The sequence below is a fragment of the Telluria aromaticivorans genome, assembly GCF_013003915.1.
Lineage (GTDB): Bacteria > Pseudomonadota > Gammaproteobacteria > Burkholderiales > Burkholderiaceae_D > Telluria > Telluria aromaticivorans.
The window spans coordinates 113,803-171,473 of sequence record NZ_JABAIV010000008.1; the positions used below are offsets into that span (position 1 = coordinate 113,803).

50 protein-coding genes and 1 pseudogene (2 of these 51 only partly in view) are annotated in these 57,671 nt (G+C 65.4%); 26 read left to right on the top strand and 25 right to left on the bottom strand.

All coding sequences use genetic code 11. From position 1 onward, the window contains the following. Together HGB41_RS19490 and HGB41_RS19495 are read left to right on the top strand one after the other, a co-directional pair. A protein-coding gene (locus HGB41_RS19490; RefSeq protein WP_171087564.1) for a hypothetical protein crosses the window boundary here: on the top strand, positions 1-290 show its 3' portion. It extends 247 nt beyond the left edge of the window; only the last 290 of its 537 coding nucleotides appear in the window; its start codon lies off the left edge, out of view; it ends in the stop codon at positions 288-290. A gap of 294 nt (positions 291-584) precedes the next feature. Beyond that, positions 585-1,334 carry a hypothetical protein gene (locus HGB41_RS19495; RefSeq protein WP_171087566.1) on the top strand — a complete coding sequence of 250 codons (750 nt, stop codon included), beginning with the start codon at positions 585-587 and terminating at the stop codon, positions 1,332-1,334. Between the two features lie 19 nt (positions 1,335-1,353). Here HGB41_RS19495 and HGB41_RS19500 read toward each other — a convergent pair whose 3' ends face one another. From HGB41_RS19500 to HGB41_RS19540, 9 genes and pseudogenes are all read right to left on the bottom strand, one after another. After that, positions 1,354-2,100 (bottom strand): SDR family oxidoreductase, encoded by a 747-nt coding sequence (locus tag HGB41_RS19500; protein WP_171087567.1) that lies wholly within the window; start codon positions 2,098-2,100, stop codon positions 1,354-1,356. Between the two features lie 12 nt (positions 2,101-2,112). Next, on the bottom strand, positions 2,113-2,619 hold the full coding sequence (gene thpR, locus HGB41_RS19505; protein WP_171087568.1) for an RNA 2',3'-cyclic phosphodiesterase: 507 nt from the start codon (positions 2,617-2,619) through the stop codon (positions 2,113-2,115). A gap of 10 nt (positions 2,620-2,629) precedes the next feature. Next, on the bottom strand, positions 2,630-3,478 hold the full coding sequence (gene panB / locus HGB41_RS19510) for a 3-methyl-2-oxobutanoate hydroxymethyltransferase (RefSeq protein WP_171087569.1): 849 nt from the start codon (positions 3,476-3,478) through the stop codon (positions 2,630-2,632). Between the two features lie 62 nt (positions 3,479-3,540). Next, a pseudogene (locus HGB41_RS19515) lies at positions 3,541-3,672 on the bottom strand (DMT family protein); the annotation flags it as partial. A gap of 2 nt (positions 3,673-3,674) precedes the next feature. Next, on the bottom strand, positions 3,675-4,148 hold the full coding sequence (folK, locus tag HGB41_RS19520) for a 2-amino-4-hydroxy-6-hydroxymethyldihydropteridine diphosphokinase (RefSeq protein WP_171087570.1): 474 nt from the start codon (positions 4,146-4,148) through the stop codon (positions 3,675-3,677). Beyond that, a complete protein-coding gene (gene pcnB, locus HGB41_RS19525) occupies positions 4,145-5,614 on the bottom strand; it encodes a polynucleotide adenylyltransferase PcnB (protein WP_171087571.1) in 1,470 nt (489 codons plus the stop codon). The genes folK and pcnB overlap by 4 nt, the downstream gene beginning before the upstream one ends. Next, complete coding sequence (locus tag HGB41_RS19530; RefSeq protein ID WP_171087574.1) at positions 5,607-6,281, bottom strand: HAD family hydrolase; 675 nt, start codon at positions 6,279-6,281, stop codon at positions 5,607-5,609. The genes pcnB and HGB41_RS19530 overlap by 8 nt, the downstream gene beginning before the upstream one ends. After that, a complete protein-coding gene (gene hda, locus HGB41_RS19535) occupies positions 6,278-6,961 on the bottom strand; it encodes a DnaA regulatory inactivator Hda (protein WP_171087576.1) in 684 nt (227 codons plus the stop codon). The genes HGB41_RS19530 and hda overlap by 4 nt, the downstream gene beginning before the upstream one ends. Further along, positions 6,958-8,112 (bottom strand): AI-2E family transporter, encoded by a 1,155-nt coding sequence (locus HGB41_RS19540; RefSeq protein WP_171087578.1) that lies wholly within the window; start codon positions 8,110-8,112, stop codon positions 6,958-6,960. The genes hda and HGB41_RS19540 overlap by 4 nt, the downstream gene beginning before the upstream one ends. 132 nt (positions 8,113-8,244) lie before the next feature. Here HGB41_RS19540 and purM point away from each other — a divergent pair, with 132 nt between their 5' ends. Next, on the top strand, positions 8,245-9,288 hold the full coding sequence (purM, locus tag HGB41_RS19545; protein WP_171087580.1) for a phosphoribosylformylglycinamidine cyclo-ligase: 1,044 nt from the start codon (positions 8,245-8,247) through the stop codon (positions 9,286-9,288). 239 nt (positions 9,289-9,527) lie between these two features. Here the strand turns inward: purM and HGB41_RS19550 are convergent, their stop codons facing one another. Then, positions 9,528-10,202 carry a phage tail protein gene (locus HGB41_RS19550; RefSeq protein WP_171087583.1) on the bottom strand — a complete coding sequence of 225 codons (675 nt, stop codon included), beginning with the start codon at positions 10,200-10,202 and terminating at the stop codon, positions 9,528-9,530. A gap of 280 nt (positions 10,203-10,482) precedes the next feature. Here HGB41_RS19550 and HGB41_RS19555 point away from each other — a divergent pair, with 280 nt between their 5' ends. Further along, positions 10,483-16,059, top strand: a complete 5,577-nt coding sequence (locus HGB41_RS19555) for an Ig-like domain-containing protein (RefSeq protein WP_171087585.1) — start codon at positions 10,483-10,485, stop codon at positions 16,057-16,059. A gap of 65 nt (positions 16,060-16,124) precedes the next feature. Here HGB41_RS19555 and HGB41_RS19560 read toward each other — a convergent pair whose 3' ends face one another. From HGB41_RS19560 to HGB41_RS19585, 6 genes are all read right to left on the bottom strand, one after another. Further along, a complete protein-coding gene (locus HGB41_RS19560; protein ID WP_171087587.1) occupies positions 16,125-18,149 on the bottom strand; it encodes a S9 family peptidase in 2,025 nt (674 codons plus the stop codon). A 28-nt stretch (positions 18,150-18,177) separates the two neighbouring features. Further along, positions 18,178-20,220, bottom strand: a complete 2,043-nt coding sequence (locus HGB41_RS19565; RefSeq protein WP_171087589.1) for an alpha/beta hydrolase family protein — start codon at positions 20,218-20,220, stop codon at positions 18,178-18,180. 124 nt (positions 20,221-20,344) lie between these two features. After that, positions 20,345-22,417 carry a sodium:solute symporter family protein gene (locus tag HGB41_RS19570; RefSeq protein ID WP_171087590.1) on the bottom strand — a complete coding sequence of 691 codons (2,073 nt, stop codon included), beginning with the start codon at positions 22,415-22,417 and terminating at the stop codon, positions 20,345-20,347. Continuing rightward, positions 22,414-22,725: a DUF4212 domain-containing protein gene (locus HGB41_RS19575; RefSeq protein WP_171087592.1), complete on the bottom strand. Its 312-nt coding sequence runs from the start codon at positions 22,723-22,725 to the stop codon at positions 22,414-22,416. Before HGB41_RS19575 ends, HGB41_RS19570 begins: the two co-directional genes overlap by 4 nt. Beyond that, positions 22,715-24,301: a sensor histidine kinase gene (locus tag HGB41_RS19580; RefSeq protein ID WP_371868555.1), complete on the bottom strand. Its 1,587-nt coding sequence runs from the start codon at positions 24,299-24,301 to the stop codon at positions 22,715-22,717. Before HGB41_RS19580 ends, HGB41_RS19575 begins: the two co-directional genes overlap by 11 nt. After that, positions 24,298-25,011: a response regulator transcription factor gene (locus HGB41_RS19585; protein WP_171087593.1), complete on the bottom strand. Its 714-nt coding sequence runs from the start codon at positions 25,009-25,011 to the stop codon at positions 24,298-24,300. Before HGB41_RS19585 ends, HGB41_RS19580 begins: the two co-directional genes overlap by 4 nt. A gap of 227 nt (positions 25,012-25,238) precedes the next feature. On the opposite strand from HGB41_RS19585, the gene recA reads away from it, so the two are divergent. From recA to HGB41_RS23620, 6 genes are all read left to right on the top strand, one after another. After that, positions 25,239-26,330, top strand: a complete 1,092-nt coding sequence (gene recA, locus HGB41_RS19590; protein WP_171087594.1) for a recombinase RecA — start codon at positions 25,239-25,241, stop codon at positions 26,328-26,330. Between the two features lie 26 nt (positions 26,331-26,356). After that, the gene (recX, locus tag HGB41_RS19595; RefSeq protein WP_171087595.1) at positions 26,357-26,815 is read left to right on the top strand and encodes a recombination regulator RecX; all 459 of its coding nucleotides are present in this window, start codon (positions 26,357-26,359) and stop codon (positions 26,813-26,815) included. A gap of 752 nt (positions 26,816-27,567) precedes the next feature. Further along, entirely contained in the window at positions 27,568-28,140 is a 573-nt protein-coding gene (locus tag HGB41_RS19600) for a DUF2889 domain-containing protein (protein WP_171087596.1), read from the top strand. Between the two features lie 71 nt (positions 28,141-28,211). Next, complete coding sequence (gene sucC, locus HGB41_RS19605; RefSeq protein ID WP_171087598.1) at positions 28,212-29,381, top strand: ADP-forming succinate--CoA ligase subunit beta; 1,170 nt, start codon at positions 28,212-28,214, stop codon at positions 29,379-29,381. A 15-nt stretch (positions 29,382-29,396) separates the two neighbouring features. After that, the gene (gene sucD, locus HGB41_RS19610; RefSeq protein WP_171087601.1) at positions 29,397-30,278 is read left to right on the top strand and encodes a succinate--CoA ligase subunit alpha; all 882 of its coding nucleotides are present in this window, start codon (positions 29,397-29,399) and stop codon (positions 30,276-30,278) included. 342 nt (positions 30,279-30,620) lie between these two features. Next, positions 30,621-31,127, top strand: a complete 507-nt coding sequence (locus tag HGB41_RS23620; RefSeq protein ID WP_212761034.1) for a pilin — start codon at positions 30,621-30,623, stop codon at positions 31,125-31,127. A gap of 97 nt (positions 31,128-31,224) precedes the next feature. On the opposite strand, the gene HGB41_RS19620 is transcribed toward HGB41_RS23620, so the two are convergent. Continuing rightward, positions 31,225-33,321, bottom strand: coding sequence for a S9 family peptidase (locus HGB41_RS19620; RefSeq protein WP_171087603.1), 2,097 nt, complete (start codon positions 33,319-33,321; stop codon positions 31,225-31,227). 136 nt (positions 33,322-33,457) lie between these two features. Next, positions 33,458-33,985, bottom strand: coding sequence for a flagellar brake protein (locus HGB41_RS19625; protein ID WP_371868556.1), 528 nt, complete (start codon positions 33,983-33,985; stop codon positions 33,458-33,460). Positions 33,986-34,076: 91 nt separating this feature from the next. On the opposite strand from HGB41_RS19625, the gene HGB41_RS23770 reads away from it, so the two are divergent. The 3 genes from HGB41_RS23770 to HGB41_RS19635 all read left to right on the top strand — a co-directional run bounded on the left by HGB41_RS23770 (position 34,077) and on the right by HGB41_RS19635 (position 36,701). After that, on the top strand, positions 34,077-34,202 hold the full coding sequence (locus HGB41_RS23770; RefSeq protein ID WP_267874212.1) for a hypothetical protein: 126 nt from the start codon (positions 34,077-34,079) through the stop codon (positions 34,200-34,202). A gap of 144 nt (positions 34,203-34,346) precedes the next feature. Continuing rightward, the gene (locus HGB41_RS23990; RefSeq protein WP_212761035.1) at positions 34,347-35,840 is read left to right on the top strand and encodes a DUF4214 domain-containing protein; all 1,494 of its coding nucleotides are present in this window, start codon (positions 34,347-34,349) and stop codon (positions 35,838-35,840) included. 93 nt (positions 35,841-35,933) lie between these two features. Next, entirely contained in the window at positions 35,934-36,701 is a 768-nt protein-coding gene (locus tag HGB41_RS19635; protein ID WP_171087605.1) for a DUF4386 domain-containing protein, read from the top strand. A gap of 12 nt (positions 36,702-36,713) precedes the next feature. Here HGB41_RS19635 and moaC read toward each other — a convergent pair whose 3' ends face one another. Continuing rightward, positions 36,714-37,214: a cyclic pyranopterin monophosphate synthase MoaC gene (gene moaC / locus HGB41_RS19640; RefSeq protein ID WP_171087607.1), complete on the bottom strand. Its 501-nt coding sequence runs from the start codon at positions 37,212-37,214 to the stop codon at positions 36,714-36,716. Positions 37,215-37,290: 76 nt separating this feature from the next. Here moaC and HGB41_RS19645 point away from each other — a divergent pair, with 76 nt between their 5' ends. Beyond that, positions 37,291-38,877 carry a M48 family metalloprotease gene (locus tag HGB41_RS19645; protein ID WP_371868557.1) on the top strand — a complete coding sequence of 529 codons (1,587 nt, stop codon included), beginning with the start codon at positions 37,291-37,293 and terminating at the stop codon, positions 38,875-38,877. A gap of 240 nt (positions 38,878-39,117) precedes the next feature. Here HGB41_RS19645 and HGB41_RS19650 read toward each other — a convergent pair whose 3' ends face one another. The 3 genes from HGB41_RS19650 to HGB41_RS19660 are packed head-to-tail and all read right to left on the bottom strand — an operon-like array spanning position 39,118 to position 40,940. Further along, a complete protein-coding gene (locus HGB41_RS19650) occupies positions 39,118-39,705 on the bottom strand; it encodes a DUF2946 family protein (protein ID WP_171087610.1) in 588 nt (195 codons plus the stop codon). A gap of 2 nt (positions 39,706-39,707) precedes the next feature. Then, entirely contained in the window at positions 39,708-40,691 is a 984-nt protein-coding gene (locus tag HGB41_RS19655; RefSeq protein WP_171087612.1) for a YheT family hydrolase, read from the bottom strand. Positions 40,692-40,745: 54 nt separating this feature from the next. Continuing rightward, complete coding sequence (locus HGB41_RS19660) at positions 40,746-40,940, bottom strand: zinc-finger domain-containing protein (RefSeq protein WP_171087614.1); 195 nt, start codon at positions 40,938-40,940, stop codon at positions 40,746-40,748. Positions 40,941-41,161: 221 nt separating this feature from the next. On the opposite strand from HGB41_RS19660, the gene HGB41_RS19665 reads away from it, so the two are divergent. The 11 genes from HGB41_RS19665 to HGB41_RS19715 all read left to right on the top strand — a co-directional run bounded on the left by HGB41_RS19665 (position 41,162) and on the right by HGB41_RS19715 (position 52,689). Beyond that, a complete protein-coding gene (locus HGB41_RS19665; RefSeq protein ID WP_171087616.1) occupies positions 41,162-41,914 on the top strand; it encodes an AzlC family ABC transporter permease in 753 nt (250 codons plus the stop codon). After that, a complete protein-coding gene (locus HGB41_RS19670; RefSeq protein WP_171087619.1) occupies positions 41,907-42,251 on the top strand; it encodes an AzlD domain-containing protein in 345 nt (114 codons plus the stop codon). Before HGB41_RS19665 ends, HGB41_RS19670 begins: the two co-directional genes overlap by 8 nt. Before the next feature lie 164 nt (positions 42,252-42,415). Beyond that, on the top strand, positions 42,416-43,621 hold the full coding sequence (locus tag HGB41_RS19675) for a phosphoglycerate kinase (RefSeq protein WP_229423123.1): 1,206 nt from the start codon (positions 42,416-42,418) through the stop codon (positions 43,619-43,621). 82 nt (positions 43,622-43,703) lie between these two features. After that, positions 43,704-45,164 (top strand): pyruvate kinase, encoded by a 1,461-nt coding sequence (gene pyk / locus HGB41_RS19680; RefSeq protein WP_171087755.1) that lies wholly within the window; start codon positions 43,704-43,706, stop codon positions 45,162-45,164. A gap of 19 nt (positions 45,165-45,183) precedes the next feature. Then, the gene (gene fba / locus HGB41_RS19685) at positions 45,184-46,248 is read left to right on the top strand and encodes a class II fructose-bisphosphate aldolase (protein ID WP_171087621.1); all 1,065 of its coding nucleotides are present in this window, start codon (positions 45,184-45,186) and stop codon (positions 46,246-46,248) included. Between the two features lie 460 nt (positions 46,249-46,708). Continuing rightward, the gene (locus tag HGB41_RS19690) at positions 46,709-47,605 is read left to right on the top strand and encodes a phosphoribosylaminoimidazolesuccinocarboxamide synthase (RefSeq protein ID WP_171087623.1); all 897 of its coding nucleotides are present in this window, start codon (positions 46,709-46,711) and stop codon (positions 47,603-47,605) included. A 1-nt stretch (position 47,606) separates the two neighbouring features. Continuing rightward, entirely contained in the window at positions 47,607-48,104 is a 498-nt protein-coding gene (gene purE / locus HGB41_RS19695) for a 5-(carboxyamino)imidazole ribonucleotide mutase (RefSeq protein WP_171087625.1), read from the top strand. Between the two features lie 7 nt (positions 48,105-48,111). After that, a complete protein-coding gene (locus HGB41_RS19700; RefSeq protein ID WP_171087627.1) occupies positions 48,112-49,296 on the top strand; it encodes a 5-(carboxyamino)imidazole ribonucleotide synthase in 1,185 nt (394 codons plus the stop codon). Further along, positions 49,293-50,324 carry an L-threonylcarbamoyladenylate synthase gene (locus tag HGB41_RS19705; RefSeq protein ID WP_171087629.1) on the top strand — a complete coding sequence of 344 codons (1,032 nt, stop codon included), beginning with the start codon at positions 49,293-49,295 and terminating at the stop codon, positions 50,322-50,324. The genes HGB41_RS19700 and HGB41_RS19705 overlap by 4 nt, the downstream gene beginning before the upstream one ends. A 244-nt stretch (positions 50,325-50,568) precedes the next feature. After that, positions 50,569-51,936 (top strand): SGNH/GDSL hydrolase family protein, encoded by a 1,368-nt coding sequence (locus HGB41_RS19710; protein WP_171087632.1) that lies wholly within the window; start codon positions 50,569-50,571, stop codon positions 51,934-51,936. A gap of 69 nt (positions 51,937-52,005) precedes the next feature. Beyond that, entirely contained in the window at positions 52,006-52,689 is a 684-nt protein-coding gene (locus tag HGB41_RS19715; RefSeq protein ID WP_171087634.1) for an OmpW/AlkL family protein, read from the top strand. Here HGB41_RS19715 and HGB41_RS19720 read toward each other — a convergent pair. Next, positions 52,686-53,420, bottom strand: a complete 735-nt coding sequence (locus HGB41_RS19720; RefSeq protein ID WP_171087635.1) for a class I SAM-dependent methyltransferase — start codon at positions 53,418-53,420, stop codon at positions 52,686-52,688. The genes HGB41_RS19715 and HGB41_RS19720 overlap by 4 nt on opposite strands. A gap of 95 nt (positions 53,421-53,515) precedes the next feature. Between HGB41_RS19720 and HGB41_RS19725 the strand changes: the two genes are divergently transcribed. Further along, complete coding sequence (locus HGB41_RS19725) at positions 53,516-54,421, top strand: cupin-like domain-containing protein (RefSeq protein ID WP_171087637.1); 906 nt, start codon at positions 53,516-53,518, stop codon at positions 54,419-54,421. Here HGB41_RS19725 and HGB41_RS19730 read toward each other — a convergent pair. Together HGB41_RS19730 and HGB41_RS19735 are read right to left on the bottom strand one after the other, a co-directional pair. Then, a complete protein-coding gene (locus HGB41_RS19730) occupies positions 54,418-56,517 on the bottom strand; it encodes a putative bifunctional diguanylate cyclase/phosphodiesterase (protein ID WP_229423124.1) in 2,100 nt (699 codons plus the stop codon). The two genes, HGB41_RS19725 and HGB41_RS19730, sit on opposite strands and share 4 nt — an antisense overlap. 178 nt (positions 56,518-56,695) lie before the next feature. Then, positions 56,696-57,671: the 3' portion of an acyl-CoA dehydrogenase gene (locus HGB41_RS19735; protein WP_171087639.1), read on the bottom strand. It continues 218 nt past the right edge of the window; the window shows 976 of its 1,194 coding nt (coding positions 219-1,194); the start codon falls outside the window, past its right edge — the gene reads right to left on this strand; its stop codon occupies positions 56,696-56,698.

A 57,671-nucleotide genomic window follows, 5' to 3' on the forward strand; every position in this document is an offset into this window, starting at 1 on the left:
TCGCGGTTGCTTTCGTAAAACCGGGCGACTGGTCGACGGTGCTGGCATGGCGGGATCTCGCGTCAAAGAAAGTCAAGTTCAAGCAGTCGAGCTGGATCGCTGTACTGCTCGCGGCAAGCGACTTGATCTTGTTTGGTCCTTTGTTCATTGCGGGCGGTCTCGCGCTCGCTGGGGAATGGATAGTGGCGGGCGTTTTCGCAGCGCTGTTTGCCGTTGGCGTTCTCACCATGCTTACTCGCGGGGTGATGCGCAATCGCATGGTAGAGCGGGCCTTGCTCGCTGTCGGATAAAGCACGATCGAAAAATGCCGACATCACTCGCTACGGCTGCCCGGTTTTATCGCATTAGTCGCGAGCTTGGCCTTTGCCTTCCCGGCCAGGCAAGGATGTGGGCGATCGGTGTCATCGACAAGATGCGGGAACCGCCAGGCACATGCGAACCAAGAAAATATTGCTTTCTACCTTACTGCTCGCGGCACTCGTCGTCCTTGGGTTTTGGGTACGAGATGAACTGCGAATAGACAGCTGCCTGGACCATGGCGGCAGGTGGAATGGAGATCTTCGGATGTGCGAAGGAGCTTCGACATGAACCCACGTGCCCGACCCCTCCCCCTTACGCGTTCCACTGCAGTAGCACGCATGCGCGCCCGCCTGCTGCGCGACAGCTTCCCTCGCATCCAGATGTTCATCCTGGTATCCCTTACCGGTTTGGCCGGTTTCGGTGCGTCGATTGCCATGCTCGCCGCCGGGATCGATGCGATGGCGCTGCGCTACACGCTCGCGATGGGCGTCGCCTACATCGTGTTCCTGCTGCTGCTCTGGCTATGGTTGCGCACTAGCGCAGCGGATTACATTGACCTTGTGCCGACCGACCCAGGCGGTGGACAAGGCGCTGAGGGCGCTGCCGAGTTTACGGGTGGTGGCGGAAGCTTCGACGGCGGCGGCGCCAGCGCCAACTTCGATGTCGGCACAGGCGACAGCGCCATCGACAGCGTCGTGGAAAAGCCGCTCGAAGTCATCGGGCATGCAGAGGACGCCGCGATCCCCCTGGTCGTTGTCCTGCTTGCCCTGGGCATCGCGCTGTCATCGCTGTTCGTGATCTGGTCGGCGCCGATCCTGTTTGCCGAGATCCTGGTGGATGGACTGCTGGCGGCGGGCCTGTACCGGCGCCTGCGAGTGCTGGATCCGCAACACTGGATGGTCGCGGCGCTCAAGCGCACGATCATTCCGTTCGTCCTGACCACGCTGCTGGTGGCCGGCGCAGGCTGGGGCATGCAGGCCTATGCGCCCGAGGCCCGGTCGCTGGGCGGCGTCCTGCTCCATCAATCGCCTTGACCGTAACCCGGGATTTCCCTCAGCGCCCGCCCGAAACGTCGATGAAGCTGCCCGTCGTATACGAGGCCTCATCCGACAGCAGCCACAACACGGCATGGGCCACCTCACGCGGAAGTCCGCCACGGCCCATCGGCACCGAGGAAGCCAGGCGCGCAACGCGTCCGGGTTCACCACCGCTGGCGTGCATGCCGGTTTCAATCAGCCCGGGACGTACGCCGTTCACCCGGATACCTTCTGGCGCAACCTCCTTCGACAGGCCGATCGTCAGCGCATCCAGGGCCGCTTTCGAGGCCGCGTAGTCCACATACTCGTTGGCCGCGCCAAGCACGGCTGCGCGCGACGAGACATTGACGATCCCGCCCCCGGCGCCGCCATGCCGGGTCGACATGCGGCGCACCGCCTCGCGCGCACAGAGCATGGCGCCGACGACATTGGTCATCATGATGCGACGAATCCGGGCGGCGCTCATCTGGTCGACGCGCGTTTGTTGGGACAGCACGCCGGCATTGTTGACCAATGCATCCAGGCGCCCGAAGCGCTCGTCGATTGACGCGAACATGCGTTCTACCTGTGCTTCATCGGCGATATCGGCCTGGATCGCAAACGCCGTGCCTCCTTGGCGCTCGATGGCATCGACGACAGTGGCGGCGGCAGCCGCGTCTGCCAGGTAGTTGATGCAGACCTGGTAGCCCAGTTGCGCGGCGTGGATCGCGCATGCCGCGCCGATCCCGCGTCCGCCGCCCGTGATGAGGATGGTTTTTTTCATGTGGCGTCAATGTCAGCTGTAAGCGCGCAGGACCGTGTACACGCTATTTTTCGATTCGACGAGTGCATATCCACGCACGTCCCAGGAGACCGGCGGGAGGCCGGCAGGCATGGCAGCCCCGGTGGCGCGACGTGCCATGGTCACGTGCGGACGGTAGGGGCGGGACTCCGGGTGCAGGCCGAGCGCGACCAGGGATTCCGCCAGGCGCGCGTGCAGCGCCAGCAGTGCAGGCGGCGCCTGCTCCGGTTCCAGCACGGCGATCCCGTTATGCCAGACGGCGGGAGTAGCCAGCTCGAGCCGGAACGGTTCGAACGGTACGCTGAAACCGTCGAGAAATTCCTGCAGCCGCTCGCCCGGCAAGCCCCCGAGGAAATGCAGGGTCACGTGCAGCTTGTCGAAAGCAACGGGTGTGGCGCCCTTCACCCACCCCCAGGCGTCGCGCCATTCCTTTAACAGGTGGCGCATGGCCGGGTCAGGCCACAGGGCCAGGAACAGGCGGTTGGTGGGTTGCCTGTCCATCCGCATCACCTCAGAAGCAGTGTTCCGGCCCCGGGAAGCTGCCGTCCTTCACCGCCGTCACATAGCTTGTTACGGCGGCGTCGATGCTGGCCTGGCCTTCCATGAAGTTCTTCACGAAGCGCGCCTTGTGGCCTGGGAAGACGCCCAGCAGGTCGTGCATCACCAGCACCTGGCCGGAGCAGTCCGGGCCGGCGCCGATGCCGATGGTCGGGATGGCCAGCAGTTCGGTGACGTCCTTGCCCAGCGCCGCCGGAATGGCTTCCAGTACCACCATCGAGGCGCCCGCTGCCTGCAGCGCCAGGCCGTCGGCCTTGAGCTGCTCGGCCGCGGCGTCGGTCTTGCCCTGCACCTTGAAGCCGCCGAAGGTGTGCACGAACTGCGGGGTCAGGCCGATGTGGGCGCACACCGGGATGCCGCGCTCCACCAGGAAGCGCACGGTCTCGGCCAGCCAGGCGCCGCCTTCGATCTTGACCATCTGGGCGCCGGCGCGCATCAGCGTTACCGCGTTGTTATAGGCTTCCACCGGGGTGGTGTAGCTGCCGAAGGGCATATCGGCCAGCACCAGGGCCAGCTTGTTGCCGCGTGCGACCGAGGCCGTGTGGTAGGCGACATCAAGCACCGTCACCGGCAAGGTCGAGTCGTAGCCGGCGCAGACCATGCCGAGCGAATCGCCGATCAGCAGCACGTCGACCGAGCAGCGGTCCATCAGCGAGGCGAAGCTGGCATCGTACGCGGTCAGCATCGCGATCTTGTCGCCTGCGGTGCGCATGGCCAGCAGCGACGGCGCGGTGATGGCTTTGCGCGCGCGTTTCGGTGCGTCGTTGGCGGCCGGGTCCTGGCCCTGCAGGTAAGCGCTCATGGGATTCCTTTTAAGACGGTCGTTCGGAATTGCGTAGTGTAATGCGCCTGCCGCAATCCTGCCTAGGAGCGGAAGATAAAGTACACCGCGCCCACCAGGCACAGCGCCGCCCACACGTCATCGAGCTTGAACGGCTGGTCCATGTGGAACATCGCGAAGGGCACGAACACGCTCAGCGTGATTGCTTCCTGCATGCTCAGCCGATCTTGTCGACGTCCTGCAGCGCGATGAGCGGCAGGAAATCATGTATGGGGCCGCGCCCCGGGATATTGATGTCGGGCGCGATCTCGGCAAGGGGGGCCAGCACGAAGGCGCGTTCGTGCATGCGCGGATGCGGTACGGTCAAGGATTCGGTGGCGATGACCTGGTCGCCGTAGAGCAGCAGGTCGAGGTCGAGGGTGCGCGGCGCGTTGCGGTAGGGCCGCTCGCGGCCATGCGCCAGTTCGATGTCCTGCAGTGCGGCCAGCAGTTCGTGCGGGTCGAAGCTGGTGTCGATACAGGCCACCGCATTGACGTAGTCCGGTCCACTGGAATCGATCGGCGCCGTGCGGTACAGGCCGGAGGTCTGCACCAGCGCGGTGCCGTCCAGCAGGGCCAGGCGGCGCACGGCGTCGAGCACATTGGCCTGGGCGTCGCCCAGGTTGGCGCCGATGCCGACCCAGGCGATCATTCCTCGCCGCCGCCCTGTGCGTTTGCTACGGCGCCTTCGCCGCCGCCAGACTTGCGCGGGCCGCGGCGCGGTGCGCGCTTGCGCTTCGCTGGCTGGCCCTCGCCGCCTTGGCCTTCGCCTGCCTGGCTGTCACCAGAGACCGAGCTCGAACTCGAACCGGAGCCCGAGCGATGCCCGCCCGAGCGCCCGCCGCGCGAATTGGCCGCTGCCAGCAGCTGTTCGCGCTCGCCGCCTTCGGCCGCATAGAACGCGGTCCACCATTCGCCCACTTCGCCCGGCAACTCGCCGGATTCGCAGCGCAGCAGCAGGAAGTCGTAGCCGGCGCGGAAGCGCGGGTGCTCGAGCAGCTTGAACGGCGCCTTGCCGGTGCGGCGCTCGAAGCGCGGCTGCATGGCCCAGATGTCGCGCATGTCGGTGGCGATGCGGCGCTGCAGGGCCAGGTTGTCGGTTTGCGTGTCCAGCACGTCGTCGGCCGCCAGGTGCAGGGCGGGGATCGGCGCTTCGCCGGCGGCGCGGTAGGCGTTCCACTTTTCCAGCACCTGGTGCCACAGCAGCGAAGCAAACAGGAAGCCGGGCGAAACGCCCTTGCCGGCCTTGACGCGGCCGTCGGTCGATTCCAGGGCAAGGGTCACGAACTTCATGCCGATCGGCTGTTCCAGCACGACGTCGAGCAGCGGCAGCAGGCCGTGGTGCAGGCCGGCGGAGCGCAGTTCGCGCAGACAGGCCAGCGCATGGCCCGACAGCAGGAGTTTCAGCATTTCGTCGAACACGCGCGCAGCCGGAACGTTGTCGATCAGCGGGGCCATGACCGGGATCGGCGCGCGCGTGGTCGGTTCGATGGTGAAGCCCAGCTTGGCCGCGAAGCGCACTACGCGCAGCATGCGCACCGGGTCTTCGCGGTAGCGCGCTTCCGGCACGCCGATGATGCGCAGCAGCTTGGCGCGGATGTCTTCGATGCCGCCGTGGTAGTCGAGCACCGTCTCGGTGGCCGGGTCGTAATACATGGCGTTGATGGTGAAGTCGCGGCGCGCCGCGTCTTCGTGCTGTGGGCCGAAATTATTGTCGCGCAACACACGGCCATGCTCGTCCTTCGGGGCGTTGTCGCTGCCGTTGCCGCGGAAGGTGGTTACTTCCAGCAGGTCCTGGCCGAACATCACGTGCACGATCTGGAAGCGGCGCCCGATGATGAAGGCGCGGCGGAACAGGCGCTTGACCTGTTCGGGCGTGGCGTCGGTGGCGATGTCGAAGTCTTTCGGCTTGATACCCAGCAGCAGGTCGCGCACGGCGCCGCCGACCACGAAGGCCTTGAAGCCGGCGTCCTGCAGGGTTTGCGTGACCTTGATCGCGTTGCTCGATACCAGGCGCGGGTCGATGCTGTGCTGGTCGGGGCCCAGGATGACGGGTTCGGTCGGGTCGCGGCCGTCTTCCTTGACGCCCAGGATCTTGCGGATGAATTTCTTAATCATTGAATAAATGGAGTGTTGGCCAACCCTGCTCGCGCGCATGGGTGGCGAGCTTGGTGCTCGGGTTGGTGGCGACCGGATGGCTGACGATCGACAGCAGCGGGATGTCGTTGTGCGAATCGCTGTAGAAGTGGCTGCGCTCGAACGCGCCGAACGTATGGCCCAGGCGTTCCAGCCACGCGTGCATGTGCGTGATCTTGGCCGCGCCGGAGGTTGGCGTGCCCGCCAGCCTGCCGGTGAGATTGCCCGCCGCGTCGTATTCCGGCATGGCGCCGATGTGGTGCTCGACGCCGAAGCGCTGCGCGATCGGCGCGGTGATGTGGTAGTTGGTGGCGGTGATGATCGCCACCAGGTCGCCGGCTTCCTGGTGCTCGCGCACCAGCCTGAGTGCACTTGGCCGGATGGCCGGCTCGATCACCTCGCGCATGTACTGCGCGTACAGGGCGTCGAGCTGCTCGCGCGGGAAGCGCGCCAGGGTGCCGAGGGCGAATTCGAGGTAGACATGCGGATTCAGGACGCCGGCCTGGTACTCGGCGAAGAACTCGTCGTTGCGGCGGCGGAAGGCGGTTTCGTCGACTGCGCCAACGCGAACCAGGAATTCGCCCCATTCATAGTCCGAATCGATCGGCAGCAGGGTGTGGTCGAGGTCGAACAGCGCAAGGTGTTTCATTCTTTGGGTTCCGGCTGCTGGTTTTCTTGAAGCAATAAATCGCGCAGCAGGGGCACTGTGACGGGGCGCTGGGTCTCGAGCGAATACTGGTCGAGGGCGTCCAGCATCGTCGCCAGCGACCGCATGTCGCGCTTGAAGTGAGACAACAAATAGGGTAACACGCTGGCCGACAGCGTCAATCCGCGCGCCTCGGCGGCCTGGGTGAGGGCGGCGATCTTCTCGTCGTCGGACAGGCCCTTGATCTCGTACACCAGGCCCCAGCCCATGCGCGTACGCAGGTCTTCGCGCACCTGCAGCACGGCCGGCGGCACCGGGCCGGTGCTGACCATGTAGGTGCCATGCTCGCGGATCTGGTTGAACAGGGCGAAGGCGTCGATCTGGCGCTGCGGCGACAGGCAGTGGCAGTCATCCAGCAAATACAGCGTGACGTCGGGCGAGTGGACGAACTGGTCTTCCGGGGCGTCGAAGGGGATGTAGCGCGAACCCGGGCTGGCCGCCAGCGCCTGCAGCAGGTGGGTCTTGCCGGCGCCGGTATCGCCCCACAGGTAGGCGAAATGCTCGCGCGATGCGCGCTGCGCGAACTGGTGCATCAGGTGCGCCAGTTCGGCATTCTCGCCCACCTGGAAGGTGTCGAGGCTGTGCGCCGGTTCGGCGCCTAAATCGAGCACCAGCTGTTTCATGGTGTCGCTTTCACGCGGGAGGCATCGGGTTCGGGTTCGGATACGTAGACAAGGCTCTGTTCCATGCTACCGGCATTATAAAAGCTGCTGCGCAGGTAGTGGCGCCGCACGTGGCGGAAACCGACCATCAGCACGGCCGATGCCGGCAGCGCCAGCAGCACGCCGGCAAAGCCGAACAGTTCGCCGAAGGCCATCAGCGAGAAAATCACCGCCAGCGGGTGCAGGCCGATGCGCTCGCCGACCAGGCGCGGGGTCAGGATGAAGCTCTCGATCAGCTGGCCCGCGGTGTAGATGGCGACCACCCAGGCCAGGCCCGCCCAGCCGGAAAACTGCAGCAGCGCCGCGACCAGCGCCAGCAGCATGCCCAGGCCAAAGCCCAGGTAGGGCACGAAGCCCAGCAGCCCGGTGAGCACGCCCACCGGCAGCGCCACGTCCAGCCCGACGAAATACAGCGCCACCGAGTAGTACACGGCCAGCACGATCATCACCAAAAGCTGGCCGCGCAGGTACTGGGCCAGCAGCACGTCGGCTTCAACCGCCATGCCGACGGTTTGCGGGGCCCAGCGGCGCGGGATGGCGCCTTCGATGCGCGCCAGCAGCGCATGCCAGTCGAGCAGCAGGTAGAACAGCACCACCGGCACCAGGGTCAGTGTCGCGATCCAGCCCAGCAGGGCGCTGCCGCCGACCTTTACCTTGGCCAGCACCGAAGTCCACATGTCGTCGCCGCCGGCCGCCACCTGCTGTTCGAGCAGGGCGCGCAGGCCGGCGCTGTCGAGCTTTACATGGATGCCATACTGGCCCAGCCATGGCGCCAGGTAGGTGTCGAGCCAGGTGAAGAAGGCGGGAATCTTGGCCTGCAGGAGGGGAATCTCGGCGCGCAGCACCGGCACCACGGTCAGGAACAGCGCGACCACCGCCGCGCAGAAAGCGGTGAGCACGATCGAAACGGCGAGCACGCGCGGCATGCGGCGGCGGCCATTCCGGGCGTTTGCCAGCCGGTCCACCGCGCCGCCCAGCATGTAGGCCAGGATCGCGGCCGCGATGAAGGGGGACAGGATCGGTCCGAGGGTGTACAGCAACAGCGCCACCGCGAGCCAGAGCGCCAACCAGAAGGTGGATTGTTTTTGCTCCGGGGTGAAGGAAAATGGCATGTAATTATTGTTATGGTCGCGGATTGGGGTGAAAACGGCTTCGGCGGGGGCCGTTTTGCTAGTGCTAAAATGCTGGATTGACCTGGTTTGGGTCTGCCGCCTTCTATTTTACCGCCTCCGCTGCCAAATACCATGAGCCAACCATCTAATGTTTCCCTCTCCTACCGCGACGCCGGTGTCGACATCGACGCAGGCGACGCCCTGGTCGAAGCGATCAAGCCACTCGCCAAGCGCACCATGCGCGAAGGCGTCCTCGGCGGCATCGGCGGTTTCGGCGGGCTGTTCGAGATCAGCAAGAAGTTCAAGGAACCGGTGCTGGTGTCGGGTACCGACGGCGTCGGCACCAAGCTCAAGCTCGCTTTCGAGCTGAACCGCCATGACACGGTCGGCATCGACCTGGTCGCCATGAGCGTCAACGACATCCTGGTGCAGGGCGCCGAGCCGCTGTTCTTCCTCGACTACTTCGCCTGCGGCAAGCTGGACGTGGCGACCGCCACCGCCGTCGTCAGCGGCATCGCCAAGGGCTGCGAGCAGTCCGGTTGCGCCCTGCTCGGCGGCGAAACTGCCGAAATGCCGGGCATGTACCCGGACGGCGAATACGACCTGGCCGGCTTCGCCGTCGGCGCGGTCGAAAAATCGCAGCTCATCGACGGCAGCAAGATCGTCCCGGGCGACGTGGTGCTGGGCCTGGCCTCGTCGGGCATCCACTCGAACGGCTACTCGCTGGTGCGCAAGATCATCGACGTGGCCAAACCGGACCTGGAAGGCGATTTCCACGGCCGCAAGCTGTCGGACGTGCTGATGGCGCCAACCCGCATCTACGTGAAACCGCTGCTGGCGCTGATGGCGTCGATGGAAGTGAAAGGCATGGTGCATATCACCGGCGGCGGCCTGGTCGAGAACATCCCGCGCGTGCTGCAGGACCACGTCACCGCGGTGCTGGACGCGACCTCGTGGACGATGCCGCCGCTGTTCCAGTGGTTGCAGCAGCATGGCGGCGTGGCCGACGCCGAGATGCACCGCGTGTTCAACTGCGGCATCGGCATGACCGTGATCGTCTCGAAGGAAAACGCCGACGCCGCGATGGCGCAGCTGCAGGCGGCTGGCGAGACCGTGTATCGCATCGGCGAGATCCGCGCGCGTGAAGAGGGGCAGGCGCAGACGATCGTGCAGTAAGCGGTTTTTTGACGGTTGTAAAAAAACGGGCGCTCAGCGCCCGTTTTGTTTTGCTTGGTGGTTCGCGACGAACTTGGGTTCCGGCCTTCGCCGGAACGACGGCCTTGAAGCTAGCGATTGGAATATCGATCGCAGCACGCCTAATCACTACCCTTAAAACCGTCATCCCGGCGAAGGCCGGGATCCAAGTTTACACGCTCAACCGACACCCACCCCGGCGCCAGCCGCCGCACCATTCATCACTGCCGCGACGGGAAAATCCCCTGCACGCAGATGATGTAGTTCATGCCCAGCGAAGGCTGCATCACGCTGGCGTTGGCGCTGGTCGTCACCGGTACCGCGAAGGCCGCGCCGCTGCCGGTGTTTTCGCCCGTGCTGGTATCGACCTGGCCGGCCAGCTTGGTGGTGACGCTGCCCGCATTCAGGGGCACGCCGGTGGTGGCGCCATTGCCGACATAGATCGCGGCCGAACCCGGCCCGCCGCCGGTGGTGCCGAGCGCTGCGCCTTCGGTCGGCGCCGCCGCGCCCGGGCCGGCCGAGGTAGCGTGCAGGGTCGAGGTGGCGCTGAAGCTGTCGGCGCTGATGCTCACCGGGTGGTTGTGCTTGGGCAGGTGGGCGGCGTCGATGGCCACCATCGCGTTGCCGTTGGCAGTGACGGAGGTGCTGTTGGCGCCCATCATGTCGCCCTGGTTCACCGGGTTCAGTCCCGCGCCCTGGCCCATGCCCACCAGGGTGCGGCCGCGCAGGTCGGGCAGGGCGAAGGTGGTCTGGCCGTTGCCGCCGTAGGTGGTGCCGAGAATGGCGAACAGGGCGTTGTTCTGCGCGATCGACAGCAGCTGTCCCTGGCACAGCATCCAGCCTGGCGGGGCGAAGTTGAAGGCAACTGGCATGATCATTCCGAGGTAAGCATCCATGTAAATCCCCTTTTTTGGTGAAGTGTCGTGAGGCGGCGAAGACGGCCCGTGGGCCGCAGATGCGCCGCCGATATGGTGCTGAAGCGCGGTGAGATTCGCATGGTTCGGGCAGCGCGCCTGTCTCGAATCAGGCACACAAAAACGGATTTCGGCGGGCAATTGATTTCGCTCAAGAAAGAGACCATCAGCAATTGCCGGTCCCTTCCGTTTGCTGAATGATTCCTTGGTTGCGTGCATCCCCGCGCACGCGGCAGCTTCTTGCACAACAAGGAAGACAAGCATGGCGTCCAATTCCTCCACGATGGCATCCATCCCGTCCGTGACGATCAGCTTCGAGAACTTCGGCGATTTCGCGAACGACGGCGACGAGAACGACACCGCGCAGAATGCGGTCTACCGGGTTAACGGCGACCCTGCCTACCAGCTCGTCATCGACGGGGCGATTACCGGCACGGTGGCCTACGACGGCTACGATGCCGTCTTTGCCGCGTCCAACGTACTGGAAGACGCCGTCACCCTGTCGTTTGCGACGGGCCAGGTATTCACGCCAGGCGCCATCGTGCTGTCGAACTATGCCACCAGCCTGGTCGACCAGAGCGTGGTCATCACTGGCTACAACGCCAGCAGCCAGCAGGTGGGCGCAGCCGTCACGCATACCCTGGCGAACAACTACTACGGCGCCCTGGCGTCGGAATCGATTGCGCTTCCCGGCATGACTGGCATCACCCGGCTGGTGATCACGGCCACCACCCTGGGCGGCAAGATCGAGTACCTCATGATCGACGGTATCTCGATGACCAATATCCAGCCGCCGGCTGCGGCGGTCGTGTCGGTCTCCTCGAGCACGGCCAACGGCAGCTACAACGCGGGCGACCTCATTACGCTGACGGTGAGTTTCGACCGGGAGGTGGACGTCGACACGACCGGCGGCCTGCCAACGCTGCAGCTGGAGACCGGCAGCACCGACCGCACGGCCAGCTACGCCGGCGGCAGCGGCACCGCGACCCTGAGCTTCAGCTACACGGTGCAGGCAGGCGACACCAGCGCCGACCTGAATTACACCAGCACCGGCGCGCTCGCCCTGAACGGCGCCACCATCATGGCGGCCGGTAACGGCGCCAATGCGGACCTGGTGCTGCCCGTGCCCGGCGCCGCCGGCTCGCTTGGCGCCAACAAGGCGATCGTGCTCGACACTGCCGCGCCCCTGCTTGCCATCACCAGCGACAAAGCGGCCCTGAAGGTGGGCGACACCGCGGCCATCACCTTCACCTTCAGCGAAAACCCCGGAGTGAGTTTTAACGCCGCCGACGTGACCGTGTCCGGCGGCGCGCTGGGCGCCCTCAGCGGTAGCGGCCTGGTTCGCACCGCCACCTTCACGCCCACGCCGGCTACCAATGGCGGCAGCGCCGGCATCAGCGTCGCCGGGGGCAGCTACACCGACGCCGCCGGCAACTCAGGCGAGGCCGGCGCCAGCCCGGCGATCAGTTTCGACACCCTGGCGCCTACGGTCTCCATCACCAGCGACAAGGCAGCGCTCAAGGCCGGGCAAACCGCGGCCATCACCTTCACCTTCAGCGAAGACCCGGGCGCCAGCTTCACCCTGGGCGACGTCGCCGTCAGTGGCGGCAGCCTCGGCCCGCTCGGCGGCAGCGGCACCACGCGCACCGCCACCTTCACTCCGGCTGCCGCCACCAACAACGGCACGGCCAGCATCACGGTCGCCGCCGGCGCCTATCTCGATGCGGGCGGCAACGCCGGCGGCGCAGGCGCGACGCCCGCGCTGGCCTTCGACACCCAGGCGCCGGGCGCACCGGCCGCTCCCGACCTCGCCGCCGCCAGCGATACCGGCAGCTCGTCGACCGACAACCTGACCAAGGACACTGCGCTGACCTTGCGCGGCGTCGCCGGCAGCGCCGAAGCCGGCGCCACCATCCGGCTTTACCACGGCGCCACGCTGATCGCGACCACCGCCGCCGCCGGCGACGGCCGTTGGGCCGCCGACAGCATCTTCCTGGCCGACGGCGCACACACGATCACGGCGACAGCGACCGACGCCGCCGGCAACACCAGCGCCGCGTCGGGCGGCCTGACCGTCACCATCGACCGCACCGCGCCGGCCGCTCCGGGCATTCCCGACCTGGCCATGGGCAGCGACAGCGGCAGTTCCAGCAGCGACAACATCACCAGCGTGAACACGCCGACCGTCGGCGGCGCCGCGGGCAGCGCAGCGGGCGGCGCCACCGTCATCCTCTATGACAGCAACGGCAGCACCGTCATCGGCAGCACGACCGCCGCCGGCGACGGCAGCTGGTCGGTCGTTACCAGCGTGCTGTCCGAAGGCGTGCACACGATCACCGCCAAGGCGCTGGATGCGGCCGGCAACCTGGGCGCTGCATCGGGCGCCCTGGCACTGGCTATCGACCGCACCGGCCCCGCGACCAGCGCCGCCGGGGCTGCGTTTTCGGCCGACAGCGGCGCTTCAAACAGCGACCTGGTCACCGCCATCGCGGCGCAAACTATTTCCGGCACGCTCGATGCCAGCCTGGGCGCGGGCGAGCGGGTCGAGGTCTCGACGAACAACGGCGCGAGCTGGCAGCCCGCCACGGCGGCCGAAGGCGGCACGACCTGGTCGCTGGCCACGACGCTGCTTGCCAGCGACACGCTGCGGGTCCGGGTCGTCGACGCCGCCGGCAATGCCGGCACGGCCTTCGCCTGCGCCTATGTGTTTGATACCGCCGCGCCGGTTGCGCCTTCGACGCCAGACCTGGCCAGTGCATCGGATACCGGCCTGTCTGCCGGCGACGACATTACCGGGGACACCACGCCGACCTTCACCGGCAACGCCGAATCCGGGGCCCTGGTCACCTTGTACGACGGCGCCACCGTGATCGGTTCGGCCGTCGCCACCGGTGGCGCCTGGTCGATCACCAGCAGCGCGCTGGCCCAGGGCAGCCACAGCATCACCGCGACGGCGCGCGACGCCGCCGGCAACGAGGGCGCGGCATCAAGTGCGCTCGATGTCTTCGTCGAAACCGGCGCCCCCGCCACGGCCGCAGCCAGCGTGGTGCTGTCGGCCGATACCGGCGCTTCCGGCTCCGACCTCGTCACGCGCACGGCCGCGCAAACCATTTCCGGCACGCTCGACGCCAACCTGGCGGCGGGCGAACGGGTCGAAGTCTCGTTCGACGGCGGCGGCAGCTGGACGACGGCCAGCGCCACCGTCGGCGCCAGCACCTGGTCATTGTCGGCCACGCTGGCGGCTGGGGTGCACACCCTGCAGGTGCGGGTGGCCAATGCCGTCGACAATGCCGGCCCGGTCCTGCAGCGCGCCGTCACCCTCGATACCGCCGCCCCGGCCGTGACGATCACCAGCAGCGCGGCCCAGCTCAAGGCGGGGGAAAGCGCCACCATCACCTTCAGCTTCAGCGACGACCCGGGCAGCAGCTTCAGCTGGGACGGCAGCACTGGGGACGTCACGGTCAGCGGCGGCACGCTGGGACCAATCTCCGGCACCGGCCTGACCCGCAGCGCGCTGTTCACACCGAGCTCGGCCACCAACGGCGGCAGCGCTGCCATCACGATCGGCGCCGGCGCCTATGCCGACCTGGCCGGTAACCTAGGTGCGGCCGGCGCCACGCCGGCGCTCGTATTCGACACGCTGGCGCCGGCCGCGCCTTCCATACCGGTGCTGGCGCCGGCCAGCGACAGCGGCCCTTCCAGCAGCGACGGCGTCACCAACGACGCCACTCCGACCTTCACCGGCACCGCCGAACACGGCGCCACGGTGACCCTTTACGACAGCGGCGGCGCGGCGATCGGCAGCGGCCTGGCGAGCATGCTCGATGGCGCGTGGTCGATCACGGTAGCGGCGCTGGGGCCGGGCGCACACACGATTGCCGCCAGGGCGGCCGATGCCGCCGGCAACACGGGGGCAGCCGGCAGCGGCCTGGCCGTCACGGTCGACACCGCGGCGCCGACCCTGGCCATCACCACCAGCGCACCTATGCTGCGCATCGGCCAGACAGCAAGCATCACGTTTACTTTCAGCGAAGACCCCGGCGCCGGCTTCGACGCAGCGGCTGTCGCGGTCGGCGGCGGCACCCTCGGCGCGCTCACCGGCACTGGCCTGACCCGCAGCGCCATCTATACCCCGGACGCCGGCATCGATGGCGGCACCGCATCCATCAGCGTCGCCGCCGCGTCCTACGCCGACCTGGCCGGCAACAGCGGCGGCGCCGGCACGCTCGCGGCGCTCGCTTTCGACACACTGGCTCCAGGCGCACCCGCGGCGCCAGGTCTCGCCCTCGCCAGCGACACCGGCACGGCGGGCGACGGGATCACCGGCACCGCGAGCCCGCGCATCGAAGGCACGGCTGCCGCCAACGCACACGTGGCCCTGTACGCGGGCGCCGCCATGGCCGGCAGCGCCACTGCCGATGCGCTGGGCCATTGGAGCATCGCCACCGCACTGGGCTTCGGCACCCATACGCTCACGGCGACCCAGTCGGACGCCGCCGGCAACGTGTCGGCCGCCAGCGCCGCGTTCACGCTCCGGATCGATGCTCCGCCCGCGGCGCCGGACCCGCTGGTGGATGGCGTACCGGTGCGGCAGCAGCCGGTGCTGCTGCCTGGCGGCGTGCTGGGCACGGCGGTGGTGGTACCCATCGTGACCGCCACCCGCACCGAATCCAGCGGCCGCGCCGATGTGGCGGACATTCCGCTGGCCACGAACGGCGGCACCACCGTGCTGCTGGCGCAGCTGTCGCCCGGCTTCGGCCTGCGGGCCAGCGGCGCCAGCCTGCCAGCCGCGGGAGCGCTGGAATTCCTGGTCAACTCCATCAAGGCGGCCACGCCATTTCACGCGCCGGCCGAGCAGGGTTACCTGACCGGCAATGGGCTCACCTTCCTGGCCGGGCTGGCGCCGGCCGAATCGCTGCTGGTGCAGACGGTGGCGCCGGTCAGCACGGCTGCGCCGGGTGGCGTCCTGACCCTGGCCGGAGCGCCGGCGGCACCGGGCCGCAGCGTCGCACTGGTGATCGACACGACCGGCCTTGCCAGCGGGGGCACGATCGAACTGCGCGACGTCGACTTCGCCGCCGTGGTCGGCAACGCCGACATCCTGGCGCGCGGTAATCCGGTACTCGTGGGCGACGGCGCCAACCAGCGCTTCGCGGTGGAAGCCGGCAGCACGGCCACCGTGTTCGCGGGCGGTGGCGCCGACACCCTGGGCTTCGGCATACCCGATGGCGCCGCCACGAGCCAGCAGGGCGCGCAGGCGCCGCCGGCAAGCGGGGCCGCCACCCTGCACGGCGGCAAGGGCATCGATGCCGCCAGCTTCCTCGGAGGGCGCGGCGATTACGACATTGCCTGGCACAACGGGTACGTCGTGGTCGGCAGCAAGTCCAACCCTGCCGCAAGCGCCATGCTGGTCAATGTCGAGATGCTGCGCTTCGCCGACGGCAGCGTCGCCATGGGGAATGTCGAGAATATCCCGGCCCTCGAAACCCTGGCCGGCATGTACCAGTCCGTGCTCGGGCGCCAGGCCGACCTGGGCGGATTCGCATACTGGGCCGATGCGGTTGATGCCGGCGCCAGCTGGGGCGCGGTCGCGCTGCGCATGGTCGATTCGAGCGAGTACAGTGCCGCGGCCGGTGGCTTCAACGGCCAGGCCACGCACGATATCGCCCTGCTGTACGCGGCGCTGTTCAACCGTGCGGTGGATGCCGCAGGGCTGGCCTACTGGCAGGAAGCGATGCAGCAGGGGGTGACGCTCGAGCAGGTGGCGATCGACCTGCTGCAGTCGGTGGAGATGGTCGGGCACCGGCGCGCGGTGCTCGACTGGGACTTTAGCCTGTAGTTCTCGGGGTCGCATGAAAAACGGGCGCCGCGGCGCCCGTTCGTCGTTGCAGCCGGGCTGGCAGCCTAGCGCACGGCCCCCGCACCGATGTTCTTGTCCAGGAACTGTTCGACGCGCTTCCAGAAGTCATAGCGCGTCTCCGGCTGGCTCCAGCCGTGGCCCTCGTCCTGGTACACCACCCATTCCACCTGCTTGTTGTGGTTCTTGACCGCATCGCGGAACTTGTTGCCGTGGTAGAGCGGTACGTGCTGGTCGACCGCCCCATAGGCCATCAAGAGCGGCTGGGTAATGCGCGCCGCCTGTTCGACCGGGGAGGTGGCCTTGAACTGGGCCGCATCCTTGGCCGGGTCGCCGATCAGCACCGGCATGCCATGCTTTTTCCAGTCCTCGCTCAGGTCGGACTCGAAGCTCCAGTGCCCGTTGAACAGCAGGTCGATATCGGTGACGCCGACCCAGTTGATGCCGCACTTGTAGAGATCGGGGTCCTTCACGAGGCCCATCAGCGCCGCATAGCCGCCGTAGCTGGCGCCGGCGATGCAGACGCGCTTCGGGTCGGCGATGCCCTGCGCGATCGCCCAGCGCGTGGCATCGGCGATATCGTCCTGCATCGCCAGGCCCCACTGCTTCCAGCCTGCCTTGAAATGGGCGTCGCCGTAGCCGGTGCTGCCGCGGAAGTCCGGCTCCAGCACCGCATAGCCGCGCGATGCCAGGAACTGCGTGTCCGGCGACCAGCCCCAGTGGTTGCCGCGCACATAAGGCCCGCCGTGCACCAGCACCACCAGCGGCAGGTTCTTGCCGGCGTTGGCCGGCACCGTCAGCAGCGCGGGAATCTCGCGGCCATCGCGCGCCTTGTAGCGCACCGGGTCCTGGCGGCCCATACGGCGCGGGTCGATGCCTTCGCGGCTCTTGCCGACCGCATTGAGTGCGCCGGTCTTCGGGTTGTACAGGTTGTAGAAGATCGGCTTCACGTCCGAATACGAGGCGACCAGCATCCACGGGGCATCCGGCTGCGAGGCAGGCGAAACCAGGTTGACGGTCCCCGGCAGCAGCTTGTCCACGGCCTGCTGGACCGCCTGCATGTCCTTGTCGAACCAGATGTGGGCGGCGGCATCGGTTTCGACCGATACGCCCAGCAGCTTGCCGCGCTGGCTGATCAGCCCACCGCTGAAGTCGTAGCCGGGCGTGACGACCACCGGCTCGGGACGGATCTTGCCGGTGGCCAGGTCGAGCGTGTGCAGCGCGTCGGTGTCGCCGCCGTTACCGGTGCTCACGTACAGCGTGCCGTCACTGCCGAAGCCGACCGGCGAGAATGCCCCCGGGCTGCCGGTATAGGTGGCGAATTGCGCGAGCGTGCGCCATTTGCCGCCTTCCCCCTCGCGCAAATACATGGTCGTCGTGCCGCCCTCGGAATTGGTGGCCAGGCGCGGCTCGCCCGCGTTATCGAGCATCCAGCTGTCGATGGGTCCGGGGCGCTGCACGGTCACGAAGCGGCCGGTCAGGGTATCGAGGTGAAGCAAATTGGTAGTGCGCACCTTGCCGTTGCCGTCGAATTCTGCGCTGGTGACGTAGACTTTGTCGGAATCCTGGGCGCCGCGCTGGCCGAGCATGAAGGTATGCCAGGGCAGGATGCGGCGGTCGATGTTGGAGCCGCCTTCGACCAGGAACTCGTTGCCGCGCCGGTTCGCCAGCTGGCGCAGGCCCTCGCCGTCGCGGTTCACCGCATACAGCCCGCTGTCCAGGTAGCGGCCTCCGGGACCGACCTTCTTGTCGGTGACATTGAAGAGCAGGCGCTTGTCGTTCACCCACTGGAACTGGAGGATGTCGACGTCCTTGTAGCCGGCCACGAGCTTCCCCTTGTTTTCCACCAGGTCGATCACCACCAGCATGTCGCGGCGGCCGGGGGCGCCCGACAGGGCAGCCAGGTAGCGGCCGCTCGGCGAGAGCAGGGCGCGCTCAAGCAGCGGGTTGGAAAAGAAGGCTTCGATTGGCGTTGGCGCCGGCGCCATCTGGGCGTGGGAAGGCGCCGCGAAGGCGGTGCTCAGCGCACATGCGAACAGCACACGGGCGCACAGGACAGGAAGTTGGGACATGGTTTTTTTTGTATGTGGAGCGAAGGGTTTATTGTTTTACCGCGCCTGGGCCGATGTTCTTGTCCAGGAACCGCTCGACGCGGCCCCAGAAGTCGACGTTGTTCTTGATCAGCCTGAAGCCGTGGCCTTCTTCCGGGTACTCGACCCATTCGACGTCCTTGTTGGTCTTCATCACCGCGTCACGGAATTTGGTGCCATGGTTGATCGGCACGCGCCGGTCCACGCCGCCGTAGGCCAGCAGCACCGGCTGCGTGATGCGGCTGGCCTGCTCGATCGGCGAGGTGGCCTTGAGCTGGGCTGCGTCCTTGAGCCGGTCCCCGATCATTTCCGGCATGCCGTAGGATTTCCATTCGTCCGGGAGGTCGCTGGTAAAGCTCCAGCCGCTGTCGTACATCAGGTTGATGTCGGTGACGCCGACCCAGTTGATGCCACATTTGTACAGGCCGGGGTCGTTCACGAGTCCCATCAGCGTCGCGTAGCCGCCATAGCTGGCGCCGGCGATGCAGACACGCTTGGCGTCGACGATGCCCTTGCCGGTCGCCCAGTGCACGCCATCGGCGATGTCGTTTTGCATCGCCAGGCCCCACTGCTTGAAACCGGCCTTGAAGTGATTGATGCCGAAGCCAGTGCTGCCGCGGAATTCCGGCTCGAGCACGGCATAGCCGCGCGAGGCCAGGAACTGGGCCTGGGCGTCCCAGCTCCACGAACTGCCGCGCAGGTAGGGACCGCCGTGCACCAGCACCACCATCGGCAGGCCGGTCTTCTTGCCGCCTGGCGGCAGCGTCAGCAGCGCCGGGATCTCCAGGCCGTCACGCGCCTTGTAGCGCACGAATTGCTGGCGTCCCATCTGGGCCGGATTGATGGCCGGACGCGTGTCGGCGATCTTGTTCAACATTCCCGTCTGGGTGTTGTAGAGCGAATAGCTGCCAGGATGGATGTCCGAATAGGCATGCACCAGCACCCAGGGCGTCGCGGCCTGGGCCGGCACCGAGATCAGGTTGACGGTGGCCGGCAGCAGTTTGTCGACCGCCTGCTGGATCGCCTTCATGCCCGGGTCGAACCATTCGTTGGATAGCGCATCGGTGCGGAACCGGGTGCCGAGCACCTTGTCGCGGTTGCTCACCAGCGTGCCGTCGAAGTCGTAGCCGGTGGTAACCAGTACCGGTTCCGGATTGACCTTGCCAGTGGCGATGTCGAACAGGTGCAGCGAGGTCGTGTCGCGGCCGCCACTGCGGGCCAGCACGAACAGCTTGCCGTCCGGCGTGAAGCCGACCGGCTGCAAGGCCTTGCTGCCGTCGCCATAGGCCGGGTAGCTGGCCAGCACGCGCCACTCTCCGTTCGACGGCTCGCGGTAGTGGAGGGTGACCGTGTCGCGCTCCGACGACCAGGCCAGGCGCGGCTCGCCCTTGTGGTCGAGCGTCCAGCCGCGCACATTGTGGACCGGGCGCGGCACCGTCTGCGTGGCGCCGGTCAGCGTGTTCAGGCGCAGCAGGTCGACACTGCGGACCTCTTGCGCGGTATCGAAGTTGATACTGGAGACGTAGACGTATTCCGAATCCTGCGCGCCCTCCTGGTCGAGCATGAAGGTATGCCACGGCAGGACCTTGCGCACGGTGCGCCTGCCGATCGACGAATTGGTGCCGGTGCGGTCGGCCAGTTCGACGAATTTCTCGCCGTCGCGGTTGACGGCGTACAAGCCGGGCGCATGACGCACGTTGCCCTGGCCGACGCCTTTTTCTCGCGTATCGAAGATCAAGCGTTCGTTGCTGATCCACTGGAAGTCGCCGATGTCGGCATTATTGTACGAGGCCACCACCTTGGCGGTGTTGGCCTGCAGGTCCACTACAACCAGCGCATCGCGCCTGCCGGGCGCACCGGAACGCGTGGCCAGGAAGCGCGCATCCGGCGACAGCTTGGCGCCACTGATCGGGGCGGCGGAGAAGAAGCTGGCGATGGACGGCAGCGCGGCTGCAGCCGGGGCCTGCGTTTGTGCATGCGCACCCGGCAGGGTGCAGGCAAGTGCGGCCGCGAAGGCTGCGCCACGCAGTGCGCGGGGAAGGAAAGACGTCATGTTGGCTCGTGAAAAAGGAATAGGCGCCCAGGGAGGCATCCAACAATAACAGTCTTGCAGGGCCAGCAAAACCCTTTGGCCCACATCCATGCCGCGTGCATATGCGCTGTCGCGCGGGCGCACATCAGGTCTTGTGTGGCGGGTCCTGCTCGGGCGCGCGGATGTAGTCGACCATGCCAAGGCTGGTGCGGACAGGGGGCGCCGTCAGGAGGCTACCCACCACCGTGGCCAGCAGCCCGCCCGGCACGCCGAACACGCCGGCCGCCAGCGGTTGGATTCCGAGCCAGGCGTCGTCCACGCTGCCGCCCAGGGTCGGGCTGGCGCGCAGCATGTACCAGAGGCAGATGGCGAAACCCGTGACCATGCCGGCGATCGCACCGGTGTGGTTGGCGCGCTTCCAGAACACCCCCAGCACCAGCACCGGGAACAGCGTGGAACCGGCGAGCGAGAAGGCGGCACCGACCAGCGACAGGATGTCGGCCGGCCGCTGCGAGGCCGCATAGGCGGCGATGAAGGCGACCGCCAGCAGCAGCAGCTTGGAGATCGTCACCCGCTTCTGGGTCGAGGCGCCCGGGTCCACCATCTTGTACCAGACGTCGTGCGACAGCGCGTTGGAAATCGCCAGCAGCAGGCCGTCGGCCGTGGACAATGCCGCCGCCAAGCCGCCGGCGGCCACCAGTCCCGAGATCACGTAAGGCAGGCCGCCTATCTCGGGCGTGGCCAGCACCAGCACGTCGGCGTCGATCGCGAATTCGGCCAGCTGCACGATGCCGTCGCCATTGATGTCCGCCACGCTGATCAAGGGACTGAGCTTGTCGACGTTGGCCCAGTACGAGATCCACGTGGGCAACGCGGAAAAATCGCTGCCCACCAGCGAGGTGTACAGGTCATATTTCACGAGAACCGCCAGCGCGGGGATGGTCAGGTAGATCAGGAGGATGAAGAACAGGGTCCAGAACACCGACACGCGGGTCTCGTGCACCGAGGGCGTGGTGTAGGAGCGCATTAAAATGTGGGGCAGGGCGGCGGTGCCGAACATCAGGCAGAACACCACCGCCAGGAAGTTATTGCGGCGCTTGTCCGATTCTGCTTCGGTGGCGCCGGGAAAGGGCGTGGCATGCGGCGCGGGCGGCCGCGCACGGGCCAGGTTGGCGTCGCGCAGCTCGGTCCACAGCGTGCGCGCCTCGTCCGGCGAACCCGGATAGGTCGCCAGGGCGCGCTCGGCCTGGCGCACCTCGCCCAGCGAGGCATTGCTGGCGCGGACCGTGCTCAGTGCGCGTTGCACCTCGATTTTGCCGGCGCCCCACGAGGCCGGCAGCGCGCGCAGGCGCGCGTCGAATTCGCCGGCGCGGCGCCGGAATTCGGCCCGCACCTCGAGTTCGCGCGGGTCCCTGGCCAGCTGCTGCTCGCGCGCGGCCAGCTTGGGCAGGAGCGAACCGTAGGCCACCTGCGGCACCGGGTTGTCGGCGTGCTTGGCCGATAGCCAGATGGTGGGGATCAGGAAGGCGACCAGCAGGATGATGTACTGCGCCACCTGGGTCCAGGTAATCCCGCGCATACCGCCCAGGAAGGAGCACACCAGGATGCTGGCCAGGCCCAGGAAGATCCCGACCGAGAAATCGACCCCGGTGAAGCGCGAGGCGATCAGGCCGACCGCATAGATCTGCGCCACCACATAGGTGAACGAGACCATGATGGTGGCGCCGACGGCAAGCGCCCGTACCGGCCCGCCACGCCCGCCTGCGCCGCCGCCGTAGCGCGCCGCCAAAAAATCGGGAATGGTGTACTGCGCGAATTTGCGCAGGTAGGGTGCGATGAGCAGGGCCACCAGCACGTAGCCGCCGGTCCAGCCCATGATATAGGCCAGGCTGTCGAAACCGTGCAGGTACAGGCCCCCGGCCAGGCTGATGAAGCTGGCCGCCGAGATCCAGTCGGCCGCCGTGGCCATGCCGTTGAACAGGGCCGGCACCCGGCGCCCGGCCACATAGTATTCGGTGACGTTCGAGGTGCGCGCCACCACGCCGATGGTGGCGTACAGCGCGATGGTGGCGAACATGAAGATATAGCCGATCCACAGGCGCGGCATGCCTTCCTGTTCGAGCAGGGCGAGCGACACCAGGAACAGCGCGAAGCAGCCGGTGTACCAGAGGTAGTAGCGCGACAGCTTGCGGAAATAGGGCGGCTTGGTGGCGCTCATGCGCCAGCTTCCTGCACGCCATACATCTGGTCGAGGCGGCGCATCCGCCAGGCGTACCAGCCGATGATCGCCAGCGACACCAGCGAGGCCCCCTGGGCCGCCATGTAGAACGACAGCGGCCAGCCGAACAGGGTGAACCGGGCCAGCTCGCGTGCGAAGTACACGGTGCCGAAACCGGTGGCGAGCCACAGCACCATCAGCACGGCGGTCAGGCGCCGCGTGCGGTCCCAGTGCGCGGCGCGCGCGGCCAGCAGGCGCTGCAGGCGCGCCGCGTCGTCGGGTGGCGCGGCGGGGGTGTCAGTCGGCATGGTCGGCATCCTGGGCATCGTCGGCGTGGTGCAGCGGTGGCGGGAAGGTCAGGCGGAACAGGCTGCCCGGGTGCTTCCTGGAGTCGCTGCGCGGATTGTTGAAGATATCGATCTCGGCGCCGTGCTGCTGCGCGATCTCGCGCACGATCGCCAGTCCCAGCCCGCTGCCCGGGACGTTGCTGCCCAGGATGCGGTAGAAGCGCTCGAACACATGGGCGCGCTCGGCGGGCGGGATGCCGGGGCCGGTGTCCTCGACTTCGAGCAAGACGTGTTCGCCGTCGCGCCGCACGCGCACCGTCACGCTGCCGCCCTGCGGCGTGTAGCGCAGCGCATTGTCGATCAGGTTCGACAGCAGTTCGCGCAGCATCAATGCATTGCCGGCGATGACGGGGGGCTCATCCGGCAGGTACCCGGGCGGCTGGTCCGGCAGCTCCAGGCCGAAATCGATCCGGTGCGCGAACGAGGCCTGGACCCAGTCCTGCACGGTGGCGCGCGCCAGCTGCGCGAGGTCGATCGCCTCGAAGGCCAGGCCCGCATGCGGCTGGTTCTCGGCGCGCGCCAGCGCCAGCAGCTGGTTGACCAGGCGCGTGGCCGACTCCGAGCTCTTGGCCAGCTGCTCCAGCGAGCGGTGGATCTCTTCCGGGTCGACCTGGCGCAGCGCGAGTTCGGACTGCATGCGCATGCCCGCCAGCGGAGTCTTCATCTGGTGCGCGGCGTCGGCGATGAAGCGCTTCTGCATCTCGACGGTCTGGGCCAGGCGTTCGAGCATGTCGTTGAAGGACCCAACCAGCGGCGAGATCTCTTCCGGCACCTGGCGCGGGTCGATCGGCGACAGGTCGTCGGGCGGGCGCGCGCGGATGCGTTCCTGCAGTTCGGCCAGCGGCGTGAGACCGCGCGACAGGGCAAACCACACCAGCGCCAGGATCACCGGCAGGATGATGAACTGCGGCAGGATCACGCCCTTGATGATCTCGTTGGCCAGGTGGGCGCGCTTGTCGAGGGTTTCCGCCACCTGCACCAGGGCCAGGTCCGGAGTGCCTGGGCCTTCGTGCAGCGGTTCGAGGTTCACATACGAATAAGCCACCCGCACCGGGGTGCCGTGGATGCTGTCGTTGCGGAAGCTGACGGCGCCGCTGCGGGCGCTGTCCAGGGCGGCGCCCGGCGTATTGGGAAGCGGGCGCGGCAGGTCGCGGTCGCCGTCGAGGTGCAGGCCGCCAGGCCCGCTGATCTGGAAGTAGACGCTGTCGACGTCGTCGGCGCGCAGCACGTCGCGCGCGCTGCCGGGCAGCTGCACGGTCGGCCGGCCGGCGACGGTGCGGATCTGCTGCGACAGCACGGTGACCCGGTCTTCCAGCGCGTCGTCGAAGGGCTGGTTGGCGATCGACTTGGCCACCAGGTAGGTGATCGCGATGCTCATTGGCCACAGCAGCAGGAGCGGGGCCAGCATCCAGTCGAGGATCTCGCCGAACAGCGAGTGCCGGATGTTCTCGTCCGGTTCCGGATTCGGCGGAACGTAAGGCGGCTCGGCCGCCCAGGGGACGGGCGCGGCCTCGAACCCGGCGCGGCGCTCGCTCACTTGTCGGCAGGTTTGCTGTCGGCGATGGCCGGGCGCGCGGCGTCGGAAAACTTCTCGAGGCAGTAGCCGAGGCCGCGCACGGTGGCGATGCGCACGCCGCCCACCTCGATCTTCTTGCGCAGGCGGTGCACGTAGACCTCGATGGCGTTGTTCGACACTTCCTCGCCCCATTCGCACAGGTGGTCGACCAGCTGCTCCTTGGACACCAGGCGCCCGGTGCGCGCCAGCAGCACCTCCAGCAGGCCGAGCTCGCGCGCGGACAGGTCCAGCATCTGCTCGTTGATATAGGCGCTACGGCCGACCTGGTCGTACACCAGCGGGCCATGGCGCACCACCGCTGGGCCGCCGCCGGCGCCGCGGCGGGTCAGGGCGCGCACCCGCGCCTCGAGTTCGGACAGCGCGAACGGCTTGGCCATGTAGTCGTCGGCGCCGAGGTCGAGCCCTTCGACGCGCTGCTCGACCGAATCGGCGGCGGTCAGGATCAGTACCGGCAGCAGCGACGAACGAGCCCGCAGGCGGCGCAGCACTTCGAGCCCCGACAGCTTGGGCAGGCCGAGGTCGAGGATGAGGAGGTCGAATTCCTGGGTGGACAGGGCCGTGTCGGCGTCCTGGCCGTTCTTGACGCAATCGATCGCATAGCCGGACTGGCGCAGCGATCGGGTGAGGCCGTCGGCAAGTACGCTATCATCTTCGGCGAGCAGAATTCGCATGGGAAGCACCTGTGCACATGAGGCTGTTGTCGGGCCTATATTGTGTTTGATTTAACGCAACAATGCGAGACTACCACACCCGCATTTATCGCTTGCTCAAACTACTGGATTTATATACAGTGCTGGCTTGATTTCGTATTTCAGAACAACTGAGTTTTTATACAGTAGTTACCTTGTTTTCCGCGGTAGTGCCCCTACCTTGCCTACTCCACAGCTGAAAGTACACCATGGACGATAAAAAAACCGCAGTAAATGCCGCTGAAAAGGGCAAGGCGCTGGCCGCCGCCCTGGCGCAAATTGAAAAGCAGTTCGGCAAGGGTTCGGTCATGCGTATGGATGCCAATACGCCGGTCGAAGAGGTGCAGACTGTTTCCACCGGTTCGCTGGGCCTGGACATCGCGCTGGGCGTCGGTGGCCTACCGCGCGGTCGTATTGTCGAGATCTACGGTCCGGAATCGTCGGGTAAAACCACGCTGACCTTGCAGACCATCGCACAAATGCAAAAGCTGGGCGGCACTTGCGCCTTCATCGACGCCGAGCACGCGCTCGACGTGGGCTATGCGCAAAAGCTGGGCATTAACCTGTCCGAGCTGCTGATCTCGCAGCCGGACACCGGCGAGCAGGCCCTCGAAATCACCGACGCACTGGTGCGTTCGGGTTCGGTCGACCTCGTGGTCATCGACTCGGTGGCGGCACTGACCCCGCGCGCCGAGATCGAAGGCGACATGGGCGACTCGCTCCCGGGCCTGCAGGCACGACTGATGTCGCAGGCGCTGCGCAAGCTGACCGGCTCGATCAACCGTACGAATACCCTGGTGATCTTCATTAACCAGATCCGTATGAAGATCGGTGTCATGTTCGGCAGCCCGGAAACCACCACCGGCGGTAACGCGCTGAAGTTCTACGCCTCCGTGCGCCTGGACATCCGCCGTACCGGTTCGATCAAGTCGGGTGACGAGGTGATCGGTAACGAAACCAAGGTCAAGGTCGTCAAGAACAAGATCGCGCCGCCGTTCAAAGAAGCGCACTTCGACATTCTTTATGGAGAAGGCACGTCGCGCGAAGGCGAAATCCTGGACCTCGGCGCCGACAACAAGATCGTCGAGAAGTCGGGCTCGTGGTACAGCTATAACGGCGAACGCATCGGACAGGGCAAGGACAACGCCCGCCAGTTCCTGCGCGATCGTCCTGCGCTGGCCCGCGAGATCGAGAACAAGGTCCGTACGGCCTTGGGCGTGCGTGAATTGCCGCCGGTCACTGCGGCTGTCGCTGCCGCTGAAGAAGCCGGCAAGGTGAAGCTGCAGGCGGTCGGCGAGTAATCGCCGGCGGTCTTCGCTAGGTCACCATGCCAGCACCCCAGCTCAGCCTCAAAGGGCGCGCGCTTCGCTATCTGTCGATGCGCGAGCACAGCCGGCTCGAGCTGGGACGAAAACTGGCCCGTTATGCCGAGGAGGGCGATGACGTGGAAGCCCTCCTGGATTTCCTTGAAAAGAACAACTGGCTGTCGCAGGAACGTTTTGCCGAGTCGCTCATCAACCGGCGCGCAGCACGTTTCGGCAACAGCCGGGTGATGGCCGAGCTCAAAAGCCACGGCGTCAATGGCGACGCGCTGGCTGAACTCAAGGCCGGCCTGACCGACACCGAAACGGCGCGCGCTACCGAAGTCTGGCAGCGCAAGTTCGGCACCGTCGCGCTTGACGCGGCCGAGCGTGCCAAGCAGATGCGCTTCCTGCTGCAGCGCGGCTTTTCTCAGCGTGCAGCGCGCATTGCAATGCAGGGTGGCCCGGAAGACGACGAGTTCTGAGGGATGGCAGTGTCGCTTGTATCGGCGCGGTCGTAAAGCCTCAGCTTCTGGGTCGTACCAGCCATGGCTCATGAGTATTTTCTAATAAGTATTTCAAGCGTGCCTCCCCAGCGCGCTGTTCCGGCGCCAGCGCGGAGCGTCATCCCCGATATGCCCCGGCATATTCCTCAACGGGCGATGGCGCTGCGCGCTAGCGCCGGTTTGCATTTCCGGCAATCCTCCGCAGTTGCCGCCGTTGCGCAGTCGCACATCGTAGGGTGGGCAAGTCCCTTGCCCACGCGTCCAACCAGTGCTGGCGTATAGGTCACGCTACTTTCTGCCAAACATCCCGATGCTGCTTCGACCCAATGGAATGGCATCTGCGATACGTGAACACGGTTTGACCGCGTGGGCAGGAGAACCTGCCCACCCTACGAAAGCAAACCGACGCATGTCTAGGCACATAGGTAACACCTGTCTAGGGACATAGGTAACACCTGTCTAGGGACATAGGTAACAACTGTTCAACTACCCTCTCACGCCCACTCGCCTCCCAACGCCCCTGCAACATTGACCACACTGCAATAAACCTCACCACATCTGTCCCTAACCCCTAAAAACGGCTCTGTTGCAGTGCAACCTACAACGCCCTGTGATAAACTTTTGTGGTTTAAGCAGCGCCGCATGAGCGGTTGTTGTCGTAGAAGCTACGGCAACGTGCATAACGCACACTGGCTGCACCACTAACGGCCGCGCAAGCGGCATTGGTTTTTATGCCCCTGTCTCTTCCCGTATCGCGCTCGCTCCGGCATACGCGCGCCATCACCGTCGAAGCCTATGCGCGCGATGATGGCCTGTGGGATCTGGACGCCAGTATCCGCGACGTCAAAACCCGTGACATCCCGCTCGCCTCCGGCACCCGTCCGGGCGGCCTGCCTGTGCACGACCTCAAACTGCGCGTCACCATCGACCGCAAGCTGACCATCGTGGATGCCGAAGCCGCGTCCGATGCCGTTCCGTATCCCGGTTTTTGTGAGACGATAGCTCCTGCCTACAAAAAGCTGGTCGGCCTGTCGCTGATGAACCATTTCCGGTTGCACCTGAAAGACCGCCTCTCCGGCGTGCTCGGTTGCACCCACCTGACCGAATTGGCCCAGGTGCTGCCTACCGCAGCGCTGCAGGCCTTTGCCGACGACGTGTTCGACACCCGCGGCGCCGACGCGAAAGTCGCCACCAACCCGGCCGAACGGCCCTTTGAGCTCGACCGTTGCCATGCCCTGCGCAGCGACGGACCCGCCGTGGCCACCTACTATCCCCGCTGGTCGATCAAGGCCGTGGCGGGTTAGCGCGAAGTTTTCTCATATTATTAGTAGTTCAACCGTATTTCTAAATCAGTAATAGACGAAGGGAAGCCAGCATGAAAATCCATGAGTATCAAGGCAAAGAGATCCTCCGAAAGTTCGGAGTGACCGTTCCGCGCGGCATTCCGTGCATGTCGGTCGAAGAAGCAGTCAAGGCTGCTGAAGAGCTGGGCGGCCCGGTCTGGGTCGTCAAGGCGCAGATCCATGCTGGCGGCCGCGGCAAGGGCGGCGGCGTCAAGGTTGCCAAGTCGCTGGAGCAGGTCAAGGAATACGCAGAACAGATCATGGGCATGCAGCTCATCACGCACCAGACTGGCCCTGAAGGCCAGAAAGTGCGTCGCCTGCTGGTCGAAGAAGGCGCCGACATCAAGAAGGAACTGTACGTCTCAATGGTCACCGACCGCATTTCGCAGCGCGTCGTGCTGATGGCCTCGTCGGAAGGCGGCATGGACATCGAAGAAGTCGCGCACAGCAACCCGGAAAAAATCCACTCGATCGCGATCGACCCGGCCGTCGGCCTGACCGACGCCGAAGCGGATGACATCTCGACCAAGATCGGCGTGCCTGCCGAATCGCTGGCCGACGCCCGCGTGCAGCTGAAGGGCCTGTACAAAGCCTACTGGGAAACCGATTCGTCGCTGGCTGAAATCAACCCGCTGATCCTGACCGGTTCGGGCAAGGTCATCGCCCTCGACGCGAAGTTCAACTTCGACTCGAACGCGCTGTACCGCCAGCCGGAAATCGTCGCCTACCGCGACCTGGACGAAGAAGATCCAGCCGAAGTCGAAGCATCAAAGTTCGACCTCGCCTACATCTCGCTCGACGGCAACATCGGCTGCCTGGTGAACGGCGCCGGCCTGGCGATGGCCACCATGGACACCATCAAGCTGTTCGGCGGCGAGCCGGCCAACTTCCTGGACGTGGGCGGCGGTGCGACGGCTGAGAAAGTCACCGAAGCATTCAAGATCATGCTGAAGAACCCTGGCCTGAAAGCCATCCTGGTCAACATCTTCGGCGGCATTATGCGCTGCGACGTGATCGCCGAAGGCGTGATTACCGCATCGAAGGCTGTGTCGCTGCAGGTGCCGCTGGTCGTCCGCATGAAGGGCACCAACGAAGACCTGGGCAAGAAGATGCTGGCCGACTCCGGCCTGCCGATCATCGCTGCCGATACGATGGAAGATGCAGCCAAGGCCGTCGTCGCCGCTGCAGCTGGTCAAGCCTAATTAAGGAATAAACAAATGTCGATCCTGATCAACAAAGATACTAAAGTCATTACCCAGGGTATCACCGGTAAAACCGGCCAGTTCCATACCCGCATGTGCCGCGACTACGCGAACGGCAAAGCTGCCTTCGTCGCAGGCGTGAACCCGAAGAAGGCCGGCGAAGACTTCGAAGGCATCCCGATCTACGCCAACGTGTCGGAAGCCAAGGCCGCCACCGGCGCCAACGTGTCGGTCATCTACGTGCCGCCTGCAGGCGCAGCCGCTGCCATCTGGGAAGCCGTCGAAGCTGACCTGGATCTGGCAATCTGCATCACCGAAGGCATTCCTGTCCGTGACATGATGGCCCTGAAGGACCGCATGGCCAAAGCCGGCTCGAAGACCCTGCTGCTGGGCCCGAACTGCCCAGGCCTGATCACCCCTGACGAAATCAAGATCGGCATCATGCCGGGCCACATCCACAAGAAGGGCCGCATCGGCGTCGTGTCGCGTTCGGGTACCCTGACCTATGAAGCAGTCGGCCAGCTGACCGCACTGGGCCTGGGCCAGTCGTCGGCAGTCGGTATCGGCGGCGACCCGATCAACGGCCTGAAGCACATCGACGTGATGCGCATGTTCAACGACGATCCTGATACCGACGCGGTCATCATGATCGGCGAAATCGGCGGTCCGGACGAAGGCAATGCTGCCTACTGGATCAAGGACAACATGAAGAAGCCGGTCGTTTGCTTCATCGCCGGTGTCACCGCTCCTCCGGGCAAGCGCATGGGCCACGCCGGCGCGCTGATCTCGGGCGGCGCCGATACCGCGCAAGCCAAGCTGGACATCATGGAAGAGTGCGGCATCAAGGCCACCAAGAACCCGTCGGAAATGGCGCGCCTGCTGAAGGCCATGCTGTAATACTGACGACCTTCAGGGTTGCCAAAAGCGGGGAGCGCAAGCTCTCCGTTTTTTTTTTGCCTGCGATGACGCATGCTGGCACGCCTGGAGGAGGTCACCGTGCCAGATTTGGTCCATGCATGACAAATTGCGTTACGTAAACTGTTCAGGTGACAAAAATTGCTGGCATCACATGACAAATTTTGTCACCAATCAAGCTAAAACTTGCGTTGGCACGCCGTTTTGTTATCTCCGTACTCATAAAATTGACATTTTTAGGGCTGGCACACCGCTTGCATATAAGAAAGCGTGGCAACAAGCAGTAACCCAACAACCCCTGATTCACCACCCTGGAGATACAAAATGAACTTCAAGCAAATGCAAACCAAAAAAGCCCAAGGCGGCTTCACCCTGATCGAACTGATGATCGTCGTCGCCATCATCGGTATCCTGGCTGCTGTTGCAATCCCTGCTTACCAGGATTACATCGCCAAGTCGAAGGCAACCGCTGCTTACGCCGACATCTCGGCTGGCAAGACCGGCTACGAAATGGCTGTCGTCGAAGGCATGCCAGCTGACGCTGACGATGCTGAAGACTACCTGGCGAAAGCTGGCCTGGCTGCAACGACCGGTAACTGCACCACGATCGAAGCGTCGGTTCCAACCGCAGACGGCGGCGAAGCCCTGAAGTGCACCATCGCTAACGCTGGCCGCCTTGCTGAAGACCCAGCGACCGCCCCGACCATCGCACTGAACCGCAGCGCTGCCGGTATCTACACCTGCGTCGTCACCGGTTTCGATGAAGAGAACGAGAGCTACAAGCCAGCTGGTTGCGCCGAAGCCGCCGCTGCCCCTGCTCCAGCACCATAATCGAGTTGCCTGAGTAACCGGCAAGCGATAAAAAAGAGACCGCCCCGGCGGTCTCTTTTTCGTTAACCCGCCCGCATTCCACCAGCGGGCGCACTGCTTACTGCTTCAGGTGCTTGTCCAGCCAGTTGATCACGGTATGGTGCCACTGCAGCGAATTGGCCGGCTTCAGCACCCAGTGGTTCTCGTCCGGGAACACCAGCAGCTGGCTGTCGATGCCCTTGCGCTGTAGCGCGGTAAACGTCGACAGCGCCTGCGCGGTCGGGATGCGGAAATCGAGGTCGCCCTGGATCACCAGCATCGGCGTCTTCCACTTGTTCACGTGGTGGACAGGATTGAAGCGCTCGTGGTTCTGCGGCACCGCGAAATAGGCGCCGCCGTTTTCCCAGTCGGTGAACCACTGTTCCTCGGTCGAATAGGCCATGCCCCGGTTGTCGAACACGCCATCGTGGTTCACCAGGCAGCGGAAGCCATCGTTCCAGTTCCCCGCGATCCAGTTCATCATGTAGCCGCCGTAGGATGCGCCCAGTGCGCAGCTGCGGCCGCGGTCCAGCCACGGGAATTTCTGTACCGCCGCGTCCAGGCCTTTTTGCAGGTCTTCGAGCGGTTTGCCGCCCCAGTCGCCGCTGATCGAATCGGTGAACTTCTGGCCATAGCCGGTCGAGCCGTGGAAGTCGATGAACACGGTGGCATAACCCGCGCCCGCATACACCTGGGGGTTCCAGCGGTAGCTCCAGCCATTACCGAAACTGCCCTGCGGGCCGCCATGGACGAGGAAGGCGACCGGATACTTCTTGCCCGGCTCGGCATTCCACGGTTTCATGACATGCCCGTAGACGGTGTCGCCGTTAGCACCCTTGAAGCTGAACTGCTCGTACTGGCCCCAGCGCACGTCCTTCAGGCGTTCGGTGTTCAGGGTGGTCAGCTGGGTAGGCTGGCTTCCCAGCTTCATCGAGAACAGCTGCGCACCCGAAGCCAGGTTGGCCTGGGTATAGGCGACGGTATCGCCGCGCACGTCGAAGGCGCCGACCGCGCCCTTGTCGGTCAGTGCCGCGACCTTGCCACTGTCCACGTCGATCGAGTACAGGCGGCGCTGGCCCAGGTCTTCGGCGTCGACAATCAAGGCCTTGCCGTCGGCGCGCCACTGCAGGCTGCCGACCGAGCGGTCCCAGTCGACTGCCAGCTTGCGCGTCGAGCCGGTGGCCATGTCCATCAGCATCACCTGGAAGCGGTCGGCCTCGAAGCCGGGCCGCGCCATCGCCAGGTAGGCGAGGGTGCGCCCGTCCGGCGAATACACGCCCTTGGCATCCCATGCCGGATTGTCGGGCGTGAGGTTGCGCGGTGCGGCGCCGCCGGCCGCAGGCACCGTGTACAGGTCGAAATTGGTCGACCACGCTTCGGTCTTGCCGGCCAGGCGTACCGAAAACACGATGGTCTTGCCGTCCGGGCTGAAGCGGAATTCCTCGCGGTCGCCGAAGGGCTTTGAGGGCACGTCGCCATCGAGCGAGCCGGACAGGCTGACCGGCGTGCTGCCAGCCTTGCCGCTGGCGTCGAGCGGCGCCGAGAACAGCACGGCGTTGCGGTGGTCGTTCCAGGTATCCCAATGGCGCACGAACAGGCGGTCGTACAGCTTGCCGCTCGCCTTGTCCTTCGCCTTGGCATCGGCACGCTTCCTGGTGCAGGCGAGCTCAAGGCAGTCGCGGAACACCGACATGCTCATCGCGATGCGTTCGCCGGTGGGCGAGACGCGGAAGCTGTCGACGTCAAGCGGCAGGTCGGTGACCTTGGCCGGCTTGCCACGCGCCTTGCCGCCATCGACCGGCTGGCGCCAGACCTGCGACGAGCCCGAACGGGTCGACAGGAAGTAGATCGCGTCGCCCGAAGGCGACCATTCCGGATCGGTGCTGCTCGATGCGTGGCTGGCCAGGCGCTGCGGCGCCGGCTTCGCGGCGCGCAGGTCGACCATCCAGAGTTCGGTATGGCCGCGGTTCTTGCCCATGTCCGTGCTGCGCACGGTGTACACGACGCGGTTCGCGTCAGGCGACACGGCCGGGCTGCCTACCCGTTCCATGTTCACCAGGTCTTCCACGGTAAAGCCGCGCGGCGCGGCCATCGCGGTGGTGGCAGCCAGGGTAGCTGCCGCGATCGGCACTAATTGCAGCAAATTCGGCAGCAAATTCGGCAAACGAAATTTCATGCTCCATCCTCGTTGTCATGTCGACGCGCGGCAGGGCGCCGCGCGCATAGGCGTGCAATTTACCATGTGACATGTTGAGGAGCGACAGGAGCGCGTCACCCACCACAGGGCGGGCAGCGGAAAGGAAAGCGGAAACCTAGACGATCTTCAGCCGGTCCGCCAGCAAGGCTTCATAGGTCATGTTCTGTAGCAGCGTGTAGTGCACCGGATCAAGGTCGACGAACTGCACCCCGTAGCTGAACACGTCGGCCTTGTCTGGCCCGGCCTTGGACACCGTCGTGTTGCGGATGGCGGCCAGTGTTTCGACCTGCACTTCCTGGTTGCTCGGCGGCGTCACCAGCGTGAATTTCAGCCCGACGACTTCATTATCGGGCGGCAGCGGATGCTGGGAATCGATACGCGCGCCGCTCACCGACACATTTGTCAGGGAACAGTCGATCGGGCGCCCCCCGTTACCCATCGGGGAGACGCGCGCCGGGATAGCAGCCTTGACCCGCATCGCACCGCGCAGGCTGGTGCCCTGGATCGAGGTCGGGAAGGACAGGTGGAGATAGAACAGCGGACGCGCGAACACGCGCTCGACCGAACAGGCGAACGAACAAACATTCACTCCCGAGAACACCCTGACCGTCAGCGGGTCGCCTTCCGTGATGGAAATCGGCACCCCGTTTTCGAGCGGGGTCTTGATGATGATGTACTCGTCCTTGACGTACCCGATCAGGGTCTAAAAAATACTGGACCGGCTTGATCTGCCGATGCGTCATCACCTGCAGGCGCAGACCGACCTGCAGGTTCATTGTCTCGAACTCGAATTCCTGCTGCTTGAGTTCCTGGACTGGGGCGCTGTTCATGGGTGTCGCGGCTGGTTCGCCGTCGGGTGAAATGCAAAAAAGGGCGAATCATAGCAGCTAACAAATACCCCATGCGGGTAATTACGGAAAGTGGAGATTGGCGAGATTTGGGGCTTGCAGGGATGACTACAATGCCGTTCCCATAGCGAACCCGCTTCTTCCCGAGGACCTGCCGTGACTACAGTCAGAATCAAACTTTCGCAAGCCGTCGTCGACACCGAGCAGAAGGCCGAAGCAGCCAATCCTGCATTCAATGACGATTTGGGAAGCCTGGTCGACCTGTTCGCCACCACCAGCCACGCCATCGGACAGAACTACCCGTATTACACGTCCTATAGCTTCCTGGGCAGCACCCTGCGCCTCAACTTCGACGATGGTGCATTCCGTACCTATAACGGCGTCCAGATGGTCAATCCGAATGCGGCCAGCGGCACCGCAACGGCGACCAACAGCGAATTCGTCGCGCCCGGAGCGCTCACCTTCAGCGTCGCCGGCCAGTTGAACTACGACTACGTCATCGGCGCCAACGGGCTGTCGCTGATGCCTTCGCAAACGCAGGCATCGACCCTGAATGCCATCCGTATCGCCACCCATGTCCCGACTTATAGCCCCTACTATGAGCCGACGGTGGGGAACGTGTCGGTCGTATTGAATGGCGCGCTCAGCCTCTCCGGTAACGGGGCGCTGAGGGGCACGCTCAACAAGCTGACGGCGACGTCCGACAAATACATCCTGTCCGGCGTGATCGAGGGACAGTTCAATGTGTCGGGCGATCTCAACAGCATGGGCCAGGGACTGTCGCACGGGGTGGTCGAGGGCATGCTCACGGCCTACCAGACGGCGTACCGGGACGGCAGCTTCTTCAACGTGACCAATACGCAGACCCAGATGCGTTCGACCGACTCGATCATGGCGAACCTGCTGCGCGCTTCGGCCGGCAATGACGACATCGTCGTGGAATTGCCCGCCCGGCTATACGAAGACGTGGTGGTGGACGCCGGCGCCGGCAACGACCTGGTCACGCTGGCGGGCGGCGGCGGTCGCCTGCATGCCAACGGCGGGGCAGGCAACGACCTCGTTTCGCTGCTGGGCGGCAGCCACCGAATCGATGGCGGAATCGGCCTCGACGTCGTGAAGCTCGCCGGGCTGCGGGCCGATGCGACGGTGAAGGCAGGCGCCACCGCACCGGCGTTTACCGTGACCGACAAGTCCGGCGCCACCAACCAGCTCGTCAATGTGGAGCGCATCGTGTTCGCGGACGGCACCCTGGCGCTGGATATCGACGGCAATGCCGGACAAGCCTACCGGCTGTACCAGGCGGCGTTCAACCGCACGCCGGACGGTGGCGGGCTGGGGTACTGGATCGGCACGATGGACAAGGGTTCCAGCCTGGACAGCGTGGCGGCAAACTTCATCAATTCGGCCGAATTCAAGGGCATCTACGGCGTCAACCCGACCAGCCAGCAACTGGTCGCCCGCTTCTACGAAAACATCCTGCACCGCGCGCCGGAAGCGGCGGGGCTCGCCTATTGGAGCGACCTGTTGGAGCGGCGCGCCGCGACGGTGGCCGAGGTGCTGGCGGACATCAGCGAAAGCGGGGAGAACAAGGCCGCGCTGGTGGGGGTGATCGGGAATGGGTTCGGCTTTACGCCGTACGGCGAGGGTTGAAGCACCCGCTGCGGTGGCTCCTGTGGGTGTATTGACGCTGTGACATCATTGCCGTAATCTCAACTGGACCGCCACTCACCACAGGGAAGCAGCATGAACGAAGCACATCGTACCCAGGACGACACGCGCTCCGTGCAGCGCGTCGCTCGACTCGGAGGCCTTCTCTACCTGGTCATCATCGTGATTGGCCTGCTCGGCGAAGCCTTCATCCGGAACAGCCTGATCGTGTCCGGAGACCCAGGCGCCACCGCCCAGCGCATCCTCGAATCGGAATTCCTGTGGCGACTGGGCATCGCCGGCCAGCTGGTCCTGCTGGTCTGCGCCGTCGCCCTGACGGCGATCTGGTACTTCCTCCTGCGGCCAGTCAACCGTTACCTGGCGGTGGCGGTCGTGTGTTTCGGACTGGTGTCGCTGGCCGTCGAAAGCCTCTGCGCACTGCACCTGCAAGCAGCGCTCGATCCGCTCACCAGCACGGCATTGGCGACAGTCGCCAGCGCGGAGCAGCGCCATGGCATGAGTTACCTGGCCGTCCTTGCGCATGCCAAGACCTTCGGGGTCGCCCTGATTTTCTTCGGCGTGCAATGCCTGCTGGTGGGGTATTTAATTCGGAAGTCCGGCTACCTCCCCGCCATCCTTGGCGTCGGGATGCAGGTCGTGGGCGCGTGCTACCTCGTCAACAGCTTTGCCATGTTCCTGTCGCCGGCAGTGCAGGGTGCGCTGTTCCCGGCGATCCTGTTGCCGGCGTTTCTCGGGGAGAGCGCGATGTGCCTCTGGCTGCTGGTGAAAGGCGTGGACATGACAAAGTGGCGTGGAAAGCAGCTGGGATCAGCGGCCACGGTCCTCGCCCGCGAGCGCGCCTGAGCGGATGGAAAATCAGAGTTCGGCTGTCCAGTCCCCGCTCTTTCCCCCGTGCTTCTCCAGCACCCGCACATTGGTCATCACCATCCCGCGGTCGACCGCCTTGCACATGTCATAGATAGTCAGCAGGCCGACCTGCACGCTAGTGAGCGCTTCCATCTCTACCCCGGTCTTGCCGATGGTCTCGACCTGCGCCCGGCAGTGCACGCTGCTGGCCGCCGCATCGATCTCGAAGTCCACCGCCACCCGTGTGATCGGCAGCGGATGGCAGAGCGGCACCAGGTCGCTGGTGCGCTTCGAGGCCATGATCGCCGCGATACGCGCGATGCCGATGACGTCGCCTTTCTTGGCATTGCCCGATTGGATCAGCGCCAGCGTCTCCGCTTTCATGCGGATCGTGCCGGCGGCGACGGCGATACGGTGGGTGTCCTGCTTGGCGCCGACGTCGACCATGTGGGCCTGGCCGGTGGAATCGAAGTGGGTCAGGTGTTCGGAGGGCGGGGTAGGGGAGCTCATTGCAAGAAAAATTAGGTAAGGATTAAAGTGGTTCGCCGGGCAGCAAGGCGGCGGCGGATAAGGTTATGATAGCACTGTGAAATATGCTTCCCGCCCAGCATCGGCGCGCCGCTGGCGCCCTGCATTGACCGCCCTCGCCCTGTGCGCGGCGGCTGCCTGTGCCATTGCCGCTCCCGCCGAGCCCCAGAAAAAGCCCGACAACAGCCTGCCGACGCTCGGCGACGCCGCGCGGCAAGACCTGTCGCCGGTGGTCGAACGCAAGCTGGGCGAGGAAATCATGCGCGACGTCCGGCGCGATCCCGCCTATCTCGACGACGACCCGATCACCGAGTACCTGAACAACCTCGGCAACGCGCTGGTCGTGGCGGTGCCGGGCGCACGCGGCGAGACCAATGCCGATTTCTCGTTCTTTGCCATGCGCGACCCGAACCTGAACGCGTTCGCGCTGCCGGGCGGCTTCATCGGGGCGCATACGGGGCTGATCGTCGCGGCCCAGAACGAATCCGAGCTGGCCGGCGTGATGTCGCACGAGATCGGCCACGTCTCGCAGCGCCATATCGCCCGCATGCTGGGACAGCAGAAGCAGGACGTGCTGCTGCCGCTGGCGGCGATGATCCTCGCGGCGCTGGCCGCCCGCACCAGTTCGGACGCCGCGATGGGCGTGCTGATGGGCGGCCAGGGCCTGGCCGTGCAGCGCCAGCTCAATTTCAGCCGCGATGCCGAGCGCGAAGCGGACCGGGTCGGTTTCCAGATCATGAGTGCGGGCGGCTACGACACCACCGGCATCGTCGGCTTCTTCAAACGCCTGCAGACCGCCACCAAGATGTATGGCGACATTCCCGCCCACATGGCCAGCCTGAGCAGCCACCCGCTGACGGCCGAGCGCATCACCGATATGCAGGCGCGCATCCGCGAGATCCCGAAGAAGCCGCGCGTCGACAACCTCGACTTCCAGCTGGTGCGTGCGCGTGCGCGCGTGCTGCAGGACGAAAGCGTGGGCGGCCGGCGCGACACCAAGAATGCCTTCGAGACCCAGCTCAAGGAAGGGCACCGCCACCTGCAAGCCGGCGCCCAGTATGGCCTCGCGCTGCTGGCGCTGCGCCAGGGGAATACGGTCGAGGCGCAGTCCTGGCTGGACAAGGCGCGCAGCACCGTGAAGCCGAAAGAGGGCGTGTTCTCGACCGAGTCGAATGCCGGCGACGGTGCCACGATGTTCACCGGGCTGGCGCTCGAGATCAAGCTGGCGCCGGGCCAGCCGTCGTCCGTGGTGCAGGGGGCGGTACAGGATGCGGACCTGGCGCGCCAGCGTTATCCGCTGTCGCGCGCGCTGGCACGCCAGTACGGCGAGGCGCTGATCGCGGCCGGCAAGCTGGACGAAGCGACGCGCTACCTGCGCGACCAGACGCAGCTTTATCGCGAAGAGCCGAAGCTGCACGACATGCTGGCCAAGGCCTATGCGAAGCAGGGGAAGATCGCCTTGCAGCACATGGCGCTGGCCGAATCGTATGTGGTGGCCGGCGCGCTGCCGGCGGCGGTGGCGCAGCTGGAGTTGGCGCGCAAGGCGGGGGATGTGTCGTTCTATGACCAGGCCGTGATCGATGCGCGCGAGCGCGAGTTGAAGGCGCGGCAGAAGCTGGAGAAGGAAGAAGAGAAGGAGCGGTGAGGCGAGTCGGGGTGCGCGACTTGGTCGCTGCAGCTTGAATAATCGAACACCGTAGGGTGGGCGGCTCCATCGCACATGGCGATTAGCTGGTAGCTAAATTGCCGCCCACGCGTTCAACCAGTGGATGAATTGTCGTGCGGCTGCTCATCCTTGGGTTGAACGCGTGGGCGGCATCCGAGTTTCAGGCTAAGCCTATTCCCCGGTGGAGCCGCACCACCCTACGAGCCGGTGCTTTGCACATTACGCCCCGGGCAGCTGCACATAACCAAAACGGCGCGGTAATGCCTCGGCCGCCAACCGTTCGACGCGCACGCGCTGTTCGCCTACCGCCAGCACCAGCTCCTCGGTATCATCCTCGAGCCAGGCCATGATCGCCTCGATCGACGCCGGCCGGCCCTCCAGCTCCATCCGTCCCAATACCTGCTCCACGTCGCGGTCGTCCAGCTGGGCGACGATGTCGCCCGCCTGCAGGATCACCGCACCCGCATCGGTCATGAATACCCCATCCACCGCCGGCAGTGCCTGCCCGTCCTGCAGCACGAAGCCCTGCGCCGGATCGGTACGCGCGATGAAGGGCGTGGCTTCCAGGTTCACGTACACGCGCTGCGGGCCGTTCTGGAAATACCAGCGGCCCTTGTCGTCGTGGGCGTAATTGCGGTTGATGAAGCCGATCAGCGCCACGTGCGCCAGCTTGTCGCCGGGCCCGTTGGTACGCTGTGCGGTGTCGTCGCGCATGCGCCAGTTGCCGCGTGCGTCCAGCGCCAGCCACCCGTAGCAGTGCGGTACGTTGGGCCACTTGGCCATTGCCTGTTTTACGATGTCGTCCATAGTCACGAAGCTTCGCATAGTTCGTGCGCCCGGGTCGCGCAGTTCGGGACTACGCCATCGAAGAAATGCAGGATCTTTTGCGGCAGCCAGTCGATGTGGCCCGGGAAGGGGCCGACCGAAAAGCCGACGTGCCCCCCCTCGTCTGGATATTCCAGCGTCACCGCGTTCGATGCGGTGAGGGGCAGGTGCTCGCCCGGCAGGAAGGGATCGTTGCGGGCGTTCAGCACCAGTGTCGGCACCGTGATCTCGTGCAGCACGTGGCGGGCGCTGGCGCGGTGCCAGTAGTCGTCGGTGTCGCGGTAGCCGTGCAGCGGCGCGGTGACGACGTTATCGAAGGCGTAGAGGTCGCGCGCGTTCATCAGGGCGCTGCGGTCGAACAGGCCGGGAAAGCGTTCCAGCTTGGCCAGGCATTTGGGCTTGAGCGTCTGAAGGAACATGCGCGTGTACAGCATGTTGAAGCCGGAGCCCAGCGCCTTGCCGCCCTGCGCAAGGTCGAGTGGGGCGGAGACCGCGCACGCCGCGTCGACGATGCCGGCCGCCTGGCCCGATTCGCCCAGCCAGCGCAGCAGCGCATTCCCGCCCAGGGACACGCCCGCGGCGAACAGCGGGCCGGGGGCACGGGCATGCAGCTTGCGCACGATCCAGTCCACTTCGTCGGCGTCGCCCGAGTGGTAGAAGCGCGGCGTCAGGTTCGGCTCGCCCGAGCAGCCACGGAAGTGGGGCACCGCGCCCGACCAGCCGCGCGCCTGCAATACCGCCATCAGCGAACGCGCGTAATGGCTATCCGACGAACCTTCCAGCCCGTGGAACAGCACCACCAGCGGCTTGCCCGGCTGGCCGTCGACGAAATCGACATCGACGAAATCGCCGTCGCTGCTCGTCCAGCGCTCGCGCCGGTAGGCGACGGGCGGCCTGGCAATGCAGGTCGCCGGATAGATGGTCTGGAGGTGGCCGCCCAGGAGCCACGCGGGCGCACGGTAATGCATGGAAGGGGAGGATGGATACCGGCGCGCTGTTGGAGCGCGCCGGTGAAACACCGATTAGTGGTGCTTCAGTACGGTGCCGGCCGCCAGGCGGTACTGGGTGCCGCAGTACGGGCACTTGGCGTCGCCATGGTGGTCGAAGTCGAGGAAGACGCGCGGGTGCGACGACCACAGCGGCATGGCCGGGTTCGGGCAATGTGCCGGCAAGTCCTTGGCCTCGAGCTCCACCACGGGCATCGTCTTTTGGTTCATCTGGTTTCTCCGTTGAGCGAATTTGGACAAAGACAGGATTCTACCGGATTCACCCTGCATACCGAAATGATCGGTAGAATAACAAACTGACTACAATCGAGCCCGGGCGCAGCTTGGCTACCCGGCGCCGCATCCTTGCACATCTTTTACATGCGTTTCATGCCCCGTCGCTTCACGCCTGTCGCCGCAGCTGCCTGCCATGGCCGTTGCGGGAAGACCACATGAGCCAGGCCGCCCCGCCGGGCCAGCCCCATCCTGCAAGGACGGAAGCGCACGACCCCGCCGCCTGGCGCGAAGGGTTCAAGACCGGCCTGCCTACCCTGTTCGGCATCGCCGCCTGGGGCCTGGTGGTGGGCATCGCGATGGTCAAGAGCGGCTTGAGCCCGGTGCAGGCGGTTGGCATGACCTTGCTGGTGTTCGCCGGCTCCGCCCAACTTGCCTCGCTGCCCCTGATCGCGGCCGCCGCGCCGATCTGGGTCATCTTCGCGACCGCGCTGGTGGTCAACCTGCGCTTCGTCATCTTCTCTGCCCTGCTCGGGCCGCATTTTGCCCACCTGCCCTGGAAGCAGCGCTTCCTGCTTGGCTACGTCTCCGGCGACATGACCGTGGCGATGTTCCTGCAGCGCTATCCGACCGCCGAACGCGTGGCCGGCAAGCTGTCCTATCTCAAAGGGCTGATGTACCCGAACTGGTTCGCCTGGCAGATCGGGTCATTGGTCGGCATCTTCCTGGGCAGCGCGATTCCTTCCGAATGGGGCCTGGGCTTCGCCGGTACGCTGGCCATCCTCTGCATCATGGTCCCGCTGATCATCAATAGCGCCGCCCTGTGCGGCGTGGTGGTGGCGGTCGCCATCTCGGTGCTGGCCTATGGCTTGCCCTATAAACTGGGCCTGCTGCTCGCGGTGGTGGTCGGCATGGTCACGGCGATGGTGGTCGAAGAGACCTTCGCCAAGCGAAAGGCGAAACATGTCTGATTGGGAAATCTGGGCCATCATCGGCGTGCTATGCGTGGCCACCGCTGCTACCCGCAGCTCGTTCTGGCTGATCGGCCACCGCGTGACGATCCCGCCGCGGGTGCAGGAAATGCTGCGCTATGCGCCGGCCTGCGCGCTGGCCGCCATCGTCGGGCCGGATATGCTGGTCGACGCAGAAGGCGCAGCGCAACTGAGCCTGGCCAACCCGAAGCTGCTCGCGGGCCTGGCGGCACTGGCGTTTTACCTATGGCGCCGCAGCATGATCCTGACCATTTTGTTCGGAATGCTCGTCTTCACACTGTTGCGCATTTCGCACGTTTTTGGCGCCCCCGGCTAGCAAACCTCGACAAACCTGCTGCGCGTTGCTGTGCCATTCTGCGATGCTCGCTGTACGGCCGTACAGCTGCGCTTCTCGACCGGCACAGCTGCCGCTCGCGACGGTTTTTCAAGGTCTGCTAATGTACAATGACGTTCTTTCATTATTCCACTGTTGACTAGCCAATGGACGACGTTCTCAGTTTCACCCGCCTGCAAGACCTGATCGATCGCGATGTGCTGAAAAACAAGCGCGTTTTCATCCGCGCCGACCTGAATGTTCCGCAGGATGACGCTGGCAATATCACCGAAGACACCCGCGTGCGCGCTTCCGTGCCGGCCATCCAGGCTGCACTCAAGGCCGGCGCCGCGGTCATGGTCACTTCGCACCTGGGCCGCCCGACGGAAGGCGAGTTCAAGCCGGAAGACAGCCTGGCGCCGGTCGCCGCGCGCCTGTCCGAGCTGCTCGGCCAGCCAGTGGAGCTCAAGCAAAACTGGATCGATGGTGTTGAAGTCGCGCCGGGCCAGGTTGTGCTGCTGGAGAACTGCCGCGTCAACAAGGGTGAAAAGAAGAACGACGACGAGCTGGCCCAGAAGATGGCCAAGCTGTGCGACATCTATGTGAACGATGCCTTCGGCACCGCGCACCGCGCCGAAGCCACCACCCACGGCATCGCAAAATTCGCGCCCGTGGTCGCGGCAGGCCCGCTGCTGGCCGCCGAACTCGATGCGCTGGGCAAGGCCCTTGGCCAGCCGAAGCGTCCGCTGCTGGCCATCGTGGCCGGCTCGAAAGTGTCAAGTAAGCTTTCCATTTTGCAGAGCCTGGCGGGCAAGGTGGACAACCTGATCGTCGGCGGCGGCATTGCCAATACCTTCATGAAGGCCGTCGGCCTGAACATCGGCAAGTCCCTGGTCGAGAACGACCTGGTCGCTGAGGCGAAACAGATCATCGACATGATGAGCGCGCGTGGCGCCTCGGTGCCGATTCCCGTCGACGTCGTCTGCGCGAAAGAATTCTCGCCAACGGCTGCCGCCACCGTCAAGGACGTGGCCGACGTGGCGGACGACGACATGATCCTCGATATCGGTCCGAAGACCGCCGCCATGCTGGCCGAACAGGTGGCCAAGGCCGGCACCATCGTCTGGAACGGACCCGTAGGCGTGTTCGAGTTCGACCAGTTCGCCGAAGGCACCAAGACCCTGGCGCTGGCGATTGCCAGGTCGCAAGGCTTTTCGATCGCCGGCGGCGGCGACACCCTGGCGGCCATTGCCAAGTACGGGATCGGCGACCAGATCGGCTATATCTCGACCGGCGGCGGCGCCTTCCTCGAGTTCCTCGAGGGGAAAACCCTGCCGGCAGTCGACATCCTGCTCCAGCGGAACACGAAATAACGCAAAGTCAATGCGAGCGCAGCCCCGGGGCTGCGCTTCTCTTTTCAGAATCAAGGATTCCAACATGCAACCTGCGCGCCCCCTGTACAACGCCACCAAGATCGTTGCCACCATTGGCCCTGCTTCGACCGATTTCGATATCCTGGTGAAGATGATCCGCGCCGGCGTCGACGTCGTGCGCCTGAACTTCTCGCACGGTAAGGCCCAGGACCACATCGACCGCGCCGCGCTGGTGCGCCGCGCCGCCGCGGAATGCGGCACCGAAGTGGCGATCATGGCTGACATGCAGGGTCCGAAGATCCGCGTCGGTAAGTTTGAAGAAGGCAAGATCTTCCTGAACAATGGCGACCGTTTCATCCTGGACGCCAAGTGGGGCGAAAACGGCGAACTGGGCAACCAGGAACGCGTCGGCCTGGACTACAAGGCGCTGCCGCGCGACGTCAAGCCGGGCGACAAGCTGCTGCTCAACGACGGCCTGATCGTGCTGGTCGTCGACAAGGTCGTCGGCCACGAGATCTGCACCACCGTCAAGGTTGGCGGCGAGCTGTCGAACAACAAGGGCATCAACCGCCAGGGCGGCGGCCTGACCGCGCCGGCGCTGACTGCCAAGGACATGGAAGACATCAAGACCGCGATGAGCTTCCAGGCCGACTACCTGGCCATTTCCTTCCCGAAGAACGCCACCGACATGGAAATGGCGCGCCAGCTGGCGAATATCGCCGGCGAGCCCTACCACCACAAGCCGATGATGATCGCCAAGATCGAGCGCGCCGAAGCCATTCCGGTGCTGCAGGAAATCCTGGACGCATCCGACGGCATCATGGTCGCCCGCGGCGACCTGGCCGTAGAAGTGGGCAACGCGGCCGTGCCGGCGCTGCAAAAGCGCATGATCCGCATGGCGCGCGCCTCGAACAAGCTGGCCATTACCGCGACCCAGATGATGGAGTCGATGATCGTCAACGCCGTGCCGACCCGCGCCGAAGTGTCGGACGTGGCCAACGCCGTGCTGGACGGCACCGACGCCGTCATGACCTCGGCCGAGACCGCATCGGGCAAGTACCCGGTTGAAACGGTCGAGATGATGGCCGCGATCTGCCTTGAAGCGGAACAATCCGAATATAACAAGCTCGACGCCGATTTCCTGAATGTCCAGTTCACCCGCATCGACCAGTCGATCGCTTACGGCACGCTGTTCACCGCCCATCACCTGAAGGTGAAGGCCATCGTCGCCCTGACCGAATCGGGCTCGACCGCGCTGTGGATGAGCCGCCATTCGATCGACACCCCGATCTTTGCCCTGACCCCGTCACAGACGACGCAGCGCAAGGCGTCGCTGTACCGGAACGTGCGAGCATTCCACCTGCTGCAGGAAGGCGGCAGCCATGCCGTGCTGCGCAAGGCCGAGGAAGTGCTGATGCGCGAAGGCATGGTGTGCAAGGGCGACCTGATCGTGGTCACCTGGGGCTCGCCAATGGGTCAGGCCGGTGGCACCAATGCGCTCAAGATCGTGCGCGTGGGCGAGCTGGACGAAAAAGTTTCTTAATTGTTTGGAGTAATCAACCATGGCACTCGTATCGATGCGTCAACTGCTGGACCATGCCGCCGAACATGGCTACGGCCTGCCGGCATTTAACGTCAACAACCTGGAGCAGGTGCAGGCCATCATGGCCGCCGCCGACGCGGTCAACGCGCCGGTGATCATGCAGGCCTCGGCCGGCGCCCGTAAATACGCAGGCGAAGCCTTCCTGCGCCACCTGATCGACGCCGCCGTCGAAGCCTATCCTCACATCCCGGTCGTCATGCACCAGGACCACGGCCAGTCGCCGGCGGTCTGCATGGCCGCGATCCGTTCGGGCTTCACTTCGGTGATGATGGACGGCTCGCTGGAAGCCGACGGCAAGTCGGTCGCTTCGTACGAATACAACGTCGAAGTCTCGCGTGAAGTGGTCAAGTTCGCACACTCGATCGGCGTCACCGTCGAAGCCGAACTGGGCGTGCTCGGTTCGCTGGAAACCATGATGGGCGACAAGGAAGACGGCCACGGCGCCGACGGCGCCATGACCCGCGAACAGCTGCTGACCGACGTGGCCCAGGCTGCCGACTTCGTCGCGAAAACCCAGTGCGACGCCCTGGCGATCGCCATCGGCACCTCGCACGGCGCGTATAAATTCACCCGCAAGCCGACCGGCGACATCCTGGCGATCGACCGCATCAAGGAAATCCACCAGCGGATCCCGAACACCCACCTGGTGATGCACGGTTCGTCGTCGGTGCCGCAAGAGCTGCTGGCGATCATCCGCGAATTCGGCGGCGACATGAAAGAGACCTACGGCGTGCCGGTCGAAGAGATCCAGGAAGGCATCAAGCACGGCGTCCGCAAGATCAACATCGACACCGACATCCGCCTGGCCATGACCGCTGCAATCCGCAAGTACATGTTCCAGAACCCGGGCAAGTTCGACCCGCGCGACTACCTCAAGCCGGCACGCGAAGCCGCGATGGAAGTCTGCAAGGCGCGCTACCTGTCGTTCGGCTGCGAAGGCATGGCTGCGAAGATCAAGCCTATGCCACTGGACAAGATGGCCGAGCGCTACAAGGCGGGCGAGCTGTCGCAGATCGTGCAGTAATCGTTCAGTAGTTGTGTGGCGAGGCTGCGCAGCAGAATTCGCGCAGCCATCCTGGCTACCGTCTTCTGACAACGTCGTCCCGGCGCAGGCCGGGACCCAATTCCGCACCGCAGCCAACAACGTCATCGCAGTCGACACGCAACGAAACTTGGGCACCGGCCTGCGCCGGTGCGACGGTTTTGAGTGTCGAGGGATGTGCAAGTGCACTCAGTACGCGAGCAAAATTGGGCTCCCGCCTGCGCCGGAGGCCGTATCGGCCAGTGGCGGATACGGCAGTTTTCAGGCTAACTGCAAGCTCATACTCATCGGATGTGTCAATTAGCGCACCAGCCCGACGATGATAAGTACGGATGTGGCAACGCACAAATTGACGTAAAATTACGCACTGGCCCAGGCCACCCCCGACCTGACCCACCCAACCGGCGACAAATCCCGGTTCCGTTTCCCTGATACCCCATCTATGAACAGCCTCTACCAATCCTCTATCCAGTCCCTGCCATTGCTCGGTCACGGCAAGGTACGCGACAACTACGCCGTCGGCGACGACAAGATCCTGATCGTCACCACCGACCGCCTGTCGGCCTTCGACGTGGTCATGAACGAGCCGATCCCCGGCAAGGGCATGGTGCTGAACCAGATGAGCGACTTCTGGTTCGGGAAGCTCGGCCACATCGTGCCGAACCACCTGACCGGCGTGGCGCCCGAGAGCGTGGTGGCCCCGGAAGACGTGGAGCAGGTGCGCGGCCGCGCCGTCGTGGCCAAGCGCCTCAAGCCGATCATGGTCGAAGCGGTCGTGCGCGGCTACATCATCGGCTCGGGCTGGAAGGATTACCAGGCAAGCGGCGCCATCTGCGGCATCCAGCTCCCAAGCGGCCTGCGCCAGGCCGACAAGCTGCCGGAGCCGATCTTCACCCCGGCGGCCAAGGCCGACCTGGGCGAGCATGACGAGAACATCTCGTTCGACGACATGGAGCAGCGCATCGGCACCGAACTCGCCGCAAAAATGCGCGACGTGAGCATCAAGCTCTACACCGCCGCCGCGGAATACGCGGCGACCAAGGGCATCATCATCGCCGACACCAAGTTCGAATTCGGCCTGGACGACAATGGGGTCATGCACCTGATGGACGAAGTGCTGACCGCCGACTCGTCGCGCTTCTGGCCGGCCGACTCGTACGCGCCGGGCATGTCGCCGCCTAGTTTCGACAAGCAGTTCGTGCGCGACTACCTCGAGACGCTCACCGACTGGAACAAGACCGCGCCGGCGCCATCGCTGCCCCAGGACGTCATCGACAAGACCCAGGCCAAGTATTTCGAAGCCATCGAACGCCTCACCGGCGAAAAGCTGAAGGCTTGAGATGACTGACCAGGCAAAACCAGTTGTCGGCGTCATCATGGGCTCCTCGTCCGACTGGGACGTGATGCAGCATGCGGTCGCCATCCTGAAGCAGTTCAACGTGCCCTTCGAGGCGCAGGTGATCTCGGCGCATCGCATGCCGGACGAGATGTTCACGTATGCAGACACCGCGCGCGAGCGCGGCCTGCGCGCGATCATTGCCGGGGCAGGGGGCGCCGCCCACCTGCCGGGCATGGTGGCTGCCAAGACCATCGTGCCGGTGCTCGGGGTGCCGGTGCCGTCGAAATACCTGCGCGGCGAAGATTCGCTGCTGTCGATCGTGCAGATGCCGAAAGGCGTGCCGGTGGCAACCTTCGCCATCGGCGAAGCCGGCGCCGCCAACGCGGCCCTGACCGCGGTGGCGATGCTCGCTGCAAACGACGACGCGCTGGCCCAGGCCCTGCTGGCCTTCCGCCTCGAGCAGACCGCTGCCGCCCAGGCCATGGTCCTTCCCGTTTGATTGCCGTATGAGCGACTCGTTTTTACCAACTGCCCAACCGTCGGCCTGGCTCGGCGTAATGGGCGGCGGCCAGCTTGGCCGCATGTTCGCCCACGCTGCCCAGGCGATGGGTTTCAAGGTTGCCGTGCTCGAACCGGGCCAGGATTGCCCGGCGGGGCAGGTCGCCGAACGCCTGATCCCCGGCGCCTACACTGACCAAAGCGCGCTGGCTGAACTGGCCGCGCAGTGCGTGGCCATCACCACCGAATTCGAGAACGTCCCGGCCGGCAGCATGGCCTGGCTGGGCGAGCGCAGCTTCGTTGCCCCAAGCGCAACCTGTGTGTCGATCGCCCAGGACCGCATCGCGGAAAAGCGCTTCTTCGTCGACTGTGCGCCGACCTCCGGCGTGATGCCGGCGCCGCACAAGACCATCGCTTCGCATGCCGACATCGACGCCATCGACGACGATTTGCTGCCGGGGATCCTGAAGACCGTGCGCATGGGGTATGACGGCAAGGGCCAGGTGCGGGTACGCTCGCGCGAGGACGTGCGCGCCGCCTTCGACGCCATGAGCGGCGTCACCTGCCTGTTAGAAAAGATGCTGCCGCTGGCCTACGAAGTGTCGGTCCTGACGGCGCGCGGCGCGGACGGCGCCTCGGTGGTCTACCCGATCGCCGAGAACGTGCACCGCGACGGCATTTTGTTCACCACCACCGTGCCGGGCCCGAACGTGTCCGACGCCTGCGCGAAGCAGGCGCAGGATGCCGCACGCGCCATCGTCGATCAACTGGGCTATGTGGGCGTGCTGTGCATCGAGTTCTTCGTGCTGATTGATGGCACCCTGGTGGTCAACGAGATGGCGCCGCGCCCGCACAACAGCGGCCACTACACCATGGACGCCTGCATCACCAGCCAGTTCGCGCAGCAGGTGCGCGCCATGGCGCGCCTGCCGCTGGGCGAGGTGCGCCAGCATTCGCCCGCCGTGATGCTCAACATCCTGGGCGACGTCTGGTTCGAGGGAAATAGCGACACGCCGCGCGAGCCGGCCTGGGACCGCGTGCTGGCGCTGCCCGGCGCGAACCTGCATTTGTATGGCAAGGACGACCCGCGCCGCGCGCGCAAGATGGGCCATGTCACCTTCGTGGCGCCGACCCTGGCGACCGCGCAGGCCAGTCTGCTCAAAGCCTGCGCCATCCTCGGCATTCCGGCATGAGCATGGACGACCTGGACCACGCCGCTATCGATGCCGCGGCGCGCGCACTGGAGCAGGGTGAACTCGTCGCCTTCCCGACCGAGACCGTGTACGGCCTTGGCGCGGATGCGGAGAACCCGCTAGCTGTCGCCGCCATCTATGCCGCCAAGGGCCGCCCGCAGGACCACCCGGTGATCGTGCACCTGGCGCCGGATGCGCCGCTCGATTACTGGGCCACCGATATTCCGCAGGAAGCGCATGCGCTGGCCGCGGCCTTCTGGCCCGGGCCGCTGACGCTGATCCTCAAGCGCGCCTTGAGCATCCCGGCGGCCGTCAGCGGCGGCCAGGACACGGTCGGCCTGCGCTGCCCCTCGCACCCGGTGGCGATCGCGCTGCTGCGTGCCTTCAAGGCTGGCCGCGGCGGCATCGCCGCGCCCTCGGCCAACAAGTTCGGCGCGGTGAGCCCGACCCTGGCCCAGCACGTGCGCGACGAATTCAGCGCCGACGGCTCGGTGGCGATGGTGCTCGATGGCGGTGCCTCGCAGGTCGGCATCGAGTCGACCATCGTCGATTTGTCGCGCCTGGCCACGCACGGTCCGGTGCTGCTGCGCCCGGGGCATGTGAGCGCCGAAGCGATTGCCGCGGTGATCGACCAGCTGCCGCGCGCGCCCGACGCAGCGGCGCCGCGCGCTTCCGGCACCCTGGAGTCGCATTACGCGCCGCACACGCCGGTGGCAATGCAGGACAGCGACACGCTGCGCCGCACGCTGGCCCAGCTGGACGGGGCAGGGCGCAAGGTCGCGCTGATCCATTATTCCGAGATGCCATCAACCCACGCCGCGCTGCGCCTGCCCGCCACCCCTGCGGGCTTCGCCCATGCGCTGTACGCTGCCCTGCGCGCGATGGACGGCCATGGCGCCGATGTCATCCTGGTCGAGGCGCCACCGCAAGGCGGCGACTGGAATGGCGTCAACGACCGCCTGCGCCGCGCCGCCCACGGCTCGACCGGCATCGTGCACGGACTCCTCAACCAAGGCCCCGTCGCCTGAGCAGCTCATCAGGTAGAGCGCCTGTCTGCACGGGCGTTCTGCCTATCCGTCCGCTCAAAAACAACTTCTTCCCAGCAACTTTTCGGGGCTATAATCGCCTCCCCGATGCGCTCGCCATTTGTCGTTAGGAACTGACGAATAGGCAACAATTTATATACAAGCAAGTTGATCGCTGGCATATTATTGATGATACGAATAGTACGGCCGTTCGTTTCAAAAAAAAACTTCCCTATCAGGAGACACAATGCGTCAAACCAAACTCGCGCTCGCACTGTTGACGGCGGCCGTACTGGCTGCTTGCGGCGGAACCAGTCCAAGCGGCGGCGACCAGACCCAGAAACTCACGTTCACCCAGCAGGTGTCGTTCGGCGACAGCCTGTCGGACGTGGGCACCTATGCCGTGGGCGCGGTCAAGACCGCCGGCGGCGGCAAGTTCACCATCAACGGTGACGGCACGGCAAAGAATCCTGAACTGACCGGCAAGATCTGGGTCGACTACCTGGCAGCGGAACTCAAATTGCCTGCGCCTTGCGCGGCCCAGACCGGCCTGATCGGCAACGCCGCACAAGGCTTCTCGGTCCCTGTGGTCCAGAACCTGACCTGCTTCAACTACGCCCAGGGCGGCTCGCGCGTGACCAACCCGGTCGGTCCTGGCCATCCTGGTACCGGTTCGCCGATCGGCGAGACCACCGTGCCGCTCGTCACCCAGGTCGCCAACCACCTGTCCCGTAACGGCAACAAATTCAGTGGCACCGAGCTGGTCACCCTGCTGTCCGGCGGTAACGACGTGCTGATGCAACTGGGCGGCCTGTCGGCCAGCGCCACCGCCGCCGGCAATGCCGCCGGCGCGCAGGCCTTCGCCACCTCGCTGACCATGCAACTGGCAGCCGGCGCGACCAATCCGCAGGCCGCTGCACAGGCAATCGGCACCGCCATCGCCACCGAGAACGCCCGTCCGGGCAAGACCGACCAGACCGTTGTTGCCGCTGCCGTGATGGCCGCCGCAACCCAGCCGGGCAATGCCGCGGTCGGCCAGGTCACCGTGTACGGCCCGATGGTCGCCAAGGCGCAGGCTGACGCGACCGCTGCCGGCACCAAGGCAGGCAACGACTACGCTGCCGCCAACGGTCCGAAGCTGGTTGCCGAACTGGGCACCGCCGGCGCGCAGATGGCTGCACTGGTAAAGAACGAGATCGTTGCCAAGGGCGCGAAGTACGTCGTGGTGGCCAACCTGCCGGACGTCGCCAGCACCCCGGCCTCGAAGTCGCAATCGGCCGACATCCAGGCGCTGACTGCCGCCATGGTCAATGCCTTCAACACCCAGCTGAAGAACGGCCTGGGCAGCGACGACCGCATCCTCTACGTCGACCTCTACGCCATCAGCAACGACCAGGTGAAGAACCCGGCGCCTTACGGCCTGACCAATACGACCGCCCCGGCTTGCGGCCGCAACGCACTGGGCACCACCTCGCTGGTCTGCACCAATGCCAACACCGTGGCGGGCGATGTCAGCCGCTACATGTTCGCCGACGACATCCACCCGACCCCGTTCGAGAACAACCTGATCGCGCGCTACGTCCTCAAGGAAATGGCCGTCAAGGGCTGGCTGTAAGCGGCTGGCGCTACAGATCGGTGGGCCCGCCCGGGGAGGGCGGGCTCCTAAAAAAACATCGGAGAAAAAATGAAAATGCGTTTCAATAGCCTCGTCAAGGTGCTGGGTGTGGCTGCCGCGCTGGCCTGCGCCTCGACGGCATCGGCCCAGTCGGCCGGCCAGTTCACCGCCAAGTTCGGCTTTAACCAGATCACCCCGAAGGTCAAGAGCGGCGACATCAGCGCCCCGGCCCTGCCGGGCACCAAGGCCGACGTCGGCAGCGACATCCAGCCGGTGCTGAGCTTCGCCTATGGCCTCACCGACAACATCTCGCTCGAAACCTGCCTGGGCACGCCGTACAAGCACAAGATCTACGGAGCCGGTGCGATTGCCGGCACCGGCCAGCTGGGTTCGGTCGAAGTGCTGCCGCCGACCCTGTTCGCGCAGTACCACTTCTTCGCACCGACCGCGACCTTCCGTCCCTTCGTGGGCATCGGCGCCACCTACGCCTACTTCATGAAAGAGCGTGGCTCGGCCAGGATGACCGCGACCACCAACCCGGGCAGCGGCGTGCCGACCACCTTCAGCATCGACAACAAGTTGACCTACACCTTGCAGGCCGGCGTGTCGATGAATATTAGCGAGAAGTGGTTCGCGGACATCAACGTCAACAAGGGCCGCCTGCGCACGGACGTGAACTTCTCGACCGGCCAGAAGCAGCACATGGAGCTCGATCCGGTGGCGGTGATGCTGGCGGTGGGTTACAAGTTCTAAGGAGCGTTTCGCTTCACTCGAAGGCCCGCCGCGTGCGGGCCTTTTTCATGTCTTCGGCTTTCGGGCAACTGGCCGACCAGGATCAGCGACACCGGCTTGCCCGTCTGCGGATGCACCGGCTCGCGCATCTCGCGCACCTGCAGGCCGTGGCGTTCGAACAGCGCGATCCAGCTCGACAGCGTGCGGAAATACCAGGGCGGGGCATCCTGGAAGTCGCTGCTGAAGCCGGCCCAGCTGCCCGTGCGCCAGCCATCGACATAAGGGGCGTCGCCGCAGGCCATGAGCGGATGCACGGTCTGCACGACCATGATGCCGCCCGGGCGCAGGTAGGAGGGGGCTGCCCCGAACAGGCCGTCGACCGCCTCGTTCCCGATCAGCGAGAAATTGCAGACGGCGAGGTCGGCCGCCAGCGCGAGCTTGCCCCCGGCGATGTCTTCGTACGACAGGCAGCGGAAGTCGCCGTCCGCAATCGTGCCGCGGGCCGCGTCGACCAGGCCGCCGATCGCGTCGACGCCGACCATGCGCACCTCGGGCAGGGCGCGTACCAGCCAGCCCTCGCCGCAGCCGAGATCCACGGCGGACTGCGGCGCATAGGCGCGCACCGTGTCGACGATCGCCGCATTGGTGACCAGCACCCGGGTTTCGATGTCGCCGTTGCGTATGGCGGCGACCCAGGGATCGGTATTGCGCGACCAGGAGTCGATGATGCTGGCGTCGGTGTGGGTGGACATGGAAGTTCTGGCCTCAATGGTTGTAGGGGGCGATCCGGCTGCCATCGCGACTATACTCTCGCCTGGGGAACAGGATCGCAGAAAGCACAGCACCAATGGTAAGAGAAAAACGTCCCGCGCCGCGCCTGCCGCCGCTGCCGGCAGCAGCGCCCGCCACGCCGGAAGAAGCCGCCGCCAAGAAGGCTGCGCGCGAGCAGAAGGATGCCGAGGTCCGCGGCGTCGCATCGATCGCCGGGATGCGCGAGGCGATCAAACGGGCGGCGCGCAGCCTGCCCGTGCTGGCCGAGGTGCCGCGCGTGAAGCGCCTGGACGCCGCGGCCTTCCGGGCGCGCGCCATGGGGGGCCTGCCCTTCATCATGACCGGGGTGGTCAACCGCTGGCCCTTGCTCGCCCTGACCCTGGACGAGCTGCGCGAGCGCTACGGCGACTTGCGGGTGCGCGCCAGGGTGGGCGACTACATCAACACCGCCTTCCATCCCGACCGGGCGATGCAGGACATGTCGCTGGGCGAGTACCTGGACCTGAGCGCTGCCCCCGGCGAACTCCCGCCATATGTCGGCAACCTCGAGCTGCGCGAGCTGAACCGCATGTGCCACTGGCCCGCCTGTTTCGACAAGATGGGGCCGCCGCGCTTCTGGATCGGTCCGGAGCGCACCATGACGCCGCTGCACTGCGACTACGACGACAACATCTTCGCGCAGGTCTGGGGAACCAAGCGCATCTTCCTGGCGCCGCCCCACCACGACGAATTCCTGTATCCGAGCGAAGCCAATGCCATCCTGTTCGGCTCCCCGGTGGATCCGGAGGCGCCGGATTACGAACGCTTTCCCTTGGCGCGCCAGGCCGCGCTGGTCGAATGCATCGTCAGTCCGGGTGAGATGCTGTATGTGCCGGCCGGGTGGTACCACCAGGTGCGGGCCCTCAGCTTTTCGCTGTCGTCGAATCGCTGGGCGCGTGGCGTGCCGCTGGCGCTGGGGGGCGACTGCTCGCAGCAGGCTTAATGCACGTTGCGCGCGTACGCCGTGAAATGCTCGGCGCTGATCGCGTGCTGGTACAGGAAGCCCTGGTACATGAAGCAGCCGGCATCCGACAGGAACTGGCGCTGGCCCGGTGTCTCCACGCCTTCGGCAATGACCTGTAATCCGAGGCTGTCGCCGAGCGCGATGATCGAGCGTACGATCGAGGCGTCGTTCTGGTCGGTGAGGACGTCGCGCATGAAGGACTGGTCGATCTTGAGCTGGTCGAGCGGCAGCTTGCGCAGGTAGGCCAGCGACGAATAGCCGGTGCCGAAATCGTCGAGCGAGAAGCTGATGCCGCGCTGCTTGAGCATGCCCATCGTGAGCGCGGTCTGGGTGAAGTCGCTGACCACCAGGCTTTCGGTCAGCTCGAGCTTGAGACTGGACGGCTGCACGCCGGTCTGCTCGAAGATCTCCGCCAGCATCGGCACGAAATCCGGCTCGGTGAACTGGCCGGCGCTGACATTCACCGACAAGGTCAGCCCGGCGGTGTCCGGGAAGCGCTGCCAGCGCGCCAGCTCGGTGCAGGCGGTGCGCAGCACCCAGCGCCCGATCTCGATGATCATCCCGCTTTCCTCGGCGGCGTGGATGAACTCCGCCGGGTACAGCAGGCGGCCGTCCGGCAGGCGCCAGCGCAGCAGCGCCTCGGCGCCGATCACGCGGCTGCTGCGGTCGAGCTGCGGCTGGTAGTGCAGCACGAATTCGCTGTCGCGCAGTGCGCGCCGCATGCCGTTTTCGAGCTCGGCCCGCGCCGACCATGCGGCCTGGATCGCAGGGTCGTGGAAGCGGTAGGTGTTGCGTCCGCAGGCCTTGGCCTGGTACATCGCGGCGTCGGCCTGGCGCAGCGTCGATTCGACCGTGTCCACGGTGCCGCACATGGTCGCCACGCCCACGCTCACCGACACCGAATACATCATCTCGGCCAGCTGGAAGGGCGCGGCCATCGCGGCCACCACCTTGGCGGCCACCGTCTCGGCCTGCGCCGCCGCGCCTTCGCGCGTGTCTTCGACCGGCTGGATCAGGATCACGAACTCGTCGCCGCCCAGGCGCGCCACCATGTCGGCTTCGCGCACGCAGTGCTCGAGGCGGCGCGCCACCGCCTGCAGCAGCATGTCGCCGGCCGCGTGGCCCTGCGAGTCGTTGAGGTATTTGAACTTGTCGAGGTCGCAGAACATCAGGGCGCCGCACTTGCGCGTGCGCGCGCTGCCCAGCAGGGCGCGGCGCAGGTGGTCGAGCAGGCTGGCGCGGTTCGGCAGGTCGGTCAGGGCGTCGAAGAAGGCGAGGCGGTAGATCTTCGCTTCATTGTGCTTGCGTTCGCTGATATCGGTGCTGATCACCAGGATCTTCTGCTGGGCGCCCAAGGTCGCGTCGGCGCCGAGCAGGGTCCAGCGCGTGTCGGTCTCGATGCATGCGCCGTCGCGCCGCATGTGGGAGAGTTCGCCCGACCATTCGCCGGTGGCGAGCGTGGTCTCGTAGGCGGCGTGGTAGGCCGGAAGGTTCTCGCACAGAAGCTCGCTGAATTTCTTGCCGCGCGCCTCAGTGGCACTCCACCCATACAGCCGCTCGGCGCCGCTATTCCAGTAGGAGATGCGCGAATTCATGTCCATTGCCACAATGGCGTCGCGGGCGCGCTGCAGGTAGGATGCCTGTTCGCGCACCAGCATGTCGGCATTGCGCACCCGGGTGAAGTCGAACAGCAGGCCCTCGAGTACGTGGCTGACCCCGTGCGGCACGGCCGAACCCTGTTCACACACCCATTTCAGGTCGCCATTCGCGCAGCGGATGCGGTAGGTCAGCTGGAATTCGCCGCCATCCTGTATGGCCGCAGCGATGCCGCGTTCCACCCCATGGCGGTCTTCGGGGACGATGATGTTAGCGTAGGAAAGCCCGGGGCGGGCCATGAAGGCGGCGGCAGGGTAGCCGGTGAGGCGCTCGATCCCATCGCTGACGAACTCCATCGTCCAATCGCAGTCGTTCAGGCAACGATAGGCCGCACCTGGCAGGTTGCGGAGCAGCAGCTCAAGGGAAAGCGCAGGCGCGTTTTCCATGGCTTGCGAATGCGGTCCATCGAGCGCGCTCATCGGGCCTCGCGAAGTGGTCGTTGAAACGTCTAGTTATGTGTGGCTGGTAAGTATCGTACCGCAAATGAGAGCAGTATTGACAGCACTCGCTTGAAATCCGTAAATTACTTGTTGTAATGAAGCCAGAATCACCGGATGTGGCAAGGCCGCCAGCACTTGCTGGCGGCGAGGAGGAGAATCAGAACGCGGCGATGCCGGTCTGGGCACGGCCGAGGATCAGCGCGTGGATGTCGTGGGTGCCTTCGTAGGTGTTGACCACTTCGAGGTTGACCATGTGGCGCACGATGCCGAACTCGTCCGAGATGCCGTTGCCGCCAAGCATGTCACGGGCGACGCGGGCGATGTCGAGCGACTTGCCGCAGGAATTGCGCTTCATGATCGAGGTGATCTCGACGGCGGCGGTGCCTTCGTCCTTCATGCGGCCCAGGCGCAGGCAGCCCTGCAGGCCCAGGGTAATCTCGGTCTGCATGTCGGCCAGTTTCTTCTGCACCAGCTGGTTGGCGGCGAGCGGCTTGCCGAACTGGTGACGGTCGAGCACGTACTGGCGCGCGGTGTGCCAGCAGTCTTCGGCCGCACCCAGCGCGCCCCAGGCGATGCCGTAGCGTGCCGAGTTCAGGCAGGTGAACGGACCTTTCAGGCCGCGCACGTCCGGGAAGGCGTTCTCTTCCGGGCAGAACACGTTGTCCATGACGATTTCGCCGGTGATCGAGGCGCGCAGGCCGAACTTGCCGTGGATGGCAGGGGCCGACAGGCCCTGCATGCTCTTGTCCAGCACGAAGCCCCGGATCGCGCCTTCGTCGTCCTTGGCCCAGACCACGAACACGTCGGCAACCGGCGAATTGGTGATCCACATCTTGGAGCCAGTAAGGCTGTAGCCGCCGTCCACTTTACGGGCGCGGGTGACCATCGAGCCCGGGTCGGAGCCGTGGTTCGGCTCGGTCAGACCGAAGCAGCCGATCCATTCGCCGGTGGCCAGTTTCGGCAGGTATTTCTGTTTGGTGGCTTCGTTGCCGAACTCGAAGATCGGCACCATCACCAGCGAGGACTGCACGCTCATCATCGAGCGGTAGCCGGAGTCGACGCGTTCGACTTCGCGCGCGATCAGGCCGTAGGCAACATAGTTCATGCCCGGGCCGCCGTACTCTTCAGGAATG

Coding starts and splice junctions, on each gene's coding strand:
- HGB41_RS19670 (WP_171087619.1), top strand. CDS start 41,907: ATGTCTGATTGGGAAATCTGGGCCATCATCGGCGTGCTATGCGTGGCC.
- HGB41_RS19720 (WP_171087635.1), bottom strand. CDS start 53,420: ATGTCCACCCACACCGACGCCAGCATCATCGACTCCTGGTCGCGCAAT.
- HGB41_RS19705 (WP_171087629.1), top strand. CDS start 49,293: ATGAGCATGGACGACCTGGACCACGCCGCTATCGATGCCGCGGCGCGC.
- HGB41_RS19570 (WP_171087590.1), bottom strand. CDS start 22,417: ATGAGCGCCACCAAGCCGCCCTATTTCCGCAAGCTGTCGCGCTACTAC.
- HGB41_RS19675 (WP_229423123.1), top strand. CDS start 42,416: ATGGACGACGTTCTCAGTTTCACCCGCCTGCAAGACCTGATCGATCGC.
- HGB41_RS19715 (WP_171087634.1), top strand. CDS start 52,006: ATGAAAATGCGTTTCAATAGCCTCGTCAAGGTGCTGGGTGTGGCTGCC.
- HGB41_RS19500 (WP_171087567.1), bottom strand. CDS start 2,100: ATGAAAAAAACCATCCTCATCACGGGCGGCGGACGCGGGATCGGCGCG.
- HGB41_RS19690 (WP_171087623.1), top strand. CDS start 46,709: ATGAACAGCCTCTACCAATCCTCTATCCAGTCCCTGCCATTGCTCGGT.
- HGB41_RS19660 (WP_171087614.1), bottom strand. CDS start 40,940: ATGAACCAAAAGACGATGCCCGTGGTGGAGCTCGAGGCCAAGGACTTG.
- HGB41_RS19585 (WP_171087593.1), bottom strand. CDS start 25,011: ATGCGAATTCTGCTCGCCGAAGATGATAGCGTACTTGCCGACGGCCTC.
- folK (WP_171087570.1), bottom strand. CDS start 4,148: ATGATCGCCTGGGTCGGCATCGGCGCCAACCTGGGCGACGCCCAGGCC.
- hda (WP_171087576.1), bottom strand. CDS start 6,961: ATGAAACAGCTGGTGCTCGATTTAGGCGCCGAACCGGCGCACAGCCTC.
- pcnB (WP_171087571.1), bottom strand. CDS start 5,614: ATGATTAAGAAATTCATCCGCAAGATCCTGGGCGTCAAGGAAGACGGC.
- HGB41_RS19565 (WP_171087589.1), bottom strand. CDS start 20,220: ATGACGTCTTTCCTTCCCCGCGCACTGCGTGGCGCAGCCTTCGCGGCC.
- HGB41_RS19665 (WP_171087616.1), top strand. CDS start 41,162: ATGAGCCAGGCCGCCCCGCCGGGCCAGCCCCATCCTGCAAGGACGGAA.
- thpR (WP_171087568.1), bottom strand. CDS start 2,619: ATGGACAGGCAACCCACCAACCGCCTGTTCCTGGCCCTGTGGCCTGAC.
- HGB41_RS19730 (WP_229423124.1), bottom strand. CDS start 56,517: ATGAGCGCGCTCGATGGACCGCATTCGCAAGCCATGGAAAACGCGCCT.
- HGB41_RS23620 (WP_212761034.1), top strand. CDS start 30,621: ATGAACTTCAAGCAAATGCAAACCAAAAAAGCCCAAGGCGGCTTCACC.
- recX (WP_171087595.1), top strand. CDS start 26,357: ATGCCAGCACCCCAGCTCAGCCTCAAAGGGCGCGCGCTTCGCTATCTG.
- HGB41_RS19635 (WP_171087605.1), top strand. CDS start 35,934: ATGAACGAAGCACATCGTACCCAGGACGACACGCGCTCCGTGCAGCGC.
- HGB41_RS19555 (WP_171087585.1), top strand. CDS start 10,483: ATGGCGTCCAATTCCTCCACGATGGCATCCATCCCGTCCGTGACGATC.
- HGB41_RS19725 (WP_171087637.1), top strand. CDS start 53,516: ATGGTAAGAGAAAAACGTCCCGCGCCGCGCCTGCCGCCGCTGCCGGCA.
- HGB41_RS19620 (WP_171087603.1), bottom strand. CDS start 33,321: ATGAAATTTCGTTTGCCGAATTTGCTGCCGAATTTGCTGCAATTAGTG.
- panB (WP_171087569.1), bottom strand. CDS start 3,478: ATGAGCGCTTACCTGCAGGGCCAGGACCCGGCCGCCAACGACGCACCG.
- HGB41_RS19530 (WP_171087574.1), bottom strand. CDS start 6,281: ATGAAACACCTTGCGCTGTTCGACCTCGACCACACCCTGCTGCCGATC.
- sucC (WP_171087598.1), top strand. CDS start 28,212: ATGAAAATCCATGAGTATCAAGGCAAAGAGATCCTCCGAAAGTTCGGA.
- HGB41_RS23770 (WP_267874212.1), top strand. CDS start 34,077: ATGCGTCATCACCTGCAGGCGCAGACCGACCTGCAGGTTCATTGTCTC.
- HGB41_RS19550 (WP_171087583.1), bottom strand. CDS start 10,202: ATGGATGCTTACCTCGGAATGATCATGCCAGTTGCCTTCAACTTCGCC.
- HGB41_RS19495 (WP_171087566.1), top strand. CDS start 585: ATGAACCCACGTGCCCGACCCCTCCCCCTTACGCGTTCCACTGCAGTA.
- moaC (WP_171087607.1), bottom strand. CDS start 37,214: ATGAGCTCCCCTACCCCGCCCTCCGAACACCTGACCCACTTCGATTCC.
- purE (WP_171087625.1), top strand. CDS start 47,607: ATGACTGACCAGGCAAAACCAGTTGTCGGCGTCATCATGGGCTCCTCG.
- recA (WP_171087594.1), top strand. CDS start 25,239: ATGGACGATAAAAAAACCGCAGTAAATGCCGCTGAAAAGGGCAAGGCG.
- HGB41_RS19650 (WP_171087610.1), bottom strand. CDS start 39,705: ATGGACGACATCGTAAAACAGGCAATGGCCAAGTGGCCCAACGTACCG.
- HGB41_RS19655 (WP_171087612.1), bottom strand. CDS start 40,691: ATGCATTACCGTGCGCCCGCGTGGCTCCTGGGCGGCCACCTCCAGACC.
- HGB41_RS19700 (WP_171087627.1), top strand. CDS start 48,112: ATGAGCGACTCGTTTTTACCAACTGCCCAACCGTCGGCCTGGCTCGGC.
- fba (WP_171087621.1), top strand. CDS start 45,184: ATGGCACTCGTATCGATGCGTCAACTGCTGGACCATGCCGCCGAACAT.
- HGB41_RS19600 (WP_171087596.1), top strand. CDS start 27,568: ATGCCCCTGTCTCTTCCCGTATCGCGCTCGCTCCGGCATACGCGCGCC.
- HGB41_RS19540 (WP_171087578.1), bottom strand. CDS start 8,112: ATGCCATTTTCCTTCACCCCGGAGCAAAAACAATCCACCTTCTGGTTG.
- HGB41_RS19560 (WP_171087587.1), bottom strand. CDS start 18,149: ATGTCCCAACTTCCTGTCCTGTGCGCCCGTGTGCTGTTCGCATGTGCG.
- purM (WP_171087580.1), top strand. CDS start 8,245: ATGAGCCAACCATCTAATGTTTCCCTCTCCTACCGCGACGCCGGTGTC.
- HGB41_RS19710 (WP_171087632.1), top strand. CDS start 50,569: ATGCGTCAAACCAAACTCGCGCTCGCACTGTTGACGGCGGCCGTACTG.
- HGB41_RS19575 (WP_171087592.1), bottom strand. CDS start 22,725: ATGCCGACTGACACCCCCGCCGCGCCACCCGACGACGCGGCGCGCCTG.
- sucD (WP_171087601.1), top strand. CDS start 29,397: ATGTCGATCCTGATCAACAAAGATACTAAAGTCATTACCCAGGGTATC.